59 protein-coding genes and 2 pseudogenes (1 of these 61 running past the window's edge) are annotated in these 57,671 nt (G+C 40.3%); 14 read left to right on the forward strand and 47 right to left on the reverse strand.

Going from position 1 to position 57,671, the window contains the following annotated elements; translation table 11 throughout:
* The first annotated feature begins 548 nt into the window (after positions 1 to 548).
* A complete protein-coding gene (locus PXH59_RS00180; RefSeq protein ID WP_285808142.1) occupies positions 549 to 1,208 on the forward strand; it encodes a nucleotide-binding protein in 660 nt (219 codons plus the stop codon).
* Positions 1,201 to 1,536 carry a hypothetical protein gene (locus tag PXH59_RS00185; RefSeq protein ID WP_285808144.1) on the forward strand — a complete coding sequence of 112 codons (336 nt, stop codon included), beginning with the start codon at positions 1,201 to 1,203 and terminating at the stop codon, positions 1,534 to 1,536. The genes PXH59_RS00180 and PXH59_RS00185 overlap by 8 nt, the downstream gene beginning before the upstream one ends.
* A 59-nt stretch (positions 1,537 to 1,595) precedes the next feature.
* On the opposite strand, the gene PXH59_RS00190 is transcribed toward PXH59_RS00185, so the two are convergent.
* From PXH59_RS00190 to PXH59_RS00315, 26 genes are all read right to left on the reverse strand, one after another.
* Entirely contained in the window at positions 1,596 to 2,837 is a 1,242-nt protein-coding gene (locus PXH59_RS00190) for a DNA cytosine methyltransferase (RefSeq protein ID WP_285808146.1), read from the reverse strand.
* Between the two features lie 110 nt (positions 2,838 to 2,947).
* Positions 2,948 to 3,970, reverse strand: a complete 1,023-nt coding sequence (locus PXH59_RS00195) for a hypothetical protein (RefSeq protein ID WP_285808148.1) — start codon at positions 3,968 to 3,970, stop codon at positions 2,948 to 2,950.
* A 4-nt stretch (positions 3,971 to 3,974) separates the two neighbouring features.
* Entirely contained in the window at positions 3,975 to 5,621 is a 1,647-nt protein-coding gene (locus PXH59_RS00200) for a portal protein (protein ID WP_285808149.1), read from the reverse strand.
* Positions 5,622 to 5,776: 155 nt separating this feature from the next.
* Positions 5,777 to 6,193: a hypothetical protein gene (locus tag PXH59_RS00205; RefSeq protein WP_285808150.1), complete on the reverse strand. Its 417-nt coding sequence runs from the start codon at positions 6,191 to 6,193 to the stop codon at positions 5,777 to 5,779.
* 137 nt (positions 6,194 to 6,330) lie between these two features.
* Positions 6,331 to 6,978, reverse strand: a complete 648-nt coding sequence (locus tag PXH59_RS00210) for a hypothetical protein (protein ID WP_285808151.1) — start codon at positions 6,976 to 6,978, stop codon at positions 6,331 to 6,333.
* 46 nt (positions 6,979 to 7,024) lie between these two features.
* Complete coding sequence (locus PXH59_RS00215; RefSeq protein WP_285808152.1) at positions 7,025 to 13,366, reverse strand: SNF2-related protein; 6,342 nt, start codon at positions 13,364 to 13,366, stop codon at positions 7,025 to 7,027.
* Between the two features lie 164 nt (positions 13,367 to 13,530).
* Positions 13,531 to 15,582: a hypothetical protein gene (locus tag PXH59_RS00220; RefSeq protein ID WP_285808153.1), complete on the reverse strand. Its 2,052-nt coding sequence runs from the start codon at positions 15,580 to 15,582 to the stop codon at positions 13,531 to 13,533.
* 4 nt (positions 15,583 to 15,586) lie between these two features.
* Positions 15,587 to 17,005 carry a defense against restriction DarA-related protein gene (locus tag PXH59_RS00225; protein ID WP_285808155.1) on the reverse strand — a complete coding sequence of 473 codons (1,419 nt, stop codon included), beginning with the start codon at positions 17,003 to 17,005 and terminating at the stop codon, positions 15,587 to 15,589.
* Positions 17,002 to 17,604, reverse strand: coding sequence for a defense against restriction DarA-related protein (locus PXH59_RS00230; protein ID WP_285808157.1), 603 nt, complete (start codon positions 17,602 to 17,604; stop codon positions 17,002 to 17,004). The genes PXH59_RS00225 and PXH59_RS00230 overlap by 4 nt, the downstream gene beginning before the upstream one ends.
* Positions 17,605 to 17,714: 110 nt before the next feature.
* Entirely contained in the window at positions 17,715 to 18,518 is an 804-nt protein-coding gene (locus PXH59_RS00235; RefSeq protein WP_285808159.1) for a magnesium transporter CorA family protein, read from the reverse strand.
* Positions 18,519 to 18,521: 3 nt separating this feature from the next.
* Complete coding sequence (locus PXH59_RS00240; protein ID WP_285808161.1) at positions 18,522 to 18,959, reverse strand: hypothetical protein; 438 nt, start codon at positions 18,957 to 18,959, stop codon at positions 18,522 to 18,524.
* Positions 18,960 to 18,963: 4 nt separating this feature from the next.
* Positions 18,964 to 20,985, reverse strand: coding sequence for a hypothetical protein (locus PXH59_RS00245; protein WP_285808163.1), 2,022 nt, complete (start codon positions 20,983 to 20,985; stop codon positions 18,964 to 18,966).
* Positions 20,986 to 21,203: 218 nt separating this feature from the next.
* Entirely contained in the window at positions 21,204 to 22,565 is a 1,362-nt protein-coding gene (locus PXH59_RS00250; RefSeq protein WP_285808165.1) for a baseplate J/gp47 family protein, read from the reverse strand.
* A 3-nt stretch (positions 22,566 to 22,568) separates the two neighbouring features.
* A complete protein-coding gene (locus PXH59_RS00255) occupies positions 22,569 to 22,910 on the reverse strand; it encodes a hypothetical protein (protein ID WP_285808166.1) in 342 nt (113 codons plus the stop codon).
* 2 nt (positions 22,911 to 22,912) lie between these two features.
* The gene (locus PXH59_RS00260) at positions 22,913 to 23,959 is read right to left on the reverse strand and encodes a glycine zipper domain-containing protein (protein ID WP_285808168.1); all 1,047 of its coding nucleotides are present in this window, start codon (positions 23,957 to 23,959) and stop codon (positions 22,913 to 22,915) included.
* On the reverse strand, positions 23,937 to 26,591 hold the full coding sequence (locus PXH59_RS00265) for a hypothetical protein (RefSeq protein ID WP_285808170.1): 2,655 nt from the start codon (positions 26,589 to 26,591) through the stop codon (positions 23,937 to 23,939). The genes PXH59_RS00260 and PXH59_RS00265 overlap by 23 nt, the downstream gene beginning before the upstream one ends.
* A 129-nt stretch (positions 26,592 to 26,720) precedes the next feature.
* Complete coding sequence (locus tag PXH59_RS00270) at positions 26,721 to 27,518, reverse strand: hypothetical protein (protein ID WP_285808171.1); 798 nt, start codon at positions 27,516 to 27,518, stop codon at positions 26,721 to 26,723.
* Between the two features lie 5 nt (positions 27,519 to 27,523).
* Entirely contained in the window at positions 27,524 to 28,039 is a 516-nt protein-coding gene (locus PXH59_RS00275; RefSeq protein ID WP_285808172.1) for a hypothetical protein, read from the reverse strand.
* The gene (locus tag PXH59_RS00280) at positions 28,029 to 28,385 is read right to left on the reverse strand and encodes a hypothetical protein (protein ID WP_285808174.1); all 357 of its coding nucleotides are present in this window, start codon (positions 28,383 to 28,385) and stop codon (positions 28,029 to 28,031) included. Before PXH59_RS00280 ends, PXH59_RS00275 begins: the two co-directional genes overlap by 11 nt.
* 10 nt (positions 28,386 to 28,395) lie before the next feature.
* Positions 28,396 to 28,953, reverse strand: a complete 558-nt coding sequence (locus tag PXH59_RS00285) for a hypothetical protein (protein ID WP_285808176.1) — start codon at positions 28,951 to 28,953, stop codon at positions 28,396 to 28,398.
* Positions 28,950 to 29,450, reverse strand: a complete 501-nt coding sequence (locus PXH59_RS00290) for a hypothetical protein (RefSeq protein WP_285808178.1) — start codon at positions 29,448 to 29,450, stop codon at positions 28,950 to 28,952. Before PXH59_RS00290 ends, PXH59_RS00285 begins: the two co-directional genes overlap by 4 nt.
* A gap of 23 nt (positions 29,451 to 29,473) precedes the next feature.
* The gene (locus tag PXH59_RS00295) at positions 29,474 to 30,118 is read right to left on the reverse strand and encodes a hypothetical protein (protein ID WP_285808180.1); all 645 of its coding nucleotides are present in this window, start codon (positions 30,116 to 30,118) and stop codon (positions 29,474 to 29,476) included.
* Positions 30,118 to 30,783: a hypothetical protein gene (locus PXH59_RS00300; RefSeq protein ID WP_285808182.1), complete on the reverse strand. Its 666-nt coding sequence runs from the start codon at positions 30,781 to 30,783 to the stop codon at positions 30,118 to 30,120. Before PXH59_RS00300 ends, PXH59_RS00295 begins: the two co-directional genes overlap by 1 nt.
* A 10-nt stretch (positions 30,784 to 30,793) precedes the next feature.
* Complete coding sequence (locus PXH59_RS00305; protein WP_285808184.1) at positions 30,794 to 32,347, reverse strand: hypothetical protein; 1,554 nt, start codon at positions 32,345 to 32,347, stop codon at positions 30,794 to 30,796.
* A 6-nt stretch (positions 32,348 to 32,353) separates the two neighbouring features.
* The gene (locus tag PXH59_RS00310; protein WP_285808185.1) at positions 32,354 to 32,737 is read right to left on the reverse strand and encodes a hypothetical protein; all 384 of its coding nucleotides are present in this window, start codon (positions 32,735 to 32,737) and stop codon (positions 32,354 to 32,356) included.
* A 67-nt stretch (positions 32,738 to 32,804) separates the two neighbouring features.
* On the reverse strand, positions 32,805 to 34,406 hold the full coding sequence (locus PXH59_RS00315; RefSeq protein ID WP_285808186.1) for a DUF8615 domain-containing protein: 1,602 nt from the start codon (positions 34,404 to 34,406) through the stop codon (positions 32,805 to 32,807).
* 438 nt (positions 34,407 to 34,844) lie between these two features.
* On the opposite strand from PXH59_RS00315, the gene PXH59_RS00320 reads away from it, so the two are divergent.
* Genes PXH59_RS00320 through PXH59_RS00345 form a run of 6 tightly spaced genes read left to right on the forward strand, consistent with a single transcriptional unit; the run spans position 34,845 to position 41,764 of the window.
* On the forward strand, positions 34,845 to 36,581 hold the full coding sequence (locus tag PXH59_RS00320; RefSeq protein ID WP_285808187.1) for a type VI secretion system baseplate subunit TssF: 1,737 nt from the start codon (positions 34,845 to 34,847) through the stop codon (positions 36,579 to 36,581).
* An 18-nt stretch (positions 36,582 to 36,599) separates the two neighbouring features.
* On the forward strand, positions 36,600 to 38,771 hold the full coding sequence (tssI, locus tag PXH59_RS00325) for a type VI secretion system tip protein TssI/VgrG (RefSeq protein ID WP_285808189.1): 2,172 nt from the start codon (positions 36,600 to 36,602) through the stop codon (positions 38,769 to 38,771).
* A 2-nt stretch (positions 38,772 to 38,773) separates the two neighbouring features.
* On the forward strand, positions 38,774 to 39,934 hold the full coding sequence (locus PXH59_RS00330; protein ID WP_285808191.1) for a VRR-NUC domain-containing protein: 1,161 nt from the start codon (positions 38,774 to 38,776) through the stop codon (positions 39,932 to 39,934).
* A gap of 4 nt (positions 39,935 to 39,938) precedes the next feature.
* Entirely contained in the window at positions 39,939 to 40,286 is a 348-nt protein-coding gene (locus PXH59_RS00335) for a hypothetical protein (protein ID WP_285808193.1), read from the forward strand.
* A gap of 16 nt (positions 40,287 to 40,302) precedes the next feature.
* Positions 40,303 to 41,511: a type VI immunity family protein gene (locus PXH59_RS00340; protein ID WP_285808194.1), complete on the forward strand. Its 1,209-nt coding sequence runs from the start codon at positions 40,303 to 40,305 to the stop codon at positions 41,509 to 41,511.
* Positions 41,495 to 41,764: a PAAR domain-containing protein gene (locus PXH59_RS00345; RefSeq protein ID WP_285808195.1), complete on the forward strand. Its 270-nt coding sequence runs from the start codon at positions 41,495 to 41,497 to the stop codon at positions 41,762 to 41,764. Before PXH59_RS00340 ends, PXH59_RS00345 begins: the two co-directional genes overlap by 17 nt.
* A 172-nt stretch (positions 41,765 to 41,936) precedes the next feature.
* Here the strand turns inward: PXH59_RS00345 and PXH59_RS00350 are convergent, their stop codons facing one another.
* Positions 41,937 to 42,569: a hypothetical protein gene (locus tag PXH59_RS00350; RefSeq protein WP_285808198.1), complete on the reverse strand. Its 633-nt coding sequence runs from the start codon at positions 42,567 to 42,569 to the stop codon at positions 41,937 to 41,939.
* 171 nt (positions 42,570 to 42,740) lie between these two features.
* On the opposite strand from PXH59_RS00350, the pseudogene PXH59_RS00355 reads away from it, so the two are divergent.
* The 3 genes and pseudogenes from PXH59_RS00355 to PXH59_RS00365 all read left to right on the forward strand — a co-directional run.
* A pseudogene (locus PXH59_RS00355) lies at positions 42,741 to 42,965 on the forward strand (helix-turn-helix domain-containing protein); the annotation flags it as partial.
* Between the two features lie 322 nt (positions 42,966 to 43,287).
* Positions 43,288 to 43,584, forward strand: coding sequence for a type II toxin-antitoxin system RelE/ParE family toxin (locus PXH59_RS00360; protein ID WP_285808200.1), 297 nt, complete (start codon positions 43,288 to 43,290; stop codon positions 43,582 to 43,584).
* A gap of 60 nt (positions 43,585 to 43,644) precedes the next feature.
* On the forward strand, positions 43,645 to 43,950 hold the full coding sequence (locus PXH59_RS00365) for a HigA family addiction module antitoxin (protein ID WP_285808202.1): 306 nt from the start codon (positions 43,645 to 43,647) through the stop codon (positions 43,948 to 43,950).
* Positions 43,951 to 44,038: 88 nt separating this feature from the next.
* On the opposite strand, the gene PXH59_RS00370 is transcribed toward PXH59_RS00365, so the two are convergent.
* The 18 genes and pseudogenes from PXH59_RS00370 to PXH59_RS00450 all read right to left on the reverse strand — a co-directional run bounded on the left by PXH59_RS00370 (position 44,039) and on the right by PXH59_RS00450 (position 54,967).
* The gene (locus PXH59_RS00370; protein WP_285808204.1) at positions 44,039 to 44,239 is read right to left on the reverse strand and encodes a hypothetical protein; all 201 of its coding nucleotides are present in this window, start codon (positions 44,237 to 44,239) and stop codon (positions 44,039 to 44,041) included.
* Positions 44,239 to 45,000 carry a phage baseplate assembly protein V gene (locus tag PXH59_RS00375; protein WP_285808206.1) on the reverse strand — a complete coding sequence of 254 codons (762 nt, stop codon included), beginning with the start codon at positions 44,998 to 45,000 and terminating at the stop codon, positions 44,239 to 44,241. Before PXH59_RS00375 ends, PXH59_RS00370 begins: the two co-directional genes overlap by 1 nt.
* 67 nt (positions 45,001 to 45,067) lie before the next feature.
* Positions 45,068 to 46,054, reverse strand: coding sequence for a hypothetical protein (locus tag PXH59_RS00380; protein ID WP_285808208.1), 987 nt, complete (start codon positions 46,052 to 46,054; stop codon positions 45,068 to 45,070).
* Positions 46,051 to 46,782 (reverse strand): hypothetical protein, encoded by a 732-nt coding sequence (locus PXH59_RS00385; RefSeq protein ID WP_285808210.1) that lies wholly within the window; start codon positions 46,780 to 46,782, stop codon positions 46,051 to 46,053. The genes PXH59_RS00380 and PXH59_RS00385 overlap by 4 nt, the downstream gene beginning before the upstream one ends.
* 74 nt (positions 46,783 to 46,856) lie before the next feature.
* Positions 46,857 to 46,928 (reverse strand): hypothetical protein, encoded by a 72-nt coding sequence (locus tag PXH59_RS20010; RefSeq protein ID WP_352232053.1) that lies wholly within the window; start codon positions 46,926 to 46,928, stop codon positions 46,857 to 46,859.
* Positions 46,900 to 47,175 carry a tail fiber assembly protein gene (locus tag PXH59_RS00390; RefSeq protein WP_285808211.1) on the reverse strand — a complete coding sequence of 92 codons (276 nt, stop codon included), beginning with the start codon at positions 47,173 to 47,175 and terminating at the stop codon, positions 46,900 to 46,902. Before PXH59_RS00390 ends, PXH59_RS20010 begins: the two co-directional genes overlap by 29 nt.
* Positions 47,176 to 47,177: 2 nt before the next feature.
* On the reverse strand, positions 47,178 to 47,399 hold the full coding sequence (locus tag PXH59_RS00395; protein ID WP_285808212.1) for a hypothetical protein: 222 nt from the start codon (positions 47,397 to 47,399) through the stop codon (positions 47,178 to 47,180).
* Between the two features lie 106 nt (positions 47,400 to 47,505).
* Positions 47,506 to 47,760 (reverse strand): hypothetical protein, encoded by a 255-nt coding sequence (locus tag PXH59_RS00400; RefSeq protein ID WP_285808213.1) that lies wholly within the window; start codon positions 47,758 to 47,760, stop codon positions 47,506 to 47,508.
* Between the two features lie 78 nt (positions 47,761 to 47,838).
* On the reverse strand, positions 47,839 to 48,099 hold the full coding sequence (locus PXH59_RS00405; RefSeq protein WP_285808215.1) for a phage tail assembly chaperone: 261 nt from the start codon (positions 48,097 to 48,099) through the stop codon (positions 47,839 to 47,841).
* Positions 48,100 to 48,135: 36 nt separating this feature from the next.
* Positions 48,136 to 48,906 carry a hypothetical protein gene (locus PXH59_RS00410; RefSeq protein WP_285808217.1) on the reverse strand — a complete coding sequence of 257 codons (771 nt, stop codon included), beginning with the start codon at positions 48,904 to 48,906 and terminating at the stop codon, positions 48,136 to 48,138.
* A gap of 80 nt (positions 48,907 to 48,986) precedes the next feature.
* Complete coding sequence (locus tag PXH59_RS00415; RefSeq protein ID WP_352232048.1) at positions 48,987 to 49,307, reverse strand: phage tail assembly chaperone; 321 nt, start codon at positions 49,305 to 49,307, stop codon at positions 48,987 to 48,989.
* A gap of 33 nt (positions 49,308 to 49,340) precedes the next feature.
* On the reverse strand, positions 49,341 to 50,114 hold the full coding sequence (locus tag PXH59_RS00420; RefSeq protein ID WP_285808219.1) for a hypothetical protein: 774 nt from the start codon (positions 50,112 to 50,114) through the stop codon (positions 49,341 to 49,343).
* A 24-nt stretch (positions 50,115 to 50,138) separates the two neighbouring features.
* Positions 50,139 to 50,864, reverse strand: a complete 726-nt coding sequence (locus tag PXH59_RS00425) for a hypothetical protein (protein WP_285808220.1) — start codon at positions 50,862 to 50,864, stop codon at positions 50,139 to 50,141.
* Entirely contained in the window at positions 50,864 to 52,027 is a 1,164-nt protein-coding gene (locus tag PXH59_RS00430) for a hypothetical protein (RefSeq protein WP_285808222.1), read from the reverse strand. Before PXH59_RS00430 ends, PXH59_RS00425 begins: the two co-directional genes overlap by 1 nt.
* Positions 52,024 to 52,338: a hypothetical protein gene (locus tag PXH59_RS00435; RefSeq protein WP_285808224.1), complete on the reverse strand. Its 315-nt coding sequence runs from the start codon at positions 52,336 to 52,338 to the stop codon at positions 52,024 to 52,026. The genes PXH59_RS00430 and PXH59_RS00435 overlap by 4 nt, the downstream gene beginning before the upstream one ends.
* Before the next feature lie 69 nt (positions 52,339 to 52,407).
* Positions 52,408 to 52,962, reverse strand: a complete 555-nt coding sequence (locus tag PXH59_RS00440) for a hypothetical protein (RefSeq protein WP_285808226.1) — start codon at positions 52,960 to 52,962, stop codon at positions 52,408 to 52,410.
* Positions 52,963 to 53,632: 670 nt separating this feature from the next.
* Complete coding sequence (locus tag PXH59_RS00445) at positions 53,633 to 54,163, reverse strand: chorismate mutase (RefSeq protein WP_434223314.1); 531 nt, start codon at positions 54,161 to 54,163, stop codon at positions 53,633 to 53,635.
* Positions 54,164 to 54,288: 125 nt separating this feature from the next.
* Positions 54,289 to 54,967, reverse strand: a pseudogene (locus PXH59_RS00450) (IS6 family transposase).
* Positions 54,968 to 55,168: 201 nt separating this feature from the next.
* Between PXH59_RS00450 and PXH59_RS00455 the strand changes: the two are divergent.
* The 3 genes from PXH59_RS00455 to PXH59_RS00465 all read left to right on the forward strand — a co-directional run bounded on the left by PXH59_RS00455 (position 55,169) and on the right by PXH59_RS00465 (position 56,430).
* Positions 55,169 to 55,390 carry a hypothetical protein gene (locus tag PXH59_RS00455; protein WP_352232049.1) on the forward strand — a complete coding sequence of 74 codons (222 nt, stop codon included), beginning with the start codon at positions 55,169 to 55,171 and terminating at the stop codon, positions 55,388 to 55,390.
* A 126-nt stretch (positions 55,391 to 55,516) separates the two neighbouring features.
* Positions 55,517 to 56,020, forward strand: a complete 504-nt coding sequence (locus PXH59_RS00460; RefSeq protein ID WP_285808228.1) for a DNA-binding protein — start codon at positions 55,517 to 55,519, stop codon at positions 56,018 to 56,020.
* Between the two features lie 200 nt (positions 56,021 to 56,220).
* The gene (locus PXH59_RS00465; protein ID WP_285808229.1) at positions 56,221 to 56,430 is read left to right on the forward strand and encodes a hypothetical protein; all 210 of its coding nucleotides are present in this window, start codon (positions 56,221 to 56,223) and stop codon (positions 56,428 to 56,430) included.
* A 3-nt stretch (positions 56,431 to 56,433) separates the two neighbouring features.
* Here PXH59_RS00465 and PXH59_RS00470 read toward each other — a convergent pair whose 3' ends face one another.
* The gene (locus tag PXH59_RS00470) at positions 56,434 to 56,688 is read right to left on the reverse strand and encodes a hypothetical protein (RefSeq protein WP_285808231.1); all 255 of its coding nucleotides are present in this window, start codon (positions 56,686 to 56,688) and stop codon (positions 56,434 to 56,436) included.
* A 158-nt stretch (positions 56,689 to 56,846) separates the two neighbouring features.
* Positions 56,847 to 57,671, reverse strand: partial view of an IS4 family transposase gene (locus PXH59_RS00475; RefSeq protein WP_285808233.1) — the 3' portion only. Its footprint extends 441 nt past the window's final position; the window shows 825 of its 1,266 coding nt (coding positions 442–1,266); the start codon falls outside the window, past its right edge; it ends in the stop codon at positions 56,847 to 56,849.

The raw sequence follows: 57,671 nt of genomic DNA on the forward strand, positions 1-57,671 counted from the left end.
CTATTACTTTCGCTACTATTATTCACAATTCCATCCACATTTTGTTATTTAAAACCCAATTAGAATACACCAAAAACCCAATTAGAATACACCAAAAACCCAATTAGAATACACCAAAAACCCAATTAGAATACACCAAAAACCCAATTAGAATACACCAGAACCTCTCGAAAACCTGATAAATAAAGGGCTACAACTGACCGGGATCTCTTAAAGGTTCTTCTGGTAAGTTAAGGATCTTATTTTTGGATCTATCCTGTGGATTTGTGGATAACTGGAATTAGCTCACTCCCCACTTCACAAAATTTACAGATTTAACTTAACTCGTACTTATAAGTTGTAGTTAACACACAATTTCTAATTTTATCTCCAAGTATAAAAAGTAGCATCTAACCCATGCTTAACAAAAAAAACTAACAAATCCTATGCCTAGACCAATATCATATTAATACCTAATTGATATTAAATTAATATTTTTTCTATATATTGATAGTATCAAAAAGATTTAAATGTGTTATGCTTCAGATACACAAAAGAAGGAAACACACATGATTATCATCATCTTTGGACAAAGAGGTGGAGCAAGTAAATCAATTTGCTCTCAAAACTTGGCCGTCGAGCTAGCATACCGCCAAAAGTCAGTTTGTTTAGTTGATGCAGATACTGGTGGTACTACTACTAATTTTGGTTCTTACCGAGAAGAAGAAGGTATTGAACCAGCAATTTTCTGCGTTCAAAAGAAAGGTAAGATCACTAAAACCATTCAAGAATTAAACACCAAATATGACTTTGTCATTGTGGATGTACAAGGAAATATCGATCGAACCCGTACGCAAGAAATGCGTAGCGGATTAGTTGCTGCGCATGTCGCACTAGCACCATTTAAGCCAACTCAAGATCACAGAGACAGTATTCTTGACGTACAAGAATTGATTGATGAAGCTAAAGATTTTAATCCTGATTTAAAAACATTTTCTTTAATCTCGCTTGCCCCGACCCATATAGCGCGAGAACAAGATATTAAATTTACGAAACAAATGCTCACAAAACACAGCACAATGAAAGTATTGGATACTGTCATATACAGCCGTATAGTTTACAGCGACGCCTACGCTGTAGGTCGTGGTGTGAAAGAAATGGGTGATATTAAAGCTAAAACGGAAATGAATAATTTGGTAACAGAGCTATTGGAGAAAATAAGTGGCTAATAAAAAACAAAAATTCAGAGAACCTATACGCAAAAACTCTGTTCCAGAAAAAAATATAGATGCTTTTATTGATGGAAAAACTGACTCTAGTGCATCTGCATCAAAAGCTCCGAAAGAGCAAGACTGGTACGAACTCCTTAAGTCTAGCGATAGAACTAAAAATTCTGAGAAAATAGTCAATTTAAGCGTGAATGAATACTATCGGGAATGGGGCAATAAGCTTGCTGAACTGGATTCTCAATATGCTACTCGCAAGCATTTATTCCAAGTATTATTGTATGAAGCTATGGATAAGCTTATTGAAAAAACTTTAAAAAATAAGCAGTAACTTTATCGTACAGGGTCAATGTGACCCTGTACAAGCTTCGTTGAAGAAGAAGTCTGAAATTATATTTCCTGTAGTTGCGTTAAAATTCTTTTACCTATCCATGTCATAACAGGTACTGCCATTGAATTTCCTATAGCCCGATAACGATGTCCATCAGGACAATCAAGCTCCTCTTTTGCATTCCAACTAATTCTCGTATGGTTATCAGGAAATCCTTGTAATCGTTCGCATTCCACAGGCGTTAATCGACGTACAGAGTGACCGTAATTTACACAATGAATATCCGCTGTTGTTAATGTATAAGATATTTCAGGGCGATAACCTTTCCCATTTCCACCATTCTTAGAATTTCTATTAATAATGTTTCCTGATAGAGAAATTGCTACCAGATCTGTAGCACTTTTACCATCCCGAGCTTTCAGAGTAGATGCTATATTGTCAGCTTTATATTCACTAAATGAAAGCAAACGGTATGTCGATATCAATCCACTACCACGCTGAGAAAAAATTTCCTGATTACTCATACCAATACCGTCGATATTATGGCTTTGGTTTAAAGTAGGATACGGATTTACTTCTGAATCCCAGTGGCTACCGATAGTAGAGCTGCTTCTAGAGTGAGAGGTAATTGTTTTTCCCTTCGTCGTGCACGATTCAGGATCCCTTCGCACGCTGTCGGACTCAAAAAGTATTTTGGCAGGACAGACGCCTTTTCTAGCACTTGCGACAATAAACACCCTGCGACGTCGTTGGGCCACTCCGAAATATTGGGCATCCAGTATTCTCCAAGCGATGGCTCTTTGTGGACCAGACACATAACCTGCGTTTGTCCATTTCTTCCCTGACGGCTGTAATGGTTCATCTTCTCCGGCAAGACCAGCAAGGAAGCAACCAAAGGCGTTATCTCTGCTGGATAAGACTCCGGGCACATTTTCCCAAACAACAATGGCGGGTTCTTTACCGTTTTTTGTTCTGATTGAATCGATAACATTTGCCAACTCTACGAATGATAAGGTTAATTTTCCACGTTCATCTCCAAGCCCATTGCGCAAACCAGCAACACTAAAAGCTTGGCAGGGTGTACCTCCAACTAGGATATCAGGCGTATCTACTTGATTTTCGGCAACCATAGCTGAAATCTTAGTCATATCACCAAGATTCCTAATATTGGGCCAATGATGTTGCAATACAGCACTGGGAAACTTTTCAATTTCGCTAAACCATGAGGGAGACATACCAAGTGGCTCCCAGGCTACACTAGCCGCTTCAATACCAGAGCAAACAGAACCAAAATATGTCATTTATTTCCTTATGATTTTTATTAAAAATTTTTTTAAAATAGGAACAAAATTCCTAATCATTATTGAAATGAAATTCTGGTTTCACCAGAAAGAAATAGTCTGGTATAAGGCTAACTATAAAAACTTACATCTAATGCAGCATTGATACTAAAGGCATTATCCTGGCTTTGAGAGTCTTTCTCTTCAAATTGTTTAACAAAAACCTTTTTATACTGTTTGATTGGCAAGTATTGAGTATTTATATTCGCAGTATCCATAATCATATGTAAGATCACTTCCATATCTTGTTTGCTATCCGCATTAATCAGTGCATCAAGTACTTGATCATTAATTGAAATATGGCTTGCGTTTTGCAGTTGTTTGAAGAATTGTTTACGACTTGTATTTTCAATTTTCAGCGTTTCTACTTGTTCTACTGTTCTATCCAAAATTTGTTGAATTTTTTGTTTTTCTTCATCCTGACTGGCAATAACTTGTTGAGCATCTAATACCATAGTTCGGTAATGCAAGGCTTCAAATGCTACAGAGTTATTGAATGAATCTAGTACTGATGCGCTTTGTTCTTTAGGAATACCAGCACTGGCCAGATTATCCAATACCGTTTGACGATCAAATTCCTCTTCTGCTGAATCAAGAATATATCCACGATTAGTGGCAAACAAAGGATTATGCACATAGTCAAAACCACAAAAACTATTGATGAGGGTGTTACCTCCCAATTTTGCGCCTCCACAGGCCCAGGAGAAGCCACCAATACGAGAATTATGTAATCCTAGTAGTTTGCGACCCTCATCATTATCCAGTACTTCTTGAGTGTGGGATAGATTGCCTTCATCATCAATAGATAGCTCAATTGTGACATTTGAAGGAAGAGCGTTTACAACAGTCATTTGACCATTTGGCAATTTAACAGGCAGTGTTTCTCCAAGAGTTAACTTACCAGACATTTCCCTTAGTCCATGTGAAACATAACCAACCAATTCACGGAGTCTCAATTTTTCTTGAACTTCTGGAGAATTCAGAACAGATTTTACGTTATCCAAAACGTATCCTCTCTGTTTGCCGGTATATTTACGACCTGTATCAAAGATATTGAAATGACATGTAATTCTTTGAAGGATATTTTTAGACATTCTCTTACTCCATCAGCTCTGCAATACAGCTGTAGATCATGGTTTTTAATTGATTTCGGCTTTCTAGTTCAGACACAGAGTCCAAAACTTTGTCGACTTCATCTGTATCGCCTTCTTTGGCTGCTTCAATAAGTTGTTTAAATGTCTCTTCATTCACACGAAGCACATCTGTAAATAACCAATTTGAAGTTTGCTGAAAGTCAAATTTACTCAGTTCTGGATCCAGCATTTGCATAAGAGTAACGACCGAAGTTGCAAAGTTAATTCTGGATTCGCGGGCTGTTGCTTCCTCTCGTTCAAGTACGTTATTCAAACTATTGAACTCTATACGCCAAGGCTTATCCATTTCGGTATAGAGTTTTCCCCACTTCATCAATACATGGATTTCGCAAAGACGTTCTGCACCAGCTTTAATCGCTCTTCTAATTAAGTTTGATTTAATGGCTGCAACCATTGATTGTGTCCACCATCCCCCTTCACCTAGGCCACCGCTCATATCTTCAGTAAAACCAACTAGCGATTTATCAACGCCCAGAGCACTACAAAGTCTGTTTACGTGGAAATTGACATCTTCAATGTGACTAATATTGACGTCTGTTTGTTCGGTTTGAATATTAACTTGTCCTGAGCCATCTGATGTAACTGGCAGAATATGATTGTCAATAGTCGAGATGTGCCCACGCTTCGCACTCCGCTTAGCAGATAAGTTACGTTTGCGCTTTAAAGCACCTAGTATGGTGTTGTAGTATTTAGCTGCGAGGGCGGGATTTTTCTTACCAGTTTGTATCGTGATAAAACGATCACGTTTCGCTGCATTTTTACGAGCAGAATTAAGAGCAAGAATTGCTTCATTTAAGTCTACCCACGGATCATATGCTGAGCGAAGTAGGCTTGAACCATAATCTTGTGTTTCTATGGGTTCTTCATTGAGATAATCATCATCGTTAATATCAAAAGCTAAAGGATTTAGTCTCATTGGTTCAATGAGTGTACTATTATGTGCATCCCACTTTGGAATTTTGAATGGAATGAATTTCCACGGTTCCATAAGCTCAACAACACCTTTCTTTTCAATACTTCTCTGATACTTCGATGTGTATCCACATAGAAGGCCGGCTCGTTCGTAACAGCGGATATGTGCTGGATGGGTATAATGATCAAATCGAAAGTGTGTAATACCCTTATTAGGCTCAATATAAGGGCGTACAAAGCTAAGACCATATTTAGCTGCCTGAAAAGCTATTGCTTCTGCGTTTTCGTTGAGCCAACGTCCTACCGTGTTCCTCAGATCCTTTACTATCTTGTCATCAATACCGTCTTTTGTAGAGGCAATAAACAATATTTCCCCGGTATCTGTTTTTGCTGACAGTGCATTAGCTACATGCATTTTTAGAGCGCTATCAATTGTTGGATCGATAGCCATTTCTTCAAATTTTAGGTATCCAGCGCGACGATTACGTGGAAATGGAGTAATGAGACTTTCGGTTTCTAATTCTCCTTGATTGATGTCCTTTCCTATCAGTTCATCAATTTTTCCTGCATCTTCATAATCAAACCCAGATTCGGCTAGTTCCAAATGACCGTGATAGTCATTCTCTTTTTGGCCTCGGAATAATCGTGCGAGCAATCCCTTTTTTTTGTTTTCTATCATGATTCTCTCGCCTGCTATTAACAGTGAGAGAGTAGCTCTCGAACAGGAAATGTGCATCAACACAAATTTATTTTATGGATATTTAATTGATATTAAAAAAATATTAAGTTGATACTTAAAAGATATCTTTCGAATATCTTTTAAGTCTTGAAGAATTACACAATAGCAGAAGTGATAACAAGTAATTCGAGTTCTTCATCAATTAGAATGTAACTTCCGATGGTTCCATCCTCATATTCAATGACATGTGTATCATCATCTTGTGCACCTATATCTTGGCGCTCGTCATGATAAGCATAGGCAGCTAATAATAAATAGGCTGGATCTTCATATTCTATTTTTTCCAACCACTCAGCATCTATAAATCTCGCTGTAATCAATTCATGTTCTATGAGTAGCTTTTTTACTCCCCACCAGTACATTCCATAAGCTCGATACCATTTGGGATTTTTGCGTAGTAATTTAGCTACTGAATTTAGAAAGGTTTCCATCCATTGAGTTTTGGTTTGGCCTTCTATCGCTTCGTCGTAAAGTGGCTGTAGCTCTGTTTTAGTTGAATGTTTTATATTCATTACTTTGGGTTCCTTTCAATAGGTAACTGCAATATATCAGATACCTATTGAATATTGAATATTGAATAAGTATTTAATGGGTATTAATTAAATATTATCTTTATATCTAAAAAATATCTTTTAGATATGTGTAAGTGTCAAGAGATAATTTCAAACACCTCTTGTACATCCACACTGGCTGGGAAATACCACCAGCTACCTTGCCAGTCACCTTCTCCAACACAGAATTTAGCACCAAACCGATTTTTAAGAATATCTTTGGCTGAGAAAACCTTACCAGCTTTACCATAATTATCTTGTAAGAAAAAATATTGGAAAGCACCGAGTGTTTGAATCCTGTATCGTCCATTACGAGGTATGGTTACATCTTTATAGTTGTACTTAGCGATAACACCAATGTTAGAAAAAGCTTTTTCTGTCTCATTAGGTAGTGCTTTGAACGCAGGATTTTTCTTCAGTTCTTCTAATTCATTATTTGCCGCTATACGTTTTGCAATTTCTGATTCATCAAGTAATTTTTTCTCAAGTTCAATAATGAACTCTCGTACCCACCGATTTATTTCTTGGCGGTTATCACCTAATTTATCGGCTTTATCTTCTATCAGTTCCTGAAAGCCTTGCTTTGTATTATGGAATACTTGATGACGACTGATCGCTTCAGGTTTATCTTTCTCAATTAGTTGATTAATAACTGATTGGTAATCTGTCCATGTACGAGCACAATGTGCTAAAATATCAGCTTGAGAAGCTTTTATTCCGTATTCTGAAATAGCGGGTTCATACAAATCACCGAAAAATAGTTTTGCGATATTCCTCCAGTAATACAAAGAGTTATTTTGACGCTGAAGATTCAGATAGTGTAATGCTATTTCTTTTTTTCAGATAGTTATCAGACAGATCTGGATAAATAATAGAATCGCGCTTAATCTGATCGGCTCTAGACAATGTTAAAACATCTTCAAGACGACATAAGATGTCACCGTAACTGGATAGATTGATATCATCTCTATATTTAATAAACTGATCTTTTGTGATCTTAGTTAACTCACTATAACTATAAGTTTTTTCAAGCATTTGCTTTGTTTTTATTTCATCATCAGACAGAGAGACACGTTTAAGTCCATCAGGCATAGCATCAAGACTAGCGACTATATAATCACCATTTTTACGCCCCCACCAAGAATAGGCTACATGGCCAACGGGTACTGAATAGTGAACATATCGAGATTCTTGATCAAATTGTTCAATATGCAGAATGGCTCCAAAGCTTGTTTCAAAATAGTCACCAATGATTAAAACTGTCCCATCACGAGCAACAATAGCAGTTTCCGGTTTATCAATGACCGTGCTATCAAATGGAAGCTCTCCAGAACTGGATTTTTGCTTTAAAAACGTCATTCGCTGAGATAAGCGCGATTGTAACTTATCACGTTCTTCTTGCCATTTTGACTCATGATCCTGAAGAGCTTTATTTGTACGAGCAAGTTTTTGTTCGGCGGATGTACTATCTTCACCTTTCTCTTTTATACGAGTTAATGACGATTGTTCTTTTTCTTTTCGATCAACAAGACGGTTATAGTCTTCAGCTTTATTTGTTTCCCAATTAGTTAGCTGGCTGCGAAGGCCGATAACCTGAGATAGATCAACTGCACATTTTAAGTCTGATTTACGCTTTCTTTCTGCTTGCTTCTGAGCCAGCCTTTCCATGCGTTTAGCTTTCGCAGCTTCAGGATCAGCCTCGAACATATCAAGATAATCATCGCTATCAATTGCGTTACCATTTATAGCTTCTGATTCAGTGCCGTTGAAAAGATCACGCATCCAGCTTTTTTTCTTGTTTAGTAAATCTAAGCGATATCCATCAAACGAGCCTTTACCAAGGTAGTAATATAGGCTGACCTTTGACGCTGTGTTACCTTGACGAACACCACGCCCATTACGTTGCTGGATAGATGCTGGAGTCCAGGGTAATGTTAAATGGTGAATAGCGCTGGTTCCTTTCTGTAAATTCACGCCAACTTCAGCTTTTTTGTTGCAGATAACAATCTTAATTTCACCGGCATTGTAAGAATCTGCAATACGCTGAAGTTTTGCGCCTGCTGCATCGTCACCATTGATAATGCCAATTTGTTTTTCATCAAGGCTCAACTGGTTAACAATGATTCTTTTTATTTTGTGGTGTTGAGTTTTTTCCTCGGTGAAAATAATTTGCTTACCATTAATTTCAAGTTCTGCCATTAGGTTAGCAATTAATTTGGCGTACTTCGGTGTAAGAGGGTGGCCAACATCAGAGAGTTTAATAGAAACCTCTGGCAAACGATCCAAAACAGCCTGCTCATACACATCTGGTACTACTAATACAATTGATCCTTTCTCAATACTGTATTTGTATTCCAGGTCAATAGATACCTTGCGCTTAACTTCTTCTCCATCTTCGGTTTGCTCTATACGTTCTGATTCTATGGAAGCTGGCAGAGAAGAGATTAGTTTTTCAACACTTTTCGATTGGCTGACTGGAAAAATAAAGGTCATGGTTTGATTGTATAAATCCATGTCCGTGGTTACTTTGTCCATATCACGCATAACTGCAAAAAGTGCTCGTGCTTTAGTACTACGTTGACGAGCTGGTTTACTGGATTCCTTAGCCTCTTCTCGTAATGTTTCATAGGCACCTTGCTGTTCTTCAGTCATATCAACATTTTCATGTATCTCAGGAGAATCAGGTAGTGCAAGGTTCACATCTTCTGCATTACGCATCAGTGTGTAGCGATGAAATAAATTACGAAGTCCATCTAGGTTCTGAAACCCAACAAGGCCATCTTTTTGGACAATTTCACCCTTAACTGTCATTTTTTCTACTTGCTCTACTTTGCCGAATACACGGACAAAATCATCAGCTGTATAAACTCCAAACTTTTCGAATTCTTCAACAGGTAATACTAAGGAAAGCATATTGAATATTTCTAATGGTGAGTTAGTGACAGGAGTTGCAGAGAGAAGAATTGGACCTCTTCCTTCATTTTGATCGCGCAAGTAAGCCATTTTCATAGCCATATCAATTGCGCGTTGAGATTCCGAAGGATTAGGTAAGTAGGCAATATTGGCTGTCTTATCGCCGGCTTTAAAACTGTTTTTGAAAGCATGTGCTTCGTCAATAATTACAGACTGGAAGCCCATATCTTCAAAGTAAGGATACTCGCCTTTCTTGTATCCACCATCTTCCAGAAAACGTTGTTGCAGAGCCTGGCGGCGAACAGCATCCTTGTAACTAATTTTGTCTTTACCTTTACCAAGACTAAAGTCATCACCAGCAACAGTATTTGCAGCCATTTGATCACTGATAAGGGATTTTTCTACCCATTTTTCAGCATACTTGTGCTTGTTTACTGCTCGCATCGGAATTTCTTTGTACTTTTCGAAGGTCATCACCACAAGAGATTTAGACGTCTGTGGAATTTGGTGCATTTTGTCGAAAATTTCTTCCGCTGACTCTTTAATCAGGACATCTTGATATTCGACTTCACCGGTATGCCTATTTTTCTTCGGATTACCCTGTTCATCTTTAACTGGTTCTCTGATTATCTCTTTGTCTTTATCCAATTTAGGTTTGAAACCAACGAATAATGCGCTATCCAGATTACTATGAAACATTTTTGCTTCGTGATACCAGTTAGCGAGTACAGCATTGGGTACAACAATAAGTGTCTTGTCTGCTCTACCCATTTGTTTGTTATAAGCAGCAAGAGCCAATGCACTAAATGTTTTACCTAGTCCGACATCAAAGCCTAGAATACCTGAGCCATCTTCAGATAAACGACGAACAGCCGCACACTGGTAACCATGCGGCTGTACCATAGCGCTGACATCTTCTAAACCAAGATCTGCATCAGAATATTCAAACGGAATATATGAATTGAATTTTTGGTTGTACAGTTCGGTCAGATCGTCAATATCCTTGTGTTGTTGCATCCAGATTCGAAACTCTTCATCAAGACGAGCAATACGCTCTTTATATTCCTCAATATATTCCTGTTTAGAGCTGGTGATATTGCCACCGTTTAGCCAGCTATTTAGCTGCTTGTTAAACCCTTGGGTATTTTCATAACCGACAAATTCGCCGAATGGAGAACTAGTATCGCGAACATTAATGGTTTCAACGTAACTCTCACCAGTATCTTCATCTTTTGTGACCTGCTGTTTTTCTACCAGGTAGTTGAGTTCTGTATAACCTTTCTCGCGCATGAATTCGAGGGCGTATTTACGGTCAATCCATTTATGGCGCATTGAGAATGAAATGTTTTCTGGATCAGTTTTGTGGCGACGATGTTCTATTTCTTCAAGTTGTTGTTGATATTTTGCTTTCAACTTTGGATCAGTTTCAGCATTCAGCGCTGTACTCAGTGCTAGTACTTTTTGATATACACCTCCAGAGCAGAATCGTCCCATTGGCATAACAAGTCCATCAGGGTGGATAGCAAGATTTTTGTCATCAGCCAGATCTGAAAGAGATTGAACAGGTGTTTTACCTTTGTAGAGTTGCTGAACATCCTCAAGAGTAATGTGCATCATGCCTTCACGCAGATAAAGGTGCTCTACAATGGCATGGGGATTTGTATCATCAAATGCTAAGCCTTTAGTACTATTTTCCCCAGTCAGTAAAGTTGAGTAATTCTCTTGCTCATCCATAGCATTAGAGAAAATACCAAAGTATCGGGAACTTTCACCGGCAAGAATCAGGCCTTTGTTTTGTTTAGGATGTCCGTATTTATTGATTTCATTTGCTACAATTTCTTGTAGACGCATTTGTTCAGTCGCATCCCAATTGCCTTGGCTCACATCATTTTGGAAACGGGCCATATCAGCACCAATAAGCGAACCACGGTAAATCTGTTCCCGATGTTCATCACTTGGTTGCGTCATTGCAAATTGAATTGCCTGTTTTTGAGGTTTAGAGAATAAATGTCCCCAAGCTTTCATGGCTGAAAAAGCTTGTTTCACCGATAATGTCATTAATCCCTGATTGCTTTCCAGCAAACCTGTAAGAGCTTCTAAAGAAGATACACCGTATATAGCCTCATCAATATCGGTTGTTTCTCCTTTAGGAGTATCAACTGGTTCCCAATGGCCACGAATAAAAACATGGGTGCGTTCGTCTATAACCCTTCGATCACCTTCAATATAGTTTGTGGTTTTAGGTTCAGTGATTTCTAATGAATCCCAGTCAATACGGGAATGGAATTTGGCAGATAATTTTTGTTTAAGTGCGGCATCGGTAACACTTGAATCACGAATAACTTTATCATCATCCCGAATTTTACTTACGTCTTTAGGTACGAATTTTCCATGAATAAATGGCTTACCATCTTGTTCCCACCATTTACCTTCAATAAAAGTATCCCAAAGCACATTCGTTTCATGAAGTCTGGAAATTTGGGCGTTTATTATTTTTTCTACAGCCTCTTTGGGATGTTTGCGTAGCACAATTATGTCGGTAACTACACCTGTACCTTGTTTACCAAAGGTTTTGCTTGGTAACTTGTGAGCACCTAAGAATTCTGCTTTTTTGCTGATTTTTGAACGCCATTTTTGCCAAATTTTACCTTTCTCACGCACGATGTTAACCGGTACAACAAGCACTAAAAGCCCACCAGGCTTCACTTTGTCAATTAGACGGTTGATGAAATAACGTTCTATTAGTTTTTCGTTTTTATGATCCGGGTCGTCATGTGCTGATGCGCCACGGGCTGAACCGAAAGGAATATTGCCAATAACAGAATCAAAATGGTTATCTGGTGATTCAACAGCCATCTTTTCAAATGATTGGTTAAACACATTGTCTTCTGGATGAAGAATTTTATTTACCGCTGAACTGAGAGGGTCAATTTCAGTAGCGGTCATCTTCACACCTTGGTGTTTAGTTGCATTAAATACGCCGGCACCCGATGAAGGTTCTAAAACATTACCATTTTCAAATCCATTAGCGGCTAATAGATCCCAGCAGCCTTCAGCTATATAAGTTGGCGTGTAGTATTCATATTGGCTATTTTCACTTAAACCACCGCGACCGGAGTACTGCACCAAAAGATCCAAATCCTCTGATGTCAGGCTGCTTGTATCCCAATTCGCCGCTTTAATTCGGTCAACGATTGTTTTTACTTTACCATTGATAGTTTCCCGCGTTTTAACTCCACCAGCCTTCAAGCCAAATTCGCGGGTAAACTCTTCGGTATCTTGATTAAAAATATGAGTAAAGATAAATTCTAATTCATTAATATCTTTAGCATTTAGTAATGACTGAGTTTGTCTGCTATCTACACTATCAAGGATTGAGTGATCATGAACAAACTGCAAAGGTAGAAGCAATTCTTTTTCACCGGCACTAGCTATCGCTTGTTTAAAATCTTCAACGCTCATTGTAGAGATTGGCCCCAAGAACAACCCTGAATCATATTGCTTAAGATAGGCGGATTTAGCGTCTTCCTTGTTGTCAAAACCAAGCATTACTTTATCTTCATCAAAAAATTCAGGACAAGCACAGTCATGAGCGTGCTCTTTACATAGAGGACAGTACATTGAGGACCATTGCTTAACCTTATCTATTGCATGTTGCTTAATGATATAAACATGATTAGCTTTACGATTTGGACCGATATAGCAATCAATACCTTCTTGATCATTGCCTTTAGTGGATCGGATGTACCCATAATCGAAATGCATAGCTACAGACCAGGCATGTCCATCGGGGTCAATACCTCTGCGTTTGGTGCCAGCTTTATTTTCGATAGAAATTGGAAATCCTTGGAACTGATAGCGATCTTGAATCTTGAAAGATTGGGATTTCATTAGAAATGATGAATTCTCACCATCAGTATTATCAAAAATAACATCACGATTGGGATAGGGCATTTGCTCGCCCTGGATAAATTGAATAGAGAATCCTTGCTCATTTGCTGCTTTTGATGTGAACGAGTAGTGAACACTCATTGGTGCCATTTCTGGAAGACTGGCTAATCGACCATCTGGGGTCATTCCGTGAAAGCGGATGAAATTTTCGATCATCCTTTTATCGTTATCTTCACCTTCAATATTTATTTTGGCTTTTGTATCCCAGGATGATGGGATGTTTATATGATTGTTTGATTTTGATGGCGTGGTTATCAGAAATGAATACATTTAGTTTATGGCGCTGGGTTCACCATCCTCCTATTGATTGGCAAACATTAATGTCCATCTGGAGATTATCAATAGGTGTAATTACTGACATCAACACAAAATTATTAGGGATTCGATAGAGCAGAAAACTGCCATTATCGCAAAAGATATACCAACAAAGATGGTTATATAAGTGGTAAATCAGTACCAGTCTGATACCAGTCTGGTGCCCGATTACTATTGGCAAGAAAGAAAATATCTTGTTGTGATGGTTTGATTTCTCTGATGCTTAATTCATACAAGTATACAAAAATTTCTGCTTGAAATTGTATTTTGAAGAAGTGACGCTGAATTTCTTTTCCGTCCTTGTCATTCACCAACACTGCATATATTTGTTTGCCTTGTTTTTCCGTCTTTGCAGGAACTATTTCGCAACTTCCAAGAGTTCGTTTCCAGCCCCATTTTTTGTTAAATGTATCAATTTTCCCCTTGCCTGTTAATGCTTGTTTCCAAGCTTGATCTGTTGGCATTCTATGCCCTTCTTGCCAAGAGATATCTTTGACTGCTTTTTTCATTGTGGATATAAACTTTGCATCGGTTAATTGTCTTAAAAGCTGCTTTTTTTGCCTTTGAATCAGAGTATCATTAACTTCAGTCATCATACCGATCATAAGCATGAACATTTCTTTATCACTATCATAGAGCGCATACATGTTCTCTAATGAGCAAAACTGTTGAATGCCCATCGATGCAACCTCGGTAGCCCCACTTTTATAAATTTTGCCAACATATGGAGAGTAAAAACTATCGGGAATTGCTATTTCATCGTTTTGATATGACAAATTATTTGTTAACTCTCTCAATTTTTGAGGTGATCCAGAAGCACGATTTTTAATGAATCGTTGGTTAGCTAATTTTATTGATTCGTCGGCTTCTAACAGATGACTCATTTCGTGGAATAGCGTTAAGCGGTCGAAATTATGATCAATATTAATAGTTGCAGAATTAATTATGGCACTGGCGCGGTGGCTTCCTGTTGTCATAATATGAACAGTGTTTAATCTCCCATTAACCAGCCGATAGTATGTTGCCATATCTCGACGAACTTCTAACTCTGGATACCCTGATTTTCGCATCCTGGCGATCGCTGAATTAGTAATCTCTTGAGTACTGGCCCATAGTTCAGCATCTTCTTGAGAAATAGTAGAGCGTGAAAGCAAGGCTTCATAAATGTCTGACATCAGTTCAGAACCAAGATTTCTTTTATGCTCTTGATACGACCGGATTTGGTCTTTTTCCGTATTATCTAATTCTTGTATCAATGTTAGTAAGAATGGATCTATCTGAGTGTTATATGCAGATTCAATAGCCGAACGCAACATATCAAATTCAGACATCAGAATATCATTCTGTCCATTCTTCTTGATTTGTTCGATAACATTTCTGGCTTGCTCTGCTAATGGAGATATGTACTCATTTTCAAGAGTGCTCAACTTTTCATTCACAGCCACATTGCTTTTTAGTACCTTATGTATTTGGTCATTAATTTCTGCAATGGATTGTATTTTATTGTGATTTGTAACGTCATTAATAAAAGCTCTTCCTTGTTCAAGCCAGTGTAGGCGTTGACGTTCATCTAAGTCAGCAGGGGGTATGTAAGCTTGTTTCAGGCTGTTAAGGTCTATACTTTCTGCAAGGTTACTCAGACGATTATCTTTGTAATGACTTAATTCTGTTTGTAATGCAACAATATCACGCCATATTTGGTATTTTTCTAACTCATTTTTGGCATTTATTAATTTGTGTTTCAGTGCCTTTGCTTGGTGTAGCTGTGCTTTTTTTGTATCGCTAAAGGCGTCAAGAAAAACGGCACAAAGGCCGTCAATTTCTCTTGATGCATTAATAGCTGAAACGACAGCCTGTTTTTTAGACCAAGAGTCTTTTTCAACATAATTAACTACAGGTTGTTTTAATGATTCGAACTCGTTGAATTCTTGAGATATTTCACGCACTATGGCAATGAATTTTGTTGGTTCCAAATTGTCAAATTTCCCATTGATCAGTTCATCTAACCGTGAAATAAATTTAGCAGCTCCACCGATAATTTGAGCACGAATAGATTTTATTTCTTTTGCTAATTGAAGCTTTTCAATACCTTTAATAGTCTCACTTTTTATTTTCTGCCTGAGCTGGCGAATTTGTTTAGCAAGTTTTAGTTTTCCTGTGCCAGATAACATGTCTTTATTCCTGTTTTTCATCCAACTCTACATATTTTTCAACCGCAGAACCAATCAAGGAATCAAATTCTTCCACAAGCCCTAGTTCTTCTAATTCTTCACTAGATTCTTCTATCATCTTAAGTACATTATCAGCAGCTACATTATCATGTAAACCATTAACGATATCTTCTAATGTTAGAGCTGCTTTCGGTTTATAATTCCCTATTACTTCGTTATCTTCCATTTCTTGATGATCAGTAGGCAATGCAGTTTCGTTCTTTTCTTCCAATGATCCAGCTGCATTGCTATGTAAGCTCCAGACGCTGTTACGAGATGTTATAATGGGTTTATCGAGATCTTTTTGAACGTTTTTAATGAAATCCAATGAGGTGTCTACTATTTCATATTGTCCATTGTTATGTCTGGTTTTCAGTTTGTTTACTATTGAGTTAACAAACAGTGACCGTGTCAATCCTCTTTCTTCTCCACGGTCAATAGCCGCAATAGTACTCATTGATGACAAAATATTATTGAACAAAGCCGGTGCAATCAATGCTAAGCGTTCTTTAGCTGTGTTTTCTTCTGGTTGAGGTTTAGTATCTAGTGGTTCATCTGGTTTGATAGCTTTTAGCCTTGCTATCTTTTCCCTTAGTTCATTGTTGTAATTTTGGCGAAAGGTCAGTTCACTGGATTTTTTTGAAACTATATGATCTAGTTCGTTGTTACGTTCCTCTAAAATAGCTACTTCAGTAGTAACCTTATTGAGTTCATCTATCAGGGTCTTGGATTGTTCTTGCAGTGTAGCTAAGCGCTCACGAGACTCTATTACTTCTTTTTGTTTGGCTTGAAAAGTTTCAGAATTAGCCGCGACAAGATGACTAATTCGTTTACCTATTGTTGGTAGCGATACTTCACGAACTTTACCTTTGTCCATTTCAGGAGCAACAGCTTGAGTGATATCTCTTTTGTTTAATAACCAACGAAATGCAATAACCACATCATCAGGTTTGAATATTTTCGGATCTTCATCAGGAGCATGAAAAACGACAGTAATAGCTTGGCCATCACTTAAATTGAATTGTGCAGCTATAGTAGCAAATAAGTTGTTTTTCTTAGGTTCACCAATTTCATTTTCGATGACAGTAATGCCATTACCGGATAAAAATCGGTTTAATGCGCGTTCTAATGCTTGTATGACGCGAGGAAAACGAGCATAGCTGGTTGTTACTGCATCAAGAATAAAACCATCTAGGTGAGTTACTGGTTCTCCTTCAATGTATGCAGCATCTAATATTGACAAAGATTCAGCTTCCATCATAAGGCAGGATTGTTCTGGATCAGCAGTAAGTTGGTATATAACTTCATTGAGTTGGGAACGAGTAAAACCTTTCGCTAATGGGTCTGGCATAGCGAAAATTTTTAAACCTTGGATTGGATTCATTCGACATGCCCTTCTAATTGTTTCAGTTCATCTTCAAGCAATTCTGTAACGGAATACTCCTGAGATAATTTTTCAGTTACATCGGATTTTTGTTTTTCTTTTTCCAGTTGTGTCTTTTCTAATGCAGATTTGCGCTCACGTTTTTCTTTCATTGCTGATTCAAGTTCTTTTTGATCTAAGATAGCGAGTGCAATTTGTGCTTTCAGTGATGTCTTGGCCCGGCTTGAGGAATCTTTGGTAGCGTTACTTGCTCGTATAGCGCGTTTTTGTAACGTGTTTTGGAACTGCTTACTGTTATCACTAATTTTTCCAGCAATTTCTGCTACAGCTTTTTTCAGGTCATCGACATGTTTTACCGGAATAACCCTAGTATTCAACCGTACCTGGAAGATAGAACCTTGCGCAGTAGCTTGTAGTGTGAGCTTTTGCCCATCAGCAAAATGTAGAGTTGCTTTTTTAGTTTGCACTCCAGATTGGCGGATGGACTTATTGTCCGCCTCAATTGTTGTGATTTGAAGCTCATGGCGATTGAATTCATCAATCACTTTTTTAAGCCCTTTTTCATTAAACTGGGCATAATCGAAAGATAGGTAATTCACGGGAACGCTCCACGCTGTGATTGTGTTGCTAACAGTCTGATGGTAGAGCGCTAAAGTTGGAGACGCATCAACAGTAAAATTTACTCCCTCAATGAATGAGGGAATATGATTTATACGCTAATTTTTTTATTGAGTTGGTGCAATTCTTCTTGGAGTACTAATGTTCGACGTCCATTATCTATGGTATAAGCGGCTAATTCTGCAACAATATTGCTCTTGAACTGGTTTAAATCTTCCTGAAGCTCCAGTGTGCGGCGATCATTGTTGATAGTATAAGTAGCCAACTCCGAAATAAATTTCTTCCGAAGCTGAGTTAATTCTTCTTGAAGACTCAATGTCCTATTGCTTTCAGCAATATACTTTTTTTTGAGTTGATCTAACTCTTCTTGGAGATTTAAGGTTCGACGTCCATTATCAATAGTATAAGCTGCTAACTCAGCAAAATCAGCGGCAGTAACGGGTTTTGATGGTAAAGCGAGTTCAATACTATTTACTGGTATTGATGTAGACTCTGTAGACTCAGCAGAAAGAGTGACCTTAGCGAGCATTACTCCGTTAGCTGGTACTATATCACGAACGTAGATACCGACAGCTGATGCTTGATTTATAGCATATTGAGCTTCCAATACTACAAACTGTGTTTTACCCGGTGTTAATGTGAGTTGTTTAGCTATGTGTCCTGGCATTCTTGCTGTTAGTGAGTAATTTCCTACTTCCAATACAGCTATGCTCTGCTCACCGTTACCAGTAATTTCTACATTCAAGCCATTTTTAGGCTTAACAACAAAACCTGCATAAACACCTTTAGGTAAAAGACCATGTAATTTCTGGTTCATTGAAGCCCCAGAATAGTTTTCGCGCCATGCGGTGTCGATTCTCAGGTCATTCATTGGTTGTTGAGGAAAGGTATTCATCTATCACTCTCCTGAAATTGGAAAGTTAATGTATGGATGAGTATTAATACCTTCTTCTGGTGTTACCCAATCAGGTAGATCAATGCTCACAGCAACTAAATCACCGTCTGCATCATAAAGACCGGTTTGGCTATATTGCTTTGGCTCTGAAATGGTGTTCTCTGCCATAATGCAACGAAATAATAAGCGGCCTTGTGCCCAAACAATATCTTCTTTAGCGTTAATATTTCCCTCATAAAATACATTTTTAATGTCGTTGTCTGCTGAGTTAAATGGTGATAAAGCCGGTGGACTTTTACTGTTATCTATCAGTAAAGGATCGTGACCAAATTTGAACTTCATAATTTTGAATTGCGGAGCAAGTCCTGCAATAGAAAGTGCATTTTTTTCGTAAAAACGAGGTAATAGTTCTGCTATTTGCCAAGGTTGATTTGTTGACATAGTGCTAGCTCCAAAGTGGTGTATCTAATGGCACAAAATCAGTTGGGATTTCGTCAAATCCTAACCACGGGTTAAAATTAATCTGAGTTGACTGGCTGAGTTCGAAAGGTGATGGAGAAACATCTCTTTTCATGCAGTCATAGGCGATTTTGTAAATTAAGGGATAACGTGTGTGTGCTTCTTTGTTCTGGGCAGAACTATGTAAGGCAAGATGAGTCTGAAACTGATGCAACTTAGCGCTATTTTGTTTTATTGGAGGTATATCAGCTCCATCTATTCCAGATATTGAAACAGACCCAATAGATGTAATAAGAGCTAAATCCAGCGACCAATTTGTACCAAGCTGATAATTTGCTCCCGAAGATTTCAGTGTAGTGCGGCTAAGCCCGTGCAGGGATGTATCTGTAACAATACTGTCAGCAGGAACGTCATCAAATCGGCTATGCATGTTGAAGGTCAAATACAAATACCGGACGGCGGACAGGGTTGCTCCGGTAAAGCGTATTTCTTCAAGCGCTAAAGGCGTCTGACGTACAGAATGAGAGGTTGCCTGAATTGGGCTTATTTTATCCCCTTCTTTACCAGACAATGATATGCAGTGATTGCCTATATCAAAGATGAGATCTAGAGACCAATCTGCACCAAGCTGATAATTTGCTCCCGAAGATTTCAGTGTAGTGCAGCTAAGCCCGTGCAGGGATGCATCTGTAACAATGTTGTCAGCAGGAACGTCATCAAATCGGCTATGCATGTTGAAGGTCAAATACGGATACCGGACGGCGGACAGGGTTGCTCCGGTAAAGTGCATTTCTTCAAGCACCAAAGGCGTCTGACGTACAGAATGAGAGGTTGCCTGAATTGGGCTTATTTTATCCCCTTCTTTACCAGACAATGATATGCAGTGATTGCCTATATCAAAGATGAGATCTAGAGACCAATCTGCACCAAGCTGATAATTTGCTCCCGAAGATTTTAGTGTAGTGCAGCTAAGCCCGTGCAGGGGGGCATTTGTAGAAATGCTGTCAGCAGGAACGTCATCAAACCGGTCATGCATATTGAAGGTCAAATACGGATACCGGACGGCAGACAGAAATGCTCCGGTAAAGCGTGTTTCTTCAAGCGCCAAAGGCGTCTGACGTACAGAATGAGAAATTACTTGAACTGGGTTTATTTTGTCCCCTTCTCTACCCGATAACGGTATGCGGCGACTACCAATATCAACGAAAAGGTCCAGAGACCATGACATACCAAGCTCATAGTCAGTTCGCTGGGTTATAACACCTTTCAAATGTTCTACATATAGTGGGCTTTCATCAAGCCAGGGTATATCAGCCTGACGTTCATCAAATGATGCTGTCAGACGGAAAAACATGCTGTTGCTATGTCCAATAACTTGCTTTACAAGATAATGGCTTAAGGCTTCATAGGTGAAATTAATAGTGAGAATGAAATATTCACCATCATAGACAATGTGAGATGGGCGAAGCCGATCAATCTCTCGCTTGGCTATGGTGATAAATTCACTTTTTGTCATCCCAAGACGATGTAAATACGCCAAGTCTACGGTTATTTTTCCGCGAGATGTCATCCAGAAATCATTTAAATTCCATGAATTAAGATTAATTTCTTGCTCTGTGAACAGGTTATCTTTCGCATAGGAAAAGCTACGATTTGAGTAAAGCGGCTCCCATGTTACGTTCAAGCCGGCGAAGTTAACTTGTAATGAATTAATAAAAGGAACAATTGTGTTCTTTTCGTGGATATTAGCTCTTTGCCAGGAAATAGATAAACGTTTGCTTGATACATCGATCGGGAGAGCTGTATCGAAATAGTCCCCAAATTCAGCAATCTTTTTATTAAGGTGTGAATCATTAGCTGTGAAAATGTTTTTACCATCTTCAAGAGTTTGTAAATTAGCAAAGAAATAGGTATCCCAAAATTCTTCCAATGCTTCAGCAAGCTCAACCCATTGGGCAGAACCTTGTTTGCTCTTTGTCAGACGCTCAACTAACCATTTTTCAGCCACAGGAAAAACCTCACTCAATATCTTGAGTGAGGTTACGGCTTCAAGTTAAGCCCTGCTACGACAAAAAGATTTTTTCACTGACTATGCCATAGGGTGTAAAGATCCAATAGGTATTTAAAAGTATTAATTAGATATTTATAAAATATAGTATCTATATTCAATAGATACTTAATCTTGCATTGGTTGTATAGCTGATATTGAGTTGCTTCATCGTGGAATCAAGGTCGATGTATATCATTTGCTTTAGGTTTTTTAGGCTCAAAATTACCTGCCATTTCAATATAGATATCATCTTCACTTTCAAAGATATTCAGATTATTCATCATCCGATAAAGATCGCGTTTTAATGCTTTAGATTTCTTATTTGCTGCGTCTTTGCCATAGTTATTCCAGAGAGTGTCACTAATCACTCTTTGCGCCTCTGCTAAAGTCACATTTCTGAGTAATTTTCCTGTAATTTGAATAGTAAAAGAAAGCGCTTCGACAGGAACATTTTGATAACGGCGATTAAACTGTGGAATGTTATCTGTCATGTAATTTTCAATTTCAGGACCTATGTTAGAATTATCTGGAGCGTAAACACAAACAAAAATTTTGTTTACGTTCTCCAATCTCATTTTTCCATCCATCCGTTCTTGTTCAGCTTCACCCCAAACATGGCCCCAAATGACTTCAGGAAAATGTTGCTTGATGAAAAAAAGGTAATCGTCATCCCAAACGTGATTGTTATCATAAAGAGGGGAGTATAAAGCATTACGGCGCAATTCATCTGTTTTTTCGCGAGATGTGCCACCTGTAAACAATGATGCAGTTTCAAACTCCACACCTTCAACATCATTGACAGGTGTTAGTGTCTGGTTGGGCATTAGTTTTGTATCACCATCAGTAAGCCAGACTTCGATTTTTATTTTTGAGTTTTTTGTTGGTATTAGGCCGAATATATTGTTACCAAAGCGAACTCCAACTTGATCTGTATGGGAATAAAACTCATCAAAGACTTTTTCCATACTAGAATTACGAAAACGTGTAGTTGATTGCCACTCTTCATAACCACTACCCATATCAACAAATACTCGGAATTTATGCAGATTAGTACTAATACCCCGTCCAAATTCAAATTCAAGGAAAGGCTGTTCTTTTTCAACTACAAAATGCAGTTCCTGACGTTTAATTTGGCAACCATCAACGAGTATTTCACTATTAGCCGGTACTAAAAATGATTCATTGATCATGTAATAGACTTGATCTTCTGAAACAATAGGATAATAAGATGTCGTGCTGTATTGTTGGTTTATTTTATTTATAATGCGAATTTTACCGCGACTGGGCGTGGCCTTTCTCGGTAAATATTGTCGATCTTCTGCCAGTGCTAAGATAGAACTACGGTTATACGCAGTGCTCAAATAGCCTTCCTGGTTTGCTCGCTCTAATTTGTGTAACGCATACTCAAGTGCTAGGTTTTGGAACGTATTAATTCCCTGAAGAACCTGACTATCTGCCAATGCTTCAAGTGTTGGTTTTTTTCTAACAATATCGCTAAAAGAAGCTATTGCTTCTGCCTTGTTTTCAAGATTATTCATGGATTACCTTAGAGGGATATTCTTAGTGAAGAAACCATATTGATGTGCGATTATTATTTTACATAAGTCGATATCAGGGAATGTTATCCTTATTCCTTTAATTACTACTCCCCGTACATCCTGGGGAAGCTTTCCTACTATTGCCATTTCTATCATAACTGCATCATCTTCAGTTTGTGCGCAAAACTGAAAAACTCCAAGGTTATGACCCCAGGCCGGATTATCCGCAATGGTATGTTCAGCATTGGCAAACCATTCTTCAATATTATTATTTAGAGCCTTGCCGTCTAATAAAACAGCCAATCCTGTACTATCAATATTCAGAAGATGGTTTAATTCTTCCATTGTTAGATCCTGTCATGTGCCATTAAAACAAGTGTCTTATCTGTAAATTCGGTTTGAATTGATGCAGGAACCAATTGATTACCAGATTGAGAAGCAGCATAACTAGGCCCAGAAGATGAAGCACTAACACCACTTTGTTGCTGCTGTTGAGATTTATCCATTGCATCAACAATCGCTTTTCCCAGTTTCTTTTCATCAATTTTGGCTAGGATTTCTTGTTTTTCTGTGTGAGTTTCTTTGTTTTTAAGTGTATTCAGAGTTAATTGTGATTGAGTAATCTCCGGTAATGGTGTTTTTAGTTGTCCAGGTGCCAAAGAAAGCTGTGGTGTTAGATAATTTTGATTACCAGATATTGCTGATTCTCGGCTTAATTGTGTATCAACCACTGATACTTGGGCTATCTGATTTGTTTCGGTTTTACTTAGTGATTCGCTTTCTTTAGTGGTGTGATCTGTACTGGTCTGATTTTCTAGAGTAATTTTAGTTTCTCTTTCAGCTTGAGTTTTACCGTCAGTTCCTTCCATTCGATCACTGATAGCTTCTCCAACAATATCGCCACCTTTACTACCTAACCATCCTCCGATAGCAGCACCCAATAACCCTCCGATTATTGTACCAACCACAGGAACTACTGAACCTATAGTGGCGCCTATAGCACCACCAACGCTGGCACCACCAAAAGATCCAGCTGTAGTTGCTCCTACCTGAACAGCTTTTTGTGAATTAGTCAGATCTTCTCTGTCTTTTATTTCGTCATATTTGAAATAACCATCAGCTAAAGCGGCTACTGGTCCAGCTGCCCGCCCAGCGAATGAACCAATGGTTTTTAACGTTCCTCCAGCTATTTTGCCTACAGCTGTATTAGAAAGTGTTCCTGTAGCATTTTTAATTCCTTGAGCGGCCTGTCCTAATTTTGTTGTTGGCGCCGCTTTTGTTGATGCAATAGCCGAACTCCCTGAATTTTTAAAACGATTAATAAGAGAATTAAACCGACCTTTACGTCCTTTAGTTTTTTCATGTTTAGTTTTATTCTTCTTCTTTTTTTTCATCTCCATTTCCAAACATATCGGTAAGCTCGCTGATGCTATCCATCAAAGAACTTCCATTCTCTTCACTACTAAGTTTCTTTTTTTCTATAGTCTTTATCAGCTCCTTATGTTGTTTTTGGGATTGAGATAATTGCTTATCGAGTTTCTCTACGATGGCATCATTGCTATGACTTATCTTGCGTTCTTTAACCACACTGGCTGACGTTACATTGTTGATGTGGTTTATAAAGGATTTTTTGTTTGTTTTTTGGTAAGAAGGTTCTATTGATTTTTTCGTTTCATGGTGTTGTTGGTTTTTTCCACTTAGTGGAGAGGTTTTGTCTTTGTGGGTATTTATTGAATATTTGTTATATATAGAGTTTATATCTTTTTCATGTGTATTTTGTATTAAATTTATATCTGAATTGCGTTTATCGTTATGTTTATTCTTTCTATTTACCCATAGAGGTTTTGGTTTTTTATTAATATTTTTTTGATACTTATCATATATCGATTTTGTATTTGATTTTCTTATTACATTTTCTTTAGCATAGAGTGGAGTTGCTTGAACTAGGCTTTCATTAATAATGTAGCTCTGTTTATTGTGTTTTCGGGTTGTAGGTTGTGATTCAGATATTGGGACGTTCGTTCCATACTCATTCTGGAAGCCATCTTTCTTATTGAAATAACAATCTAACCTATTATTTTTCTGGTAAATATTGTCTTGATACCCAGGATATCCCAGTTTTTTGCTTAATCCGTGCTCAGTGATCTCCTTGTTGTCCTGCACCTTCGTATGAGCATCTTTATCATATTTTTGGTGTTTAGACTGAACTTCAGTAATAGGCACATTTATCCCATCACGAGGATAGAAATCACTCTTATGATTTCTATGATCATTTTTTGAGTCATTAAAATTGTTTGTTTTTTGGTAAGTGTTACTTGGATATTCAGAACATATCGATGGAGTATTTGAACTTTTTGTAATGTGTTGCTGACAGCTTCGTATAGAAATAGCCCGATCTCCATTAACTACGAGATCATGCTTATCACGATTTTGGTTTTTGGGTTGAACTTCAGTGATAGGAATATCTGTTCCATTAATTGTAGTACTCGGGCTTTTAGGCTGAACTCCCGTGATCGATGTATTTATTCGATCATCATGCTGATGACTATTTTCCTGATCAGAAGAATCGTTCACTTCAGTGGTATCATTTTGATACTCAGAAGATACTAATTTTGTATTTATATTGTGTGTTATATCCTTTCGTTTGCTTCGGACAGCTTCGGGTTTTGCTTGAGCGGGATCTTTATTAACAAAACGACCCCGCTTATCACGTTTTCGGCCTTTAGATGGCACCTCAATAACAGGTGTATCTGCCCCATCAACAGGTTGGTAACTGTCCTTATTATTGTTAAGGTTAGCTTCTTGACTAGTAAAATCACTTATTTCTTGAGAGGTGCTATTTTGGTACTCAGAGGATACAGATTTGCTACTTGACTCACTTGTGGCGATTTCTTGAGTATTTTGGACAGAAATAGGTTCTTCCGATAGTTCTCCACTAATAAAGCGTCCATTTTTATCACGCTTACGGCCTTTGGATTGAGTTTCAGTATTAGGAGTACTTGTCCCATCAGTAGTGTGATTGTCATCATTGGTGTTTTTACCTGTTATTTTTCCAATAACTTTCACACCAAGTGAACTCTCTGTTACATCATCGACTGCTTCTTTGACTTCTTTAACTGCACCCCAAAGAGAACCACCGACTGCTGTACCCATTGCATCAGTAGTTTTATCACCAGCATCGATTTTTTCTGTTTCTTCTGAAAATTTTTTGAACATATTCCCGACTATTTTTAATAGTCCAGAATTCTCTCTTTTATCTTTTTGCTCTTGTTGAGCCTCCTGGCTTGCAGACTCTTGTTCTTTATTTTCTGAATTAGTATCTAATTCTTTAGTCTGATTATTTTCAATAGATTGGGATTGGTTATTCTCTTTGCTATTACTTTTACGTTTTTCTGGTGTGGTCCTAAGCTTAGTGTTCGATGTTTCTGATTGGTTTATTTTTGATGATTCAGGTTTGTTTTTTTTGCGATTTCTTATCTCTACTTGGTACTGATGTTTCTCTGTACCTAACTGATTGAGAACTTCTTTATCTTTGTCAGTAGATTTATGATTCGAAATCGTAGCTGTTTTGTTGTGTTTAGTGTCAGAGAGCTTGTTTTTATTTTTTGGCTGTACTGATAAGTGGCCACTTTGTGCTGTATTTTTATCCTGTTTGGCTTTTTTTTCTGTTATTTTCGAGGTTGTAGAATATCTATCCTTATTTGGATTTTTAATATCTTGATTTTTACTTTTAGATTTAGTTTTTTCTGTATTATTTTGATCTTTAAAAGATTCAGAATTTATATTGTTTTTGTATTCAAAAGGTATTAATTCTATATCTTTATTGATGAATCTAACGGTAGAGTTTTGATTTGCCAGTACCCCATGTCGTAATATAGCAGATGTATTGGCTTCAATTTTATCAAGAATGGAAAGGATCTTAAGCTGCAAATCCTCTTCCTGTTGTTGCTTATCTGCAACTTGATCTACAGATAACAATTCCTCTGGTTCTATAATAATTTGTTGTGGTTTTTCTTTGATGGACACAACTACACTACCTTTCTATATCGTTTGTGCATAGCCAAGACTCGGCTTCGAGGAGAGTGAAGCAAACTATCGATTGGTTGACCGGCATCAAGGGACAATTCATTGAGAATGATGTCCCATGAACTACTGCTATACTCGCGGAATCCGGCGGTAATCCCGAAAGGGCAATAACAACTCAGTTGTCACCTCCCTGTTCTCGGTTTTCTTTATGGTAGGGCAAGTATGAATTGGTGACCGCAACATAATCTTGCCGTCTTCACTAATCTTACTTGGTAGACCATGCGTCATTTCATTAATGACTGAATCTACGGCTTTAGTTAAAGTTACATATCTAGTTTCGGGAAGTTCTCGGAGCCAATTATTCAAGTTAGCTTCTCTGCGTGAAGAGTTTTTCTCATGATCATCAGATAGATAAAGTTTAGCTTTGAGCTTATAAAAACGGATCTCTGCTTTTTTGCGTACAGCTGCTGAAGACTTATTATCTTCTATCATCAGAGACAAACGTATGCTTTCCAGTTCTTCCATATGCTTACCGGTGAGTGGAGAAACCACTAGTTTACGATTTTCAAAAGTCAGCTCACGGCAAGCCATACCCTCCATTTCCTGATAGTTATCAGCTAAATCACGCATGTCAAATTGGTGTGTGTGAGTTTGCTGGCAGTGGGGACATTGGTAATCCAGTTCTACATATGTATCTTCAGTTGTGTGTATCCAGTACCAAAATAGTCCAAGGCGGCGATCTTCTGCTGTCCAGTCCCGGCTATCAATAAAACTAACTTTATCTTGAATAGTGTTGAGGAATTTTGTTGTTAATACCTCTTCGTGTTCTGGTACAACATCGCAAAAATCCAGACTTTCAGCTGTCGTTGCCTCACGGATTAAAATTTGCTGTATAGGTTTACTTGGAAGTGAAAAAGGCGCGAACATGATAGTTATACCCCGCTTCTAAATTGAATAACGGTAAGAGGAAACTCTTTGAAACTATGCTCTCCATAGCTCTGAGTAATATCGCCTAGCTGAACAGGCGCAACTGAATAGGTTTCAGATAACACTTCATCGAATTCCACACCTTTGTGGATCAATGTGTATTTTTTCCATTCTCGAATCCACTTAGTTTCTGGATTTAATGGTGGATTTACTGTGCCATCAGAATTTGCAACTTTAGCGCCCCACTCGATAAACCATTTGCGTATGCGTTCATCGTCATGGTCACGTACCGTCATTGAAATAGAGACCGGCATTATGGCGGTTGGAAATTGAAGCTGATTAGCACCAATTTTTATGGTGTCATATTCCAGTTCTATTGGCCCATAAGTGACATCCTTAATGAAAATATCAAAGTCTAATGGTTGTCCTTCAATTTCGAGTTTAAATTGCCACTGATGCTGGAAATGAGTACGGATCATTTTCTTAACCAGTATCTTTTCCCGGTTAAAATCAGTAGCCATGCTGCGTATCCATCACATAGTCGTTCACAGTTTTATATAACTGACTGATAATGGGATAAGGCATCTTGATATGACGATTGGCCATGAAAAATTGACGAAGAGAATCAGAAAGAGCGTAATAACCCTTTGGCTCATTATCTGATGTCATTTGGGTATAGAATGTGACTCGTTCACTGACAAGTTTATGCTTATCTACAGCATAGATATGGCTATTATGTTCAACCAGCCACACAGTATTATGTTCCCCAGCTACTTTGCATGTCTGCCATTCACCAACCAAAGGACCTTCGGGTGTAATTTGATAGAAATACAAGGGAGAGCCAATAGTGACTTTATTTCGTTGCATGGAAACTCTCTTAAAGCAACATAGAAGGCATAAGCAGATTGCCGAACTCTTCCATTTGTTCTTCTAATGAACGCTTGCGTTCATACAATTCTGTGACTTGTGGAATACCATCAAGAGGCAATCCTGCCGCGCTGCGTGAATACATTTCACGTTCAGCATTAGGAATTTCTATTAAGACTTTGAGGTATTTTTGGAGTAATCCAGTAATGTGGTTTGGCAACTCATCTTTATCTAAGTCATATTGGCTGATTGCTTCCAAATACTGAATTTTGAAAGGATCACCACTGTAGTCAGTGGTAATGACATTTATTTTACCGTCATCAAGTGTTACTTCGTGCCATACCTGATCAACATCATTTGCTGTAACTACTGTCATGAAATACGGCGGTATTTTAATACCACCGATTTTTTGCTGATTCAATGTAATAGTGATGGACTGGATAACCCCCGCCCTATCTTGATACTCATTAAGCGCTTGTATTAGCAAAGCTTCGAGTTTCTCAGGCTCATCATGATACAGTGTTATAAACTGTCCTTTAACTCGCTCTAATAGGGCGTTGGGTGTCATCCTGCGTAGCCCCCAATGCGTTCAAACCAGTTGTACTGGAATGTCACTGGAATACGAACCGTACCAGTACGGTTTTCAGTATCAAGGTCAGCAGGATCAGCGCCGATAATAACGTCTTCGAGTACGTAACCTCTTTCATCCATGTCTTCACTATGTAAGACAACCTCAATGTTAACGTATTCTTTGTTGTCTACGATCTTAGCGATGGTGTTGATAACATCCCCACGCTTAATCTCAACAATTTGTGCAGCCATATCGCCGTCACGCTTTGTTGCACCATATTGACGGAAACCCTGCCCATACTGGCCTTGGTCTTCGACAGGCTCTCCGCGCTTTTCTTCAGGAAGTTGAGCTGTACGGATCAATGCTGAAATTTCTGGATATTCACGAATACGCACCAGGAAATCCGATGCAACCGCACGTTCACCAAGAGCAACGTTCTTCTTGTGGGCTTGTCGTAGTAGATTGACATTCCCTTTAGCATTAGGTACAGCCATGTTTAACTCCAATTACTCTATAATTAACCGTATGTTGAAGAAATCTGAGAGCGGTTTAGCATCGCCTCAGATTGAATCATTAATTGCACGTCAGCTTTCATGAGATAGCCGTCACGACTTCTTGGACCATCTAGAGGAACCGATAAGCTTTCAATAACACAACCGCTCAGCACGACATTTCGTCCGATATTGATCATGACGGAACCTGGCACTCGACCAAGAGCGTTACCATCACCCATTGGATTCCCTACTGGAGAAATCGCGTTCACTTCAGGAGAGAACATCCGTTCTAGTTCCATAATGGCATCTTCAACCTCTGCTTTCGGGTTAGAAAGCGCATAGAGAGAAAGCACAATAGGATATGCATGTGGTTGATTCCCCTCCCAAACCTGACGGCTTGAGAGCGTTGTGACAGATGTCATGCCACTGGTAGCGTCAAACACAGCACCTGTCTGTAATATTCCACCTGTTTTGCTGAACTTAGAACCAACAGAATCCCCTTCAAATGGACTGTTCCAATTTGCATTCAGCTCCTTAGCAGTTCCTTCTCCAATAACGCCAACAACACAGGCATTACCCTGTTTAATCCAGCATTTGAGGTATTGGCTGACTTTCGGATCGTTGTTGCCAACAGATCTTGCTCCCGTAGATTGCCAAGATTTTGCCATCACATATTCCGCTGACGACGAATTTTCATTGACTTAGCACGTTTGCGGCGAGCCGCTGAATTATTTGCCTTGCTCCTGGCCTTTTTCAAAGCGGCTTTTTGAGAAGAAGAAAGTCGTTTTTTCTTCAGGGGTTTCTTGATAATTTTGACTAGGCCATCTCGAATGATCCTCTGAGTTGAATCAAGAATAAGTGTGGCTTTCACTGCATATTCTGAAATCAGTTCATCATCCGATTTCTCATTATTCGATAATTTATCATTCAGGTAGTTATGTAATTTTTCGCCAGCTTCTTCACTTTCATCATCAATAAATGTCTGAACATTAACAGAGTTAGCACCTAGCTCTACCAGAGAATCCGCAGCCATAGTTAGAATTTCATTAAACAATTCTTCCTCTGGTTCTGTAATATCATCGTCACCGTCCATATCAACGAGACCAGCTACAATAGCCTCAAAGTTTGAATAACTCGCATCGCTATCTTCCAACCAGGTTAAAGCTGCCGCCATACTATTAGCTCGGATCTGTTTTTCAGCTAAATCATCGCTTGCATCATCCAAAATCTGCTCTGGTATTTGATATCCAGTGTTGGGTTTTACAGCTGGCATGAAGCCAGCTGAATCAAACACAGGATCACCATTACCATATGGATAACCAGTTCCCCACATACATACTCCATTACGCCATCAGGCGAGGTTGAATTGCGATACGACGTGCTACGCCTGTTTGGGCGTAAGCAACTTCAATGTGCCAGTAGTCAATGTCTACTTGTTTTAGCGTGATACGGTATGGATTTTTCCCGTCTTTGCTTGGATTCCTTGGTTCCACGAATGCACCAGCTTCATAGCGTTTTTTACAAGTTTCGTCCGCAAGACGCTGAAGGTTTTTAGGCAGAAAACCGTCTGGTTCAAATTGAACTGCCGCAGCAGACTGTAAAAACTCATGGCATAAGTCATTGAGGATCGCAGTTGTATGTTCAAAGCGTAGATAATTTTGTTTGTACCAGATGTTAAGGCAATCATTAATGACTTTACCTTTTGATACTGGATTGATACGTGCTTTTACCAACTCTGTTGGCTGCAATTTTCCTGTCAGGTATATAGGTTCAATACCTCTACGGTTAATCGTTCCCCGTTTTTGACCGGCCGCAGTAAAATGAGCACCTTTGACCGCAGCATGACCTGTTGGTGTGGCGAAACACTTAGATTTTGCTGCTGTAGCAGCACCAGATATACCCCAAACGCTCTTACCTCCGTACCATTCATCTGTGGCTTTGTATGGATAGTGGAAACAAGACGCCTGATAGGATTCAAGGTTCGCATCTTCAAGCCATGCTTTGGCAGCGACCTCGGTTAGCCAAGGTGGAACATCAAAGCGGAACTGTGCCAAACGGCCATCGGCAATAGAGATCATGTGAGAAATAACGGATGGATCATAATTACCTGCGGCAAACGACAGGTTAAAATCAATATCATCTGTTTTGAGGAGATCCCATGCTTTCTTCCAGTTGTTCACCGTTGGTTCACTGCCATTGGTGCCACCTTCGAAAATTTCCTGGCACACTTTCACAGCAGTAAAGTTAGTATTTGTAGCCAGTTCAGCGCGAAAACGAGAACCATGTTCTTCAAGCACATTAGGAAGATAAGCTGTTAAGCCTGAATCATTAACGTCATCAACATCAATTCCAACTACATAGCTTTCGCCAGTGATTGCCTGCCATTCACTCGAAATTTGTTCTTCAAATGACAGCGTAAATCGTTGGTTTTTTGCATCAATATCACTGATTACAAGACGGCGTTTTGTTGATGGTTCACCATCAACAGGATAAACCGCTAACCAGTGGCCACTTGCTAAACTCAGAGATGTACCATAACTGTGCGCTGATTTCATTGCTGTTGCTTCAGGGGGAACAGGCAATGCGATTGATGGATATTTTGCATCATCCGGTACGACACGAACGACATAACAGCATTGTAAGTCGTCAAGAGCATCTTTCAGATGCCGTAAACCTTCAGCTTTTGTACCTTGATTCATTGGTAGGGGACGCCCTAAAACTTCTTCCCAATCATTCGCAGTGACTGTAATTATTTTACCAACAGGTCCTTTCGACGAAATGAGAGCACATGCCCCTACCGCTGTATCCCCCCCATTCGAGGTGTAATTATTATCAATAGGCGGCAGGACAGAAATTCCTGCGGCTTGAGTAACGAATTTACTGATCATTCCAGACATGATGAATTACTCCGCTGATTTGATTTGCATTTCTACCCACGGCTTATCAGCAAGAGCAGATTGCAACGCTGTTAGCTCTTTTTTGTTTGTCGTGATTTGGACTTTTTGGCAATGACCATTGATAGCAAGGATGCTGCCATCTTCACGTAGAATTTCATGGCCTGATACGCTGTTGTTTTTCAAAATCACCACCAGCTCATCATCAGGTACAGTGAATTTTGCATTATTCGTCTCTACTGTATTGCTGCTGGTGCCAATTGGAGATTTTTCGCCCATTCCCTCGAAAAGTTCACTTACCGTAATTGGGTCATCAGTAGCAACAGTATCTGTTGGACTGGTATTTTTTGTGGTAGTAGTTGTTTTATTGTCCATATTTTTTTTGGCTGTCATACGTAACTCCAGTTGAATCAAAAAAGGAATGAATACCGCTAATCAGCGGTTTTTATTCTTTGACATGTTAGGATTTAGGTACAAGACGTAACCACATGAACCAATCACGTCCGTTGTGTGGATGTAGATCGCGATAAGCCAGCTCATAAAGTGTACTTTCGTGTTTCAGGCCGCGACCGATAGGGTGTGCGTAGTTAATTGCCGGAATTGCATCACCCGCCACATAACCAGCGTCACCATGTTCTCGACCTTTTGCGTAACACATAATTGCCCAAGGATCGTCCATATACGGATCTTCTTTAAACTTGTAGCCAAAAATAGTGCCAACATAGTGAGGTTGTGGAAGTTGACGGTAGTTAGGTGCATATACCAGATGAGGAACACCGATTGATTTCAGAATGCGAGCCGCTTCCCGACCAGCAACCAGGCCAACCAGACCACTGCGTTTGGTTCGGTTAAGCAGTTCTGTTGAAATCGCTAGAAGAGTGACTTGTACAGCTTCATAGTGATCGCGGAAGGTTAAACCGCCTGGGATTTCCAAACTGAAGGTTTTTTCACCCTTCGCGTAGAAATACATATCATTAAGACGCTTACGGTCCTTTTCCGCTGCCAGCAAATTACGAGCAGTAGCCAATTGCATACTGGCAATATCAATATTGTATTCGCGCTTACCAGTAAATTGAGATTGAATGGAGTTTGAACTGGCAAGCGCAGATTCATGTGGGAACAGCTCATAACTCATCATTTCATGTTCAACAGTTGGAATTAATGTCGGGTCTTTCTCAATTGAAATGTCCGCAATAGTATGGATTTCAATACCGTTCTTCGGTGCTTTTGAGAATTTCAGAGACAGTTGACCAACCTGGTAATTGACGATGCCGGTAAAAGTGACTGTATCATTGTCAGAATCAAGGAATTTACCGAAAATACCGCCTTTAGCGTCATCCCCACCAACAGGAATACGATCAACCAAAATACGAACTTTGCCTTTAACAAAGGGCATAGCCTTCGCTTTTGTAGCAATATCGAAAGTAAATTCAGTTTTTGAACCATCACCGTTACCAAGTAAATGACGTTGATCCATTGATGAATATTGACCATTAAAATCGACGTCAATCAAATCACCTTCTTTTAGATCGCCAAACGTTGAACCTGCTACACGATTGATTCGGAATATTTCAGATTTGTTATAGTTTGCTGGGATTTGAGTCACCATGTCGTTGGTGATCATCATCAGCTGAACAGGCACAACCAGAGCAACCATGCGGTTACGTTGAATAATACCTTCAGATGAACTCATAGAACCATCTCCTGCACTATCCAGAATGGCCCGGAGATGTTCATTAGTTGTATTTGAGTCCAGCATGTTAGCAATGCTGTTTTGCATCGAAGACATCAACTCAGCTGATGGCATTTCTCCATGAATGGAGTGATAGTGACGGATCGCATTAGCTGCCGTTCCTGCAATCATTACACCGGATTCACCGGCAGCATCAAAAATAGAACCTTCTACGCTTTGGCGGATGGATTCATTACGTACAGCATTGTCGGTAATGATTTCACCATTGCTCATTTGAGGCATGATGATAGTTTGTGCCAACTGTGCAGCATTATTATTAATTTGCGCGACTTGTGCTTGGTATGCCTCGGTTGTGCTAGGAGTTCCCATTGCCTTTTCCTTATTGGATATGCGCACCGGCATTGGTGCATCAAAACATGGTTATTCCATGAAAGGCTAACAAGAGCGCTAACAACCAGCACCTACACAAAAATTTTAGTTATCCGAACCTTACCGAATGAGTTAAATCTTTAAAATATTCTGTTTGAACTTGCTATCAGATCAATACGTGTTAGCAATAATGCTTTTCTATAATTCGAAATTTGCCTCAAATCACAAAACTTGCCTTTCATAAATCAAATTTAACGAACAATTTCGTAAAATATGCATAAATATCCTCAATTCTCAGAAATGTATAAATTTTATCGATAAAATGCTGATGAATAAATCATCAAAAACATAGAATAGCCAGACTTTAAAAAGGATTTCAATCCGCAATGCTGGTCTATTTATCAGATAAATTTATTGAACAGTGGAAAAGGAAGTGATGTGAAAAATTTCGAGGATTATTTTCAACACGAGATCGAGTATCTTCGCGCGTTACAGCGACTGGTTCGTCAAGAAAAACCGCATCTGGCAGACATCCTCAGCGGACACGACCCTGATGTAGAAAAACTTCATGAAGGTTTTGCCTTTCTGACCGCCCGTCTGCACCAAAAAATTGATGATGGAATTCCTGAATACAGTCAACCGTTACTGCAACGGTTACATTCTCAGGTAATAAAAGGTATTCCCGCAACCAGTATCGTACAACTGAAGAGCAAACCAAGTACCGATACCGCGTATTCCGTTCCGATAAACCGCCAAATTATCACCGAAGACGGCACATCATTCATAACCTGTCGCGCCTGTGATATTGAACCACTGGAAATTGTTCGGCGGGAAATTCAGCATCAGACTAAAGAAACCCGACTAACCCTGACATTCCGTTATACGGGCAAGGATACACGCTGGAAAATCAGTCCGATCAACCTGTTTCTCAGTGCGGATGAAATTGTGGCAGAGACTCTGATGCTGGCACTGACACAAGAAGCGGGTGACATTCAATTACATGAAGAAACTTCGTCTTATCCCATGAATGGCCTGAGTATGGCATCTTTACAGGGCACGTCACGGCTTATTTTGTCCCCTCCACAACGGGCAGGCAATTGGGCACCACAAATGCTGATGGAATCGCTTTATCTGCCGCATGTTCATCATTTCATTACCTTAGCTTTGCCGACAACCATGCGAAGCTATGTATTAATGGCAGAAGCCCGTGAATTTACGGTCACGATCCCCTTAAACTGCGAGCTAGCTATTTCAGAGGCGCAAATGGCTGAAGCATTTCACCTTCATTGTGTGCCGGTGGTTAACCGACAATCGTCGCAGCTTACTGTGCCATTCACGCCGGAGACTGAACGCTACAGTTTGCCCTTACCGTCCGCAGAAGGATTGCTGGATATTACTGATGTCGAACTGGAACACGAACCGGATGAAGAACATGATCGGGGTAATGAATTCCGATTTTACCCAGATAGTTTGCTAACCGGTATGGATCGTTTCCCGGAGAATGAACAGATTTGGTTTTATTCGCTGGAAGTGAGTGAGGATGCATTAGGCCGGTTCCAATATGACTTGATATTCCGGGATAGCCGGGGACAAGTGATGACGCAACCTCCGGCCCGGAAATTTATCTGTCAGGTGACTACATTCAGACTTCAGGCGGTATCATTAGGTGTTGACGAGCGGTGTTATGTCGATGAAACGCTCCCTGATAATGTGCAAATCAAAAATCTGACACTGCCTTCGTTACCCTATCCCCCACTGACTGACAGCCACCGCTACTGGACATTGCTGTCTCATTATTCTTCCAGCCCGTTCTTATTGTATTCCGTTAACATGCTTAAAGAGTTATTGCACGGCTATGACTTTTATACAGAAACAGATCGCAACCGGAGCCGAACATTGCGGAGCAGAATTGGGGGGCTTGTTGCTGTGCATTCGAAAACCAGTGACTGGCTGATTAAGGGTATTCCTCATCGCTGTCTGTTTATCGAACTGATTCTGGATGACGGTGCCTATTCGCATGAAGGGGAGGCTTTCATGTTTGCCCATAGCGTATCCCAGTTTCTGCCATTTTGCCTGACACAGGATATGCACATGTTAGTGACCTGTCGCACCACGGCGGGAAAATATTATGGTTTCTCACGTTATCCCATACAGGGATATCGCCCGTTAATGTAACAATAAGGAAATACGGTTATGGATGGTTTGGTTTTTACCTGTCAAATAGGCCGGCTCCCGTCAACGACCTTTCAGGTGGTGAACTTCACGTTGCGGGAGCATTTATCTCAGCTTTTTCAACTTAACCTGGCGGTAGTCAGTGCCAACAATCGTGTTCCGCTGGGTGAGCGACTTAATCAGGACGCTTCGCTGACAGTCAAACGCAATGGTGTGGTGGAGCGAACCGTCAACGGTATTGTCGCAGGCGCCGCACAGGGTAATACCGATGGTAATCAGACCTATTACACCTTTACCTTGCGCCCGGAAATGTGGCGTATGACACTCAATCAGGACAGCCGTATTTTTCAACGCCTCTCTGTCCCGGATATTCTGAAAAAATTATTGTCAGAGCACCGCGTCAAATCAGACAGCAAATTTTATAGCAACGCTGGCTACCATGCACCCCGGGAGTACATTACCCAGAAGCGGGAATCCGCCTATGAATTCTGGTGCCGATTAGCGGCAGAAGAAGGCATTATCTTCTGGTTTGAAGAGAATAAAATGTTCTACAGTAATTCCCACCTCGGCATGACAGCAGCACTACCGTTGGTCTACAACCCGCAACCGGATACGAATGATACCGATTCTACGGTCTGGCAGTGGCAGTATGGTGAATATTTATGCCCGGATGAGTTTATCCATAAAGATTACAACTACCTGCGGCCTTCTCAGCCGATGCAAACCCAATCCAACGCAGAACAAGGCGGTGGACATTCTGTTTTTGAAAGTTACGGACGTTTCCAGTGGGGTAAAGAAGGGCAACCGTTCGGAAAACTTCGCCTGAACCAGATTAACAGCGAAAGCAAACTGGGTTCTGCACAGTCTAACTGCATCAAATTACGACCCGGTAAAATCTTTACCCTCAGTGCGCATCCCTCTGAAACCATGAATGATCGCTGGCAGGTGGTGAGTATCACGCATCATGGCAGCCAGCCGCAAGCTGCTGGGAACGATGGTAGCGGCACCACACTAACCAGCGATATGACCTTTATTCCCGGCTTTGATGACTGGAGGCCGCCGTATCACTACAAGCCATTGGCCGATGGTGACGAGCTGGCAACAGTCGTCGGACCGGAAGGCGAAGAAATCTTCACCAATGACTTAGGCGCGATTAAAGTCCACTTTCACTGGAACCGCTACGATAAACCCGGTGACGGTTCGTCCTGTTGGGTACGTGTCGCACAAGGCTGGAATGGTAACAATTTCGGCTTTATGGCCATTCCGCGTATTGGTCAGGAAGTTATTATTTCTTACCTGAACGGCGATATTGACCGTCCGATAGTGACCGGCTGCAATTACAATGGCCGCAACAGTCCGCCGCTGGATTTACCGGGCCAAAAAACCCGAACCACTTTTAAAACCAAAACGCACAAAGGCGAAGGCTTTAACGAACTGCGCTTTGAGGACGCCAAAGGCAGCGAGGAAGTGTATATCCATGCCCAAAAGGATATGAACACCAAGGTACTTAACAACCGTACTACCCATGTTGATAAGGATCATGAAGAACGTATCGGGCAGGATCAGAAATTAACCGTGGTTCGTGACCAGTTTGAAGAGGTTCAACGCAGCCGCCAGACGGTCATTAAACTGGATGATGACGAGTCTGTTACGGGTAATCAGACTCTGCTGGTTGAGAAAAATCAGTCCAACACCATTACCGGGCAACAAAGCATCAAAATCGGTAAAAGCCAGTTACTGGAAATTAATGATAATCAGGAAGTGCATGTCGGTAAGCATATCGTACTGCAATCCCAAAGCGGCCGGATCACTATCGGGAACTCAGGTGGCCATATCATTATTGAACCAACCGGCGCGATTACGATTTCGGGCTCGTCCATTTCCTTGACCGAACATACGGCTGGCAAAGCCGGTGCTGAAGCTCTGTTTGATTATTCCGGGCGCTATATTCTGACTAACAGCAAGAACGAGAATAAACCGCTGACTAATACCCTATACCAGATAAAAACCCCATCAGGCATTGTGTCCGGTCGTACTGATGCTGCGGGACGTACTGCAATTGTGCAAACGCAGCAGGCTGATTCACTGGAATTCAGTATTCCGGAAGAACAGAAAAAGAAAAAAACGCAAACACTATACCACGTTGGCGATAACCAGCCTGTGGATTATACGATGGAATTTAAGGAGGAATAAAAATGGTTCAGCAATTAAAACCGGGCGGAATGTGCCCTGCAATTACCTCAGTCCATTGTCGAATGGAGCAAATTGAATTTCCGAAAGATGAAGATCAATGTTATCTGGTAAAAAAAGCCGCATTAGCAATTTGGGCACCGAAAATAGTGCTTGGCAAAAAAGGATATATTTCTCTCAAACAGGTTGCGATGAGCCAATTTATTAAAATAGAAGAGAAGGTATATGACTGGCTATGGCCCTACAAAGCTGAAGTCACATTTTATATGAGGGATCTTGGAGCACCATTACCTAAATTGGCGACTAGCGCAGAAAACAAGAAACTTTATTCCGGTAATTTGCCGCATTCCCAAAGCTGGTTTCCCAACTTATCTAAGCAAGCCCTTATAGATCATGGTATTACCGGTTTTCGGCGACCTGATATTATTCTGGTGAAAAATAAGCAATTACGCTGGCCGGGACGTGATGCAACCTACCTTGATGGATCGACTCATCCTGATAATTTGAAAGTATTAATTGAGGTTAAATTTCCGGGTGATACGATGTCAGAAGGACAGAAACGAGATTATCCCCTCATTGCTACTAAGGAACGTTTTGGTATTTTTGTAGTTGAAGAAAATCGAAACTCTAAAGAATGGGAAACGATGTCAGAAGCCGCTAAAGCAGCAGAAAGGGAGAATGTCAGAAAGCACGTAGCCCTATTTGGCCGCCTTTTATCGCCAGCTGGTAACGGAAATACCTCCCCCTCTCCCTTACCGATACCAACCCATCCCGAAATCGCCCGGTATATGCCTAAACATCTCCCGCTTGTGAGTGAAAAACCGTGGCAACATACCCCTGTATTTAGCATTTGGATGGCATTATCCCATGATAAAAATGTACCTCCATTAATTATGCCTCCTAATGAGTCCTCGTTTGAAGAACGGGTAAAAGAATACTATAACCAGGGTGTCCAATGGGTAACAGACGGCTTTACCTATACCAAAGATAAGGTGGTTCGTAGTTGGGAATGGACATGGAATTTAGCGGCCAGTGGGTTCAATTACCTGAGTGATAAGACACGTGCAGCCTTGGCGGCTTGTGGGGCTTGGTTTCGTGAATCAGGTAAATGGATTGCAGATGAACTTATTGATCCAGTAACGAAAAAAAGTAAGTTATGCCATTAACTGGGTGAGTGAAAAAACCGGAGAAATTATTCGTCTTACTGAGGCAAAACTCAAAGAAGCCGTAGAAACAATCTATAAGTACACCGATCTGACAATAGAAGCACTGAAACAGGTTGATTGGTATCAGATAGCCGCTGACCTGGGCAATGGTACAATTCAGTTTTTGATAAAAATCGGTGAGAAAATCGTGACTATTGTTGAAACGATATTAGTCGTTGCGGCTATCGTTTTAGTAGCGGCTTTAATTATCTGGCTGGGTAGCATTATTGGTGGTGCGGCGGCTGCAATATGGGCGACATTGACAGCAATAGTGGCCGGTATTACCGCCGTAACAGCAACCGCAACAGCTTAATAAGGAAAAAATTTGTATGAATAAAGAAGCCTATTTCGAACATATCAAAGCACAATTAACGGGATTTACTCTGCAAAGTGAACGCGATATTACAGTAACCCGTTTGGGGCTGGCAATTACTCTGATCTTCAAACAAGGCTATACCCGTGAAATAAAGGAACGTACTTTAGCCTGTTATCGCCGTTTTCGGGAAATGTACGGCGATAAGTTAAGATTTCATACCCATGAATTTGATGGTATGAAAAAATATTCTGCCGAGAATATCGAGAAAGTTGAACAATTAATTTTGAAAGCAGACAACGGTATGTTTGTTGGTAATAAAATCTGTGGTTGGTATGTCAGTGATGCGAAGAAGGCTAATGATGCACCTCAATATATTATGCGTTATCTTGATACATGGGAAACAGCAGGCAATAAAGCCAGTTCTTATTTATGTCTAGTATTACCGTGGGATCAGTTGGCAACAGAGAAGGGGAAAGCTGAATTTAATGACTGGTTGACCTTTCTTTGTGAACAGCTTAATCCCGATCATGGAGAATGTGGTTATACACTCGTATTACCACGGGACTATGAAATATATATGCCGCAAGAGTATCAGCTTGCTAACCGTTATCCGGCGATGCAGGTTAACTCAAATATTTTTATAGACGCGATGTATTTCTTTAATTCTATTCGTAGTATTAACTGGATAACGTTACTGTCAACACGGTTTATTAAACGATTAGGAGGAGAGCAATGGGTAAGAAAAACATTGTCATCTTATCCTGATATTACTATCACTGAATATGGTAATGGATTAATTATTCGTGCAGGCGAATATCCCGATCTAACACCATTACCGGCCAATGGACCAGAAAGCTACTTTGCTATAAACGAGTTAATCCGCCCTATTCGTTATACCTTAAACCATGAGGGATACTCCTTACATACCTATGGAGAAGGTCATTTTACCAAGAAAACAAGCGCCCTTTGGTATGCCCGTTATGACCAAGGCCCGTTACAGGTTGAACCCTTGATAGCCGGTGAACCTGCCAGAGTTGATGGTTACTGGACCACAAAAGGGCGTGAAGGACTGGAAAACGTCATTCTGCAAGGCGATATCGCACCAGATATAGAGGGAAATGCACCGGGGACAACTGTGTGGCGTTTGGTGCGTCAGATTAATCATGATGATGACAAAGATTTAAGGGAACTTGAGGCGCAACAAAATGCGGGCAATCATTAATGGGAAAAAAATTATCCTGAAAGGCGACACCACCAACACTGGCGGAAAGGTGTTAACCGGTTCAGACTTAACTAAACACGGCGAGCCGGTAGCTTGTGTCGATGACAGTGTATTTTGCCCGGCCTGTAAAAGCACTGGTGCCATTGCTGAAGGTTCATCGTTAACGGTGATACAGGGTAAAGCTGTTGCGCTGGAAGGGCACAAGGTGAATTGCGGTTGTCCGTCAGGGTGTACGCTGGTTGCGGCGGGTTAATCCTCCATTAAGTCATAGCAGTTACTATTATCGCTATGATTTTCCTCTTTCATAAATGTAAAAACTGAATTGAACTAGAGTAGGCATCTGAGCAGAAACTTACGATTTAGACTCCTTCGGGACACGCCAAAGCGTAAGTTTCTGCTCAAAATCACCTAATCACCTGCTTTTATCACCTCTTTGGTGTGAGTTCTAAGGCGTGTTTTTCCAAATCCAGATAAGCCCAATTATTACGGCATATCCATTGCATAACTTGTCCTGGTGGATCTGGATTTTGAGTGAAGGCTTTTACCGTTGCGTTGTACTCTTCTGGTGTGCAATGAGTATCACCAAATCGTTGTTGATTACGTCTGAGACCAGACAAATCTTCATCCTGCAATTGTGCTCGAAAAGCTGTGACTGCTTGATTAGGATTGATGGCAAAGAAAAAATAATCACCGCTTTCACACATCGTTGTAAGCACAGCCTGAATAATCGGATTTCCTGTAGGCACCAAACCGTGATAGATAGCATGATCATAGAATTCAAAGGCAAAATGAAGCACCGGGGCTGCACTGGCTCCAGCTCCTATTACGGAGTGACCAAAACGAAAGCCGCGTTCCGTTGTCATATCCGGGATAGATGTTTCTGGTCGTAGCGCTATACAACCTTTTTTTATTCCTTTTTCTTCAACATACCCCAGCGCAAAACACGGAGGAGTTGCCGTTATTAACTCGCTGATAAGCAATTCATTCATTATCAGGCGAGGTAAGTAGGTGTGAATTTCGCCCATAACAATACTTTCCTCATTCTGGTTAAAAATCATAAAGAAAACTCCACATAAGAGTTTTAAAAGGTCTATTTACTGTATCATTCATAAAAAAAGAAATATTATGCTAATTCTTTATTTGTGCCTTTTTATAGAGGGAGTTATGCCGGAACTGATGCCAAATGTAGAGAATAAAAAGATAGGCCAGCGTATCCGAAGCAAAGAAAAGAATTAGGATTAACAGCACAACAACTAGCCAACTCCGTCGGTATATCTCAACAACAACTTTCTCGGTATGAGACAGGCGATAATCAAATCAGCGCAGCTCGACTTTTCCAATTTGCTTTGATATTAGATACCCCAATTAATTGGTTTTTTGTCGATTGTTATTCAAAACCCAAAAATCACGATGGCTATGAGGTTGTCGATTTTCACTCAAAGCGAAGAAAGTAGCTCGTTACAAAGTAGTAAAGCTGAAATCTTGGTATTTACTAAACATTATCCATAATAAATTGAAATATATAGTTTTTTATAAAGTTAATATCGATATATTTCACTAAGTTTTAAGTGTCGTACTTTCTTTATCGATGCCACCCAAGCGTACTCCTTGAATCTTTTTCGCATTTACATGAAGCAATTTTCGTTACCTTGTGTAACGGAAATTGTTGCATTTTATTGTGATATGATATATTATTCGTTCCATAATGTAACGAATTACGTTGCATTAAGTTATAATGCGAGATACAATTTTCAATGAAAAATAAAGGGTTGAGGGATGATCAAGAGTTTTAAGGAAGGTCAGTCTGGTTCTTTGGCACAGTTCTATTTAAATGGCAAGCGGAGCAAAGAGATACCGGTGACAATAGAATCATCGCTGAAACGTAAACTCGATATTATAGAGTCAGCCACAACAGAGCGTTCTTTGTTTTCCCCACCGGGAAATAATTATGAACGTTTATCCGGTTCGCTAGAGGGATGGTCGAGTATTAGGGTCAATATTCAATGGCGGCTTATTTTTCAATGGCGGGATGGGGCGGCATACGATATTTACCTTGATCCTCATAACTATTAAACAAACAACCCCGCCATAAGCGGCGGGGGATTCAACTTAAAGAGATTAACAGAGGGTGTTATGGATACCATTTTAAGAGAACCGACGACTGTGGGTGAAATGCTCTCAGAAGAGTTTTTAAAGCCACTGAATATTACTCAAGCAAAATTAGGCGAGGCTCTTAATCTTTCCCGTCCGCGTATTACTGAAATTATTAGTGGAAAACGCCGGATTAGCATCGAAGAAGCAGTTATGTTGGCGGCTTTGTTTGAAACTGACTCTGATTTCTGGATTAACGTACAAGCCGGTCATGATCGCTGGGAAGCGCGGCAGCTGATGGCTCAGAAAACCAGTATCAAACCCATCAGCGCATTATTGGCGAGATGATTGTGATCTTGTTTAAGATTTTGTGTCATCGCAACATTGTTTAAAACTATTATTAAAACTCCCCGCATTTAACGCGGGGAGAAGTTAACTAGGTTATCTTGGCGTTTTCCCCACCGTAGTCACCACCCCCGATCACAATCACCTGCCCGTCAGCAGTAATGTGTTCAACCACCGCTTTTGCAATCGCTTCGGCTAATTCGTTCATTCTGCCATGTTCATTGGCAGCAAAATCAAATGAACGTAGGTTGTTTTCGATCATGCCTTTTAATTTACTGCTACTTAATGACACTACTTGCCTGCCGTCACTTGTGATGAAAAATCAGAATGGGGTCTGCCGGTAAAAGAGCAAAGGCATTCAGCCGTAACCACACCAGCCCCTTTGTTTAAATGAATACTTTTTGCATCTACGTGTGCTGAACCGTTCACATTAATGCGCCAGTATCCACCGGCTGTTTCAGTTAGATTACCGGTCGCATGATTTTCTATATTTCCGGTTGTTGAGTGATAACTATCGCCCTCAACATGCAAAATTGAGTTACCCCGGGTATCAAATTCAAATGCAGTGCCTGTTGGCATATGAGTTATTCGATATATGCTATCTTTTTCTATTTCAAACATCATGCCATGCAGAATATACACTTTGCTTTCATGATAACCCTGCGGGGTTGGGTGTGGTTCTTTCTGGTTACGTTTATGCTGATAACACCCTGCACCGGCGAATACTTCTTGCGGAAGATTCGGGATACCTCCCGGATTATGCTGAACAGAGCCGGTGATCCTTGGGCGACGGGTATCTTTTCTCCCGTGGGTATAATACGGAAAATCTACCCAGACTAAATCGCCCACTTGCACTGGCGTAAAATCACCTTCATTTGCTCTGGCCCCAATAGGAAGTTTATAGGTTGCCCACGGCAATTTATCGTCTGGTACATCATCAAATACCCCCCAAATACGCACCTGTACGCGCATTTGTTTTTCTGGGTCCATGACACTAATGACCACAGCTTCCAGCTCTGGGCGCTGTAGTAATAAATCTGCCGGGTTATTCATTTGATACCTTTTTTTATATTTAATTAATACTTATTGTATATTTAATTTATGTCTGTTAAATAGAGGTTTAATACTTATCCAGTATTCCTTTAATACGTGCATATAGCCTTTGATTTTTGTAGCTATGCGCAACAAGACCAATAATAACAAAGGTTGGCAGGCTTTCATCAATCGGCCTTTCTAAGTCAGAACGATTCCATACAATCCCAATGACATCACCAGCTCTCAATCCGCCGTTACCAAGCATATAAGCATCAAGCACAGGAATGGGTATTTTGCTCAGGTTATCCAGTACAAATTTACTGGTGACACCGGAATGCTCGATCGGGGCATTGACATACTTACCTGAATACACCATGCCCTTTTTGTCATCCCAACCAACAAAACGGCGTTGTATTAAATCGTTAATCAAAGAACTGTCATTCGGCAAAGAGTATTGCGCTATCTGATATTTTTCTCGCGTATCGTTGTAGTGATAAGTAAATGCTGGCTTGATAGTCTGAAGTTCAGCCAGAGTGCGAAATACGAGTGTACCTCGACGGATAAATGCCAGCGCACCCAGCTCTTTTGCCATTTGTCGTATTAACCGCGAAGGACGCTGTGCTGGCAGTAAATGAAAATCCAGCCGGATAGGAAAGGAGCCAACATCGATAGGCAGATTCGGTACTAACTGGCGAAGTATTTTGCTCACAGGTTCTCTGACAAAACAACGAGCCGTGGGCGAGGGTTGTTTGATATCGTACAGTGTTTTCAGAAGCAGGTTAAAGGTGATGGTATCGCTTTGGTTGACTGGCATAGTCATGACCACCCATTCAGCTTCCCAGCTCAATATATCGAGGTTAACCGGATCAGAAAGGACAATAGTAAATACATTGCTTTCTGTGATGGCCAGATCATCTCTGAGATACTTTTCTGTATCATCGTACTCAATAATGAGTTTTGGTCCGTCTAATGTTGTCGTTTCTATGAACGTGGCTTCTTTTAAAAATGACAGATCCAGCTCTTCACCCTTGAATAAAATTGACTGCACCAGCTGATGTTCATGCCGGCTCATAAAAAAATCTCTTCAAATGGCCTGAATTCCACTTTCCAGTGAACCGGATTAACATGATTCACTCCTTTGCCATACAAAACAGGAGCATTGACTCTATGCTCTACCTCAACGGCATAAAGTCGGCCATCCGTGTAGTTTTGGCTCAGGTTATTCGCTTCGATAGTTTGCGAGTTTTCGATAGTAAGCGGCAATTGGATCTCTTCACCAAATAACGTATAGGTGATGTAAAAACGATGACCACCCGCCCGACGACAAGCGATATGCATATGCCAGGCAAGCAGTAAACGCTCTACTGAGGCTTTATCGTTACCCATAACAACAATGCGATAAGTCAGCTCCAGATAACTGATACTGATATTGGTTTTCTTCAGTAGTGCATCATCCCAGCCCGTTGCGCTCTCGACAAACTGAGCATATTCGGCTGATGCACTGCGAAATCCTATCGGTCGGTAATAGTTGATCAAAGGTAAGCGAGCGGCATTGAATTTACGCAGACCATCGCTACTTTGTTGTTTCTGAAACTGGCGAATAGCCTGAATAAAGGATTTCGGAGAGTCATAGTCACCACGAAAAACCTGTTGTTTAGAATCACGTTGTAAGAACGCTTTTACATGGTGCGGGCAGCTTTCCGGCTCTAACTCAGATAACGCATCAACAATATGACAACCAAAGGCGATATCCACGGGATAAAAATCAGTAAGGTCGTTCTTTTCGGTTATCTCAGTCATGGTCATTACCCAATGAAAAAGGGATAGCTATAACGCTATCCCTTTTCTGAGCTGAGATCGCCAACAGAAAAATGTTAGATCGATGGTTTTATAGGCCAGATAACTTTATCAGGGTCCTCATACGCTTGAGGAATATCTCGTAACAACTGACGATACTGCACAAATTCCGCCTTTTTTTTCGGTACTGAGTGGGGAATCGGGTACTTGCGTCCAATCGGTATCCGTAATTAACCAATCTCTTTTCTTTTTTAAATCTGCCCATTTTATTTCCATAATAGTGTTGATATCGACAATAGACACATTCCCAAATTTTTCATGGTATTCTTCCAGTGTTTTACTGCCATCGTTCAAACTATAATGAATACCATTTTTAACAAAAACGATACTTTCCATATTTAGATTTCATCTCCGGTGAGTATATTTTTAATTTCTTCCCATGAAGTAGGAAAATCCTTTTCTTTTATCGCATCAAAAAATTTAAAATCCAATGCCATATAACTGGCTGATTTTATCTCAAGTGCAGCACTGTTATGTGATGAGTTTTGCACGGCAATAAAGACTGGAGCATCATTTTCATTAGCTCTGTCGATAAAGAATTTTACCCGTGGATTACCCACGCTTCAATATCATGCCTACCTGACCGGTATAACCTGCGTGAGCCTGAGATAAACTCAGAAATGACAGTGATCCCACATTGTTACCACCGTGCAGAGCTATATGAACTCAGGGATTTAATGTTGTTAGCTTGTTTTTAATTCTATATAACTGAACTACGTGCCAGTTCTCAGTATCTTTTACGAGAAATGGTTCCGGAAATCCAGAGTAATATTCTTTTATATATGAACTAGAGGATTTCAAATTTTCTAACTCTTTAATAGCTTTATCTAATTTATTGTCTATATCGTTAGCTTTATTGTTTACTGTTTCAGTTAAACGATGATTACTTTCAATTAACGCCTTGAATTGTGTATTATTCATGAAAACTATCCATATACATTGGTTTATCTACTAAAACTACCCAGTGGCCATTTAAGGCCACATCTATGAGAATAAAACTCATTTACTTAATTGTAATATCGGTTTATCTGGCCAAACAACTGAAAACGGATCTTCAAATGATTGAGGGATATTCCGTAATTTTTGGCGGTAAGCTCTGACTTCTTTTGAATCAAGATCATTATCTAGTGCTACATTGACTAAATTATCGGCTTCTTTAAGTAGAGCTGCTCGAATTTCGATGATTTCAATCCATTTGGGATGGACAAGTCCACGCTCTGTAACAATAAGTCTACCTGAATTTTTTTCTGATAAATCCATAATAAAATTTTACTTTCCTATGACTACATTTTAATTTTATTCAGTCGTTCTTGGGTGATGACTGCGCATATGATTTTCACGCATGTTATATAAATTCCCATGCATGTATTCTTTAGGAAACAAACCGGTACAAATAGTTGGAAGTGCCAGATACAAGATATCACCAATTTTAACATTATCTGAAAAATTCAAATCAATATGGATATAATCCCCAGGACTAGTATGACTATTTTGCAAAAAAGCCCTTTCCCACTTCCCTTGGCTGTTACCTAAATAACTAACACCGAAATCCCCTATTGTCTTGTAATACGCCATATATGTATAGCTAGGAGAACATTTTACATGTTGCTCTGGAATGTAAAAATCGTAGTGTTCTAAATTGATGAAACTGGTATCGGTGATAGTTATTTTCATGATATTAAAATCTTCAGAAAAATATTTCACATCACCAATCCCCATAAACTTTAATAATTCTATGGCTTCTGGGTTTCTTGTGCCGGGATCTTCCCCTGATATGACAGGTATCATTTCTGCCCTGACACAATCATTCCTTTTAGTGGACATGCCTAACCCAACGGGAAAAATGTTTGCCTCTCCTTTGCTATTCTTTATTTCAACAGTATCCATAAAGTCACCGTTATAATTTATAGCTTCAAAACCAGAGATAACATTTAATTTTTTTGCAAAATCTTCAAAGTCTTTTTTAGCACTAGTGACTTTATTGTTAATATCATTAATTTTTGTTTCTACCGATTGATTTAAATCCCTGGTACTTTCTATTAACTCTTGTAAAGGTTCACCCATCATAGTCTCCTATAGTTTATTGCCTAATTTTATCTCATTGAAAATTAGGCAATTATTATGTGTCAATCACACTTTGCTTGCGGTTATACGGGTAATTCTGGTTTTTCAGGCCAAATAACATCATTAAATACTTGGTATTCACTTGTGATACTTCTTAATTTTCGCCTGTACTCTCTATAGGGTGTAATGTCTACTTGTTGATCTAATGCAACATTAACTAAGTAATCGGCTTCAGTTAAAAGAGATTCCCGATGAATTCGTATTTTATTTAATTCTATTTCTAGACTATTAGCAGAAATAATTTTGTTTGCTTCATCGTTTGATAAACCAAGTTGTAGAAGAACATTTTTATCTGCTGGGATATTAATCAGCTCTTCACCATTAACCAGTAACTTCGGGATCATATCAGTACCTCTATTTTTATTTAGATAAGAAACTCAAGCTAATCCACTGATAACATCTGAGTGGGATGAATATGACATATATGAAATTCCATGATTGTTATTTTCATCTCCTGCTTCTGCATCTGCTAATGCAACTGTTCTGGCTAACCACTTCACATTCGTATTCTCATAGATATGCGTAGCAACAACATCACCATCATTAAGCAATCGGAAATTGATAGGAGAATTAGAATAGATTTCATACATCAAATTTCCCCCTCTTAACATAAAAGATGATTGTTGTTTTGCCAAATAGCCAATTTCGTTATGGTTATAACTCGTATCAGGGCCAGCAGGATCGCCTTTAACAGACTCGCACCATGCCTGAAACCCTACTTTAGCAACACATTGGCGGTAACGTTGAACATTCACAATTGTTCTTAAATAATTGGCATCACCATGCCACGGATCGGCCTGCCCTCGCAAAATAACCAACGCAGAGGCGACATGTGTTGCATCAAAATCACTGGGGTCTTCTTTTTCTTTACTGTTCCACCCAAAAGAGCGATATATTTGAATAACGGTTTCATCACCTGAATTCATTCTAAAAAAAACAGGGTAAAAGGTATCCTTGTCGCCTTTAACGGTTAATGTCGTTAGATAGCGGCCTTGTCCGCTAATATCAATGGCTTTGGTGGTATTTTTCCACTGATTAAGACTATTAACACTGCTGTCTAGCGTTGAATTAATCTGTGATATTTGCTTTTCTACCGTCTTATTCAAACGGCGATTACTTTCTATCAATTCCTGAAATTGTGAATCACTCATGGCTACCTCTCACACATTTTTCCCTTAGAACACATCAAAAATATCCGCAATGGTGCCTACTTTTTCTTGCAGATCCACAGCCTGCTTGTTCAGGTTATCGTCGTTGACTTCATCCTGTTCGTTCACCATTGGAACCGGCTGACGCAAAGCGGCAATTTTCTCTTTATTTGCCACCTGAGAAAGTTTATTCACAACACCGGTTAAACTTGGCTCTGGGTATGGATTCGGCAAGAATTCAATCGGTTCACCGGTTTCTGGTCTGAATTTATCCGGCAAAAAGTCGCTTCCTACATCAAATGGCATCAGATGGTACTTAAATCCGCCCGAACCGTTCTTACCGATTGGCTCTGCTTTGATGATGTACAACAAGCGAACGTGTATTGTTTCATCATTGATCTGCTCTTCAATCCACAACACACTTTGCTCGGGTACATTCAATTCTTTAATCAGCATCAGGAAGAGGTCTTCCCCTTCATCTGTACCATCACCCAATGCCATCATCTGAATAGAACTGCTGTCGTTAGGCAATTCTATGGCTCGTGTTATGGTCGGGCTACTATAAGAAAATGTTTCCTCTCTTGATTCCAGATTGCCGACAACATCATCCTTATCAAGATGTTCTAAGGCATTGAGATTCGCTTTGAATAACAGGCAATCAAAAGCATGAGGGTTAATATCCAACGTCTTTTGCAGATCACTATAAATCTGGTGAAAAACACAACGCCGGTCAATGGGGATAATTCGGCTCATTACAGCTCTCCGGCTAACTTCTGTACTTCAGCAAGTGGCAGTTTGTTGATGTTGGCGAACACTTTCACTGCACTTTCCTTATCTGCCCCATACATCTTGGCGCGATCCAACTCAGTGCGTAACATCGCTTTAAGCTGGTCACGGCTGGCGTTTTGTGCTGACTGCTGGCTTTTTTCTATGACGGATTTGGCCTTGGTTTTGGTGGTCAGTACCTGATTTTGCTGTTTGCTTAATTGATTACGTAATTCGGCAACTTCTTTTTCCAGTTTTTTGATGTATTTCGGATCCTTAACCTGACGTTTAAATACCCGCTTTGCCTGTTTCATCTTCTGAATAACCTGCATCGCCGCCGCTTTATCCACATCACGAGGACGGGCACGTTCCAGTTCTTCACGATCTTCTTGAGTCAGAAAAGTATCGGTACTGTCACCGGCAAAACCGTTTTTTTCTGCTTGGGCCTGAAGTTGCTTCGCCAGTTGTGCCTGTACTGTTGGTGATTTTAGTGCTCCCAGGGCTTTGAGCTGATGTTTACAACAACACCCGGTCAGTTGTGGATTTCGGATCTTAGGGAAGTCTTTTTCATAGGGGGCAATGGCAAAATTTCCGGCGGTAGCCACATAGCGATACCAGTATTGGTATCGTCCACACTGACAGTCGATAGAAACGTAACCCAACAGGATGCGTTTAATCGCCGCCGCCCAGCTCCGTTGGGTCTGGGTTAACTCTTCCATCCAGTTTTCAAGGCGAATACGTACCTGGTAATTATCTTCGCCGTGTTTTCTTGATGCGGTAACATTGAAGTGCAGCAAGTCTCCCCTGATTTTATAGAATCTGGCCGTCTGGATTTCAGTATTCGCCCGTTGTACATCGATTTTACGTGAAGCGACAATCAGTTGATCTAAGGGGGCACCACGTGTCCTGCTCCACTTCTTGGTTGTGGCTTTACGCGCCTTATCGAAAGCGCGGATATCACCAATAGTAAACGGATCACCGCCTTGCTTCGAACCCAACAGAACGGAATGATAAACAGGCAATTCACCCGCACGTATGGCGTCACGAATGGCGGTCGGTGATAATGTCTGCCTTGCATATTGCCGGGCTGATTTTTGCCTGCGGCGGCGCTCATTAAACTCTTTATCCTGATTACGGAGTGACGTTGTCATTTCACTTCCAGTTCAAACTGACAGTAGTAGCGAATGCGCATTCTCACCCACAGGATGGTGGGCAATTTTATTAAGCTGCCTGCATTCAGTGTTTCCCGCATGTCATCCAGTCCGGCGCACACGGCCACAATTTTCTTCAGACTGATGGTGCCGTAATAACGCAGCGAAATCAGTTCAGGCATCCGTATTTCATCCAAAGATACCTCCCACTCTTCCCACTCAAATAATCCGTCACGCAGCTCTTTATAGAATCGTACCCGTATCAATTCATCCTGGATGTTAAGGGGACTCAGGCGCGAAATCGGTATCATAGCGTGACCATATCTTTGTTAATCATGATGTTCCGAAACGTTGAATAGGCGGGATCTTCTTCCTCGACGTTAATGCCCGAAAAAAAAAGTATCGAGATAGTTTTGATTCATGGGGTTAAATTCACACGCCGACAACACACACAATAAGATGGCGCGCTGATAACCGGAGAACTTGCTGTGATCAATGTCGTAGCAATACCGGCCACGGTCATCCGGTATTACGTTCACCATCTGCTCACGGATCCAATGACGTTCTAGTCCGGTATTCAGGACTAAACAGCCTTGTTGATGATTATCAGAGGTCCCGCCGATGCGGATCAGGTTAAAATAATGGTCAAAGGCGATATGCAGGTAGCCCCGCCGTTCAGCGGGATCGGAATCTTCCAATAATATTTTATGGGCATACTCACTGAAATCGTCTCCCCGCTCTTCAACCAGCAGATGGAAACCGTCTTCGTGTTTTTTCTGTAATTCTTTTTTCAGCTTTGGCTTCCACGTTCCAAACGGCCCCGTAATTTTTTCCAGTTTCACGATCACCAACAGGTCATTATCAAACACAGCTGTGGCCTGAACCTGTTCACGTCCTAACAAAGAGACACAAAATATCTTCTTCTGCGTATCCATCGTCTCGTCTCATGCGGTAAATCTGGTCATGATGCCTGTTGCAGAAAAAGACCGCTGCAACAGGGAAATATTGCGCTTTTTTGGTTGCTTTGATTGAGAGTATTTCTCGATATAGCAATTAGGCACATAGAGAGAAGCATTGATCCTTGGATTAGCTGGCTTGGTTAGTTGCTTTAACATAGTTGTGTCAATTAGGAGGAAGGCAAAATAACGGCAATGATACTTTGCTAAGTAGATAATTTCCGTTCATTCTCTCGGAAAGTTCACTGCCAATTTATTCAAAAGTAGATTATTGTTGAAGCTAATTACCAAATGTGAATGTTCAGACAGTACGCTTCAGCTTCATATCAATATTTGCCTGTTTTACACAACTATCATATCTCGGATAAATTGTGGGATAAAATATTCCCATTTTTTTAAGTGCTAAAATGAGGTCATTACTAATACGTTTTGGTATCAAAATTTCAGTCAGTAGTTGTAGCAACCCGCGTTTATAAATGCTCAAACCTGCATTTATCCATCCCGACCTGCATTTCATTTTCCCAGCCCCACATTAACTGAAAATGAAAAACTAACTATCGGCCTCCGCTACAGGAGGCCGATATAATTGTAAAATAACAATAAAATCAATTTATTGTGCTGATTATGTGTACCACGAATTTTATGAGGACTATTTTTTCAAAGTAATTTGTTTCAACGAATACCACAGACGTTCTTTATCACTATCTTTTAAGTGAGTTTGGTCAAGCCTTTTCATAAAGGCGGTTTTGTCAGTAAACCGATAATTCATTGCTAATTTCGTACTGATACCGGTAAGAATGTTGGTGTTTAAGGCGCTAATTTTTTTTCTTACCTGTTCCAGGGACGCAGGTTGCCAACCTTTTTCAGGTATAGATAACCAGTCAGCACGATAGCGGTATTGAATCGCCTTGGCAGCATCCATTTGCGTCTGTATGAAAAATTTTACCGACTCACCATCCAATCCCAACTTTTCTGCTTCGAGCACTGTGCTTGATAATACTTTTGCTTCCTGAGGTAAATCCTCAATGGCAAGATGATTGTTCGCTTTGTATCCTGCAACGTCCTTCATGTAAGACAAACGCTGATTAATCAATGAAGCTACATCCTCATTTTTTGTTGGCACTGCCAAAGCTGTTGTAGAAAACAATAGCCCCGCCAAAACAAGCAGTTTTCCTGACATTTTACTTGTCACTTAACATCCCTCTATTTTCAGTAAGCCGGTTAGCATATGTAATTAATGTCGAATTTTATACGGTTCTGTCGCATTAACGGCGGTCAGTCAGCAAAAATCGCGCCGCTGGTTATTTAGGCAGTCAACCGATAAAATTGTTCCGCGGATGACAATTCACCACTGTAGGGATGTTGATATTGCCTTTTGCGTAACTGGTGTATCAGTTCGATGCCAACCAAAAGCGTTTGTGCTCGCCTGAACGATTTGAATCCCGTCATCAGCTTGATACGTCGTTTGATATTCCGATGGTCTTGTTCAATCAGATTGTTGAGATATTTGTTTTGCCTGATAATAATGCGCTCATCCTTGGATTTTTCGGCGTTGAGCGTCTCCAGTGCTGCGGTGTTGGCCCCGCTTTTATCGATCGTCACCACTTCAGGTTCGCCGTGATGGCGAATGGCCTTGCGAAAGAAACGCAATGCGGCTGCCGCATCCCGTTTGGCGGTCAGCAGAAAGTCAATGGTTTGCCCTGTGCTGTCGACAGCTCGGTACAGGTATTTCCATTGCCCTTTGACTTTGATGTACGTTTCATCCATGCGCCAACGGCGCCCGACGAAACGCCTTATCTAACAACGGGACCAAGCGAATAGCCCAACGGTGCAACGTCGCGTGGTCAACCTCAATGCCCCGCTCAGCCATCATTTCTTCGAGGTTACGTAGGCTAAGAGCATACGTGAGATACCACCGCACACATTGAGCGATGATATCCGTCGGATAGTGAAGACGTTTAAAGGCGTCTCGGATTAATGACATGGGGGACTGGCGTAAATACACGTAGCTTACTCGATCTCACTGCTTAATGCGACAGAACCGCTCATATTGCTCACCGATTAGTACAAACTTAAAGCTGGTAACAAATGTTGACATCAAAAGTTATTTCGGTTACTATTGTTACCGTTGGTTGGTTGCGTTGACCAACTGTGTTCTTTAAAAAAGTGAGACTTTAAAGGAGTATTGTCTATCGCGTATCACAAAAACAAAGAGATTAATGCGGCTATTGCCTATGCCGTGTATCAGGGCTGGACCTACGTGAAACGTAAAGGAAAAGGCCATGCAGTCGGGATTTTACGCTGTGGCAATGAAGATAAATGCCACCAAAAATCAGTTTGGGGAACGCCTGATAGTCCCCAAGACCACGCGAAAGACATAATCTCATTAGTCGATAAATGCAAATAATATCAAGGCCGTCAAACGGCGGCCTTTTTATCGAAGTCTCACATCTCAATCATAGGAAAGTAGATATGAGAAAATACAGTTTTAGCATTGTGGTAGGCGGAAAAAAAAATCACTACTGACGATGATTTGTTTGATATATCAGATGCTTTGTATGAAGCAGGATGCAGCGATGCCCACCCAGCTGCATACAATGGCACATTGTACGTTAATTTTACCCGCAACAGCGAAAATTACGCAAAAGCCATCATGTCTGCAATCGCTGACATTGAATCAGTTTCGGGTTTAATGTGTTTATCTGTCGATATTGGTGATGTAGTCAGCTTAAGTGATGCGGCTGAACTGGCAGGCACCACCAAAGCAGCTTTATCTCGATACAGTAAGGGTAGCCGTGGAGCCGGTGATTTCCCTACGCCTCTTCTGCGCGTAGACAGCAGTCGCCCGTTATGGTCCTGGACGGATATTGCTGAATGGCTCGCAAAAAACAAGATCATCGACGATGAGTTGGTAGAACAAGCTCGTATTATCGGTTCCATTAACACAGCACTATCCATCAGAAACACGAATTCAATGGATGTCATATTTCAATTTATGAACGCATTAAACAATAACCTAAAGGCAGTAACTGCATAGTTAATAACATGCCTTTAAAACGATGAGTCTCACTATTTTGGCCATCTTAATGATGGCCTTTTTCCTCATCATCAAAAGCAAAGCGCATATTAAGTAACATACTGATCAATTAGAATAAAAAACGGCTAGCTGTTACCTGCTAAGTCCGTTTAGTTACCCCTTTTATCGTTTTATTATTAACTGGGGTTCCGGCAGTTTTTATGTTCTCAATGAAAAAAGGAAACGAAATAAATACAGAACAAATACGCAACATGATAATCGATGATTTAATCGGTTATTTGAAATGCACTGCTCAGCCAAATAATAATGCAATCAAGGTCATAGAAGCCATAGAAGAATTTAAAAGAATAGATCATCAGACACTTGAACGGTTTAGGAAATTAGAAGAAAGTCGCTGGAAAGATTCATAACGCTTACTCGGTTGTCGATTGTCCGTTTTTTGCAGAAGATGAATTGATAGCAGCCTCCAGCTGAGCAATCAGTTTCTCATTGGCTTTAAGGGTTGCCTCATGGCTGGACACGGTCTGATTCAGTGCCCGGATGCGTTCATCCGCAGCTTTCTCGGTGTGATGGGCCGCGTCAAGCTCATGCCTGAGTTTACCCAGTTCACTACTTAGGTGGCGTTTTTCTTGCTCTAACGTCTGATGCGATTCTTTTGTCTCAGTCAAACCATTTTCCAGGCGCGTGATCAATTTATCATTGCCGGAATGCGACATTTGACTTTTTAATATGGAGTATGGACTAACTGGGCATTGTTATACTAACCAATATGTAGTGCTAAACATATTGGTCGGTTATGGCTTAGAACCCCATCATAGACAGGATCTTAAGAATTAAGTCTTTCAAAACACGCATCCAATGTTTTGTTTTTACATGATTTTTTTTGTGATGTTTTGAAAGCGTTCCGGCATAAATATTCTTGCGCTTTTTCCAGCCAAAAATACGTTTCCGACCACGCTGTTTGGAGCAGAGTTTCTATAATTGGCCTGAGCCAGATGTCTGTATTTTGGGCTGCTTTGAACAATGAGACGGTAGAAAATAACTGGCTTGCCAACGAACGCCTGAGCAGCAGTGCCAGTAAACTGAGCCAGATCAGTCCCGTGGCTATCGTTTCTTTCCTGGTGGTAAATCCGTGCCAATTTGTATGCGATTTTAGCTCTTTGAACAACAGCTCTATTTGCCAGCGGCAACGATAAATATCCATGATGTCACTGGCTGTAAACGCTTCCACAGACAAATTCGTCAGCCAGAGGCAGAAGCGTTTTTCTTCGGCAAACCATCGGCGGACAAGGCGGAACTCATAACCATTACGCCGACAAATCAGATCCAGCACTTCTGAGCGGTTGGTTCTGCGTGTAATGGATTTCAAAGGCTTATCAGCCAGTTTGGGCAATAATTTTCCCTGTCCATTGCGGGCTGTGATTATTTGAGGATTGAGCGATTTGCTTCCCCGGACAATAAATGAACCGCCTGAATAGGATACCCGCTCAAAATAATCAAAATCGACATAACCGGCATCCGCCAGTAATAATTGGCCATACAGTGTCTCGGGGGCAGGCAGGTAAGCCCGCTCTGATGCCGTATCCGCAGTCACCGTCATCTTAACCGGCGACTGGGTGAACAGTGACAGCGTCATGTGACACTCAACGGC

The organism is Xenorhabdus bakwenae (assembly GCF_030272115.1).
GTDB lineage: Bacteria > Pseudomonadota > Gammaproteobacteria > Enterobacterales > Enterobacteriaceae > Xenorhabdus > Xenorhabdus bakwenae.

Coding starts and splice junctions, on each gene's coding strand:
- PXH59_RS00180 (WP_285808142.1), top strand. CDS start 549: ATGATTATCATCATCTTTGGACAAAGAGGTGGAGCAAGTAAATCAATT.
- PXH59_RS00190 (WP_285808146.1), bottom strand. CDS start 2,837: ATGACATATTTTGGTTCTGTTTGCTCTGGTATTGAAGCGGCTAGTGTA.
- PXH59_RS00195 (WP_285808148.1), bottom strand. CDS start 3,970: ATGTCTAAAAATATCCTTCAAAGAATTACATGTCATTTCAATATCTTT.
- PXH59_RS00200 (WP_285808149.1), bottom strand. CDS start 5,621: ATGATAGAAAACAAAAAAAAGGGATTGCTCGCACGATTATTCCGAGGC.
- PXH59_RS00205 (WP_285808150.1), bottom strand. CDS start 6,193: ATGAATATAAAACATTCAACTAAAACAGAGCTACAGCCACTTTACGAC.
- PXH59_RS00215 (WP_285808152.1), bottom strand. CDS start 13,366: ATGTATTCATTTCTGATAACCACGCCATCAAAATCAAACAATCATATA.
- PXH59_RS00220 (WP_285808153.1), bottom strand. CDS start 15,582: ATGTTATCTGGCACAGGAAAACTAAAACTTGCTAAACAAATTCGCCAG.
- PXH59_RS00225 (WP_285808155.1), bottom strand. CDS start 17,005: ATGAATCCAATCCAAGGTTTAAAAATTTTCGCTATGCCAGACCCATTA.
- PXH59_RS00235 (WP_285808159.1), bottom strand. CDS start 18,518: ATGAATACCTTTCCTCAACAACCAATGAATGACCTGAGAATCGACACC.
- PXH59_RS00240 (WP_285808161.1), bottom strand. CDS start 18,959: ATGTCAACAAATCAACCTTGGCAAATAGCAGAACTATTACCTCGTTTT.
- PXH59_RS00250 (WP_285808165.1), bottom strand. CDS start 22,565: ATGAATAATCTTGAAAACAAGGCAGAAGCAATAGCTTCTTTTAGCGAT.
- PXH59_RS00255 (WP_285808166.1), bottom strand. CDS start 22,910: ATGGAAGAATTAAACCATCTTCTGAATATTGATAGTACAGGATTGGCT.
- PXH59_RS00260 (WP_285808168.1), bottom strand. CDS start 23,959: ATGAAAAAAAAGAAGAAGAATAAAACTAAACATGAAAAAACTAAAGGA.
- PXH59_RS00270 (WP_285808171.1), bottom strand. CDS start 27,518: ATGTTCGCGCCTTTTTCACTTCCAAGTAAACCTATACAGCAAATTTTA.
- PXH59_RS00275 (WP_285808172.1), bottom strand. CDS start 28,039: ATGGCTACTGATTTTAACCGGGAAAAGATACTGGTTAAGAAAATGATC.
- PXH59_RS00280 (WP_285808174.1), bottom strand. CDS start 28,385: ATGCAACGAAATAAAGTCACTATTGGCTCTCCCTTGTATTTCTATCAA.
- PXH59_RS00285 (WP_285808176.1), bottom strand. CDS start 28,953: ATGACACCCAACGCCCTATTAGAGCGAGTTAAAGGACAGTTTATAACA.
- PXH59_RS00290 (WP_285808178.1), bottom strand. CDS start 29,450: ATGGCTGTACCTAATGCTAAAGGGAATGTCAATCTACTACGACAAGCC.
- PXH59_RS00295 (WP_285808180.1), bottom strand. CDS start 30,118: ATGGCAAAATCTTGGCAATCTACGGGAGCAAGATCTGTTGGCAACAAC.
- PXH59_RS00300 (WP_285808182.1), bottom strand. CDS start 30,783: ATGTGGGGAACTGGTTATCCATATGGTAATGGTGATCCTGTGTTTGAT.
- PXH59_RS00305 (WP_285808184.1), bottom strand. CDS start 32,347: ATGTCTGGAATGATCAGTAAATTCGTTACTCAAGCCGCAGGAATTTCT.
- PXH59_RS00310 (WP_285808185.1), bottom strand. CDS start 32,737: ATGACAGCCAAAAAAAATATGGACAATAAAACAACTACTACCACAAAA.
- PXH59_RS00315 (WP_285808186.1), bottom strand. CDS start 34,406: ATGGGAACTCCTAGCACAACCGAGGCATACCAAGCACAAGTCGCGCAA.
- tssI (WP_285808189.1), top strand. CDS start 36,600: ATGGATGGTTTGGTTTTTACCTGTCAAATAGGCCGGCTCCCGTCAACG.
- PXH59_RS00330 (WP_285808191.1), top strand. CDS start 38,774: ATGGTTCAGCAATTAAAACCGGGCGGAATGTGCCCTGCAATTACCTCA.
- PXH59_RS00340 (WP_285808194.1), top strand. CDS start 40,303: ATGAATAAAGAAGCCTATTTCGAACATATCAAAGCACAATTAACGGGA.
- PXH59_RS00345 (WP_285808195.1), top strand. CDS start 41,495: ATGCGGGCAATCATTAATGGGAAAAAAATTATCCTGAAAGGCGACACC.
- PXH59_RS00350 (WP_285808198.1), bottom strand. CDS start 42,569: ATGATTTTTAACCAGAATGAGGAAAGTATTGTTATGGGCGAAATTCAC.
- PXH59_RS00360 (WP_285808200.1), top strand. CDS start 43,288: ATGATCAAGAGTTTTAAGGAAGGTCAGTCTGGTTCTTTGGCACAGTTC.
- PXH59_RS00365 (WP_285808202.1), top strand. CDS start 43,645: ATGGATACCATTTTAAGAGAACCGACGACTGTGGGTGAAATGCTCTCA.
- PXH59_RS00375 (WP_285808206.1), bottom strand. CDS start 45,000: ATGAATAACCCGGCAGATTTATTACTACAGCGCCCAGAGCTGGAAGCT.
- PXH59_RS00380 (WP_285808208.1), bottom strand. CDS start 46,054: ATGAGCCGGCATGAACATCAGCTGGTGCAGTCAATTTTATTCAAGGGT.
- PXH59_RS00385 (WP_285808210.1), bottom strand. CDS start 46,782: ATGACTGAGATAACCGAAAAGAACGACCTTACTGATTTTTATCCCGTG.
- PXH59_RS00390 (WP_285808211.1), bottom strand. CDS start 47,175: ATGGAAAGTATCGTTTTTGTTAAAAATGGTATTCATTATAGTTTGAAC.
- PXH59_RS00400 (WP_285808213.1), bottom strand. CDS start 47,760: ATGAATAATACACAATTCAAGGCGTTAATTGAAAGTAATCATCGTTTA.
- PXH59_RS00405 (WP_285808215.1), bottom strand. CDS start 48,099: ATGGATTTATCAGAAAAAAATTCAGGTAGACTTATTGTTACAGAGCGT.
- PXH59_RS00410 (WP_285808217.1), bottom strand. CDS start 48,906: ATGATGGGTGAACCTTTACAAGAGTTAATAGAAAGTACCAGGGATTTA.
- PXH59_RS00415 (WP_352232048.1), bottom strand. CDS start 49,307: ATGATCCCGAAGTTACTGGTTAATGGTGAAGAGCTGATTAATATCCCA.
- PXH59_RS00420 (WP_285808219.1), bottom strand. CDS start 50,114: ATGAGTGATTCACAATTTCAGGAATTGATAGAAAGTAATCGCCGTTTG.
- PXH59_RS00425 (WP_285808220.1), bottom strand. CDS start 50,864: ATGAGCCGAATTATCCCCATTGACCGGCGTTGTGTTTTTCACCAGATT.
- PXH59_RS00430 (WP_285808222.1), bottom strand. CDS start 52,027: ATGACAACGTCACTCCGTAATCAGGATAAAGAGTTTAATGAGCGCCGC.
- PXH59_RS00435 (WP_285808224.1), bottom strand. CDS start 52,338: ATGATACCGATTTCGCGCCTGAGTCCCCTTAACATCCAGGATGAATTG.
- PXH59_RS00440 (WP_285808226.1), bottom strand. CDS start 52,962: ATGGATACGCAGAAGAAGATATTTTGTGTCTCTTTGTTAGGACGTGAA.
- PXH59_RS00445 (WP_434223314.1), bottom strand. CDS start 54,163: ATGTCAGGAAAACTGCTTGTTTTGGCGGGGCTATTGTTTTCTACAACA.
- PXH59_RS00465 (WP_285808229.1), top strand. CDS start 56,221: ATGTTCTCAATGAAAAAAGGAAACGAAATAAATACAGAACAAATACGC.